Origin of the sequence: Tateyamaria sp., assembly GCF_039940735.1 — a bacterium.
In the GTDB taxonomy this organism is placed as follows: Bacteria; Pseudomonadota; Alphaproteobacteria; order Rhodobacterales; family Rhodobacteraceae; genus Tateyamaria.
Genome location: NZ_JBDVGB010000060.1, coordinates 1 through 52,108, shown reverse-complemented (window position 1 = coordinate 52,108; position 52,108 = coordinate 1). Strand labels below are relative to the sequence as shown.

Sequence of the window (52,108 nt, the reverse complement as noted above, 5' to 3'; positions counted from 1 at the left end):
ACTGGCGCCTTGCCGAAAAGGCTGCGGTTACGTTGGTTGACAGGTTGATTTGTGACCTTGCTTTGGATGTAGACCGTCATTCTGTTGGTGAAACTTATTTGGCCCATCGCCCGCGCCATGCGGGGGGTTTTGAGAAAGAGGCAGAGGCGACCCAAGAGAATTACGGCGTGGCTCCGGAAATTTTGACGCAATCGCAGTTATCATCCGCAGGCTTGGCGGGGCCATTTTATGGTGCGATGACGACACCGATTGGATTTGGCCTTAATCCTAGAAAGTATGTCGCTGGGTTGTACAAAGGTGCCTTTGCGGCCGGAACAAGGTTCTTTGATCGCAGTCCTGTCGTACAAATAAACGAAAAGGGGGTCACCACGTCGCAAGGACACGTGAAAGCGGACAAAGTCATTCTGGCCACAAATGGATACTCGAGCGAGGATATTCCGGATTGGATGGCCGGGCGATACATGCCAGCACAATCAACTGCGATTGTGACCGAACCCTTAAGCGATACGGCGTTGGAGGCGGCAGGTTGGACAAGTGATCAGATGGCCTATGATAGCCGTCGGTTGCTACACTATTTCCGCTTAATGCCGGATCGACGTTTCCTGTTTGGTATGCGGGGCGGCGTTTTTTCATCAGTTTCGACAGAGGCGGTGGCGCGTACTAAGGTTGTCAGCGATTTTCGTGAGATGTTTCCTGCTTGGGCCAAAGTGGGTATTTCGCATGCTTGGTCCGGCATGGTCTGTTTGGCCCGCGGGAGGGTCCCGTTTGTTGGGCCAGTGCCAAATATGCCAAATGTGTTGGCAGGGTTTGCATATCATGGAAATGGCGTCGCAATGGGAACATTCTCTGGACAGTTGTTGGCGGATATGGCGTTAGAACGACGTCCCGCACTTTACCCTGCCGCAATGCATCACCCTGCGCGCCGTTTCCCACTTGGGCGAATGCGACGCGCACTGGTTCCACCGGTCTATGCAGCCTACCATTTGAGCGATCTGAGGCGTTAAGCAGGAGGCTCGCGCAAACCCGCCACGTTGTTGGCAAGGATCAAATACCCGCTGTCGAGCAACAAAAGTGTTGCCCCATCTTCAATGCGGGCTTCGGTCACCCGCGTGTACGTCAATGCTGGTTCTGTCAAAATGACCTCGTCATTTGATTTGGCCTCGATTGAAAAACTATACTCTCCATGTTCAAAAGACGCGCCGTTGTTGTTCACTCCGTCCCAAACAAAAGGTTCCGCGCCCAAGGGCATTGCGGTTCGCTGGACTTCGGTGCCTTGGGCATTTGTGACGATCAATGTCACTTCATCCGCTGCAACCGGTGGGTTGGGAGAGATAGTAATGGGGTCACCATCAAACCGAGACGGGCCTTGGACCAACGCCTCCATCCCGATCCAATTGGCGGCGCTGGCCATATCATTCGCGCCAAGTGCAGAGAGCAATTGTTCCATCAGGTCATTGGTCGTGACTTGTTGTTCTACCATTGAAAATTGCGCCAGTTGAGCGGCGTATTCTGAGTTATCCATGGGCTCGAGCGGGTCTTGATACTGTGCTTGCGCGGTCAACATCTGAAGGAAGACTTCAAAGTCTGAACTAAGTACTGCACTTGAAGCTGCACTTTGCGTGGTTGCGGCCGTTGCCGTAGTCGCGGTTGTTGGAGCGGAGAGTACTTCCATATTTATTAAAACCTCATATCTATTCCATCTGGCGCAATGGCCAGATTGGGGCTGTGTTGGGGGGATGCAAGCGGGGTATCGATAATCGAATCATCGGACCCAAAGGCAGTTTCGTCGGGGAATGGCCCTTCTGGATCTTTGGTTGTTTGGTCACCTTGTTGGAATGAGAACGAGATGTCTTCGTAACCCATCTCTGCAAAGGACTTTCCTAAGTCGTCAATGTTACGTCGCAAAAGATCCAGCGTATCGGGGCGTTCGGCCAAAATGTTAACTGTGATCCCTGCATCTGAGGCGCTTAAAAACATGCGCACGCGACCTAGTTCCAATGGGTTGAGCGAAATTTCGATTGGCTTGTCAGGAGCGTGTCGAATCGCGTCAGAAATCTGTTGAACGACTGATCCAGCAACGCCCGCCTTTGGTGCGGCTGTGGTGTGACTGGCTCCCGACGTTTGAATAATCTGCCGTGAATCCAAGCCCAATTCGTCTCCAGCATTGATTGAAAGTACATCAAAGTCGCCGCCGATTATTTCAGTATTTACGACAGAAACTCGCATGCCTGTTGTCTGCATGTTTTGGACAGTCGGGGGCACCAGTGACTTTGGGGCGGCCGCGGATTGCGAAGAGTGGGATGTGGCGAATGAAGTGCCCGTCACTTGCCGAGCATTTTCTTCAACTCTAACCACATTGCGGATTGATGGGTTCGTTTGTTGGTTGTTTGAACCTTGTGCAACCAATGTCACTGGATGACGGCCAAGATGGCGATCTAACGTTGTCATCGATCCGGAAGCTATGGAGCTTTCCGTCGTTCTACCGCCATCAACTGAGGTTTGTAGAACTTGGGCTTCACTACCTTTTCTGTCGCCATCAGGCAGGCTCGCAAGCTTAGTTACCGATGCATTTGTTCCATTTTTGGCACCTTGAGGAGGAAGGTTTTTGCCCTTTTTATTCGTCGGCTCGAGGTGTTGGGTCGCCAGTTTTTCGGAAATTTCAGCATCGTCTGTTTGCGCAACCTTAAAATTCTGAACGTCTTTAGCGTTTAAGGAAACCTGATCAGCAGAAAATTCACCTGTAACATTCAATTTCTGTGATTTGACCTCGCCAATTGGTGAAGGTTCGTATGCACGTGTGACGCTGCGTAGCTCGCCTGGCACATTCGGACGTTGTAGATTGTCTTTGTCACCACTTTGGTGTGACTGCATGCGCCTGCCATCTTCTTGCTGTTCGGGTGAATTTTGCACCTCAGGAAACCTCAGTGGCGTGTCGTGCAACAATGTATCGTCAGCTCGGAACGGACGTGGTTCTTCATCGTCACCTTGTTCAGAATCGCCCGGTTCGGAATTTTTTGACTCTGCTGTCTGTTCTGCGTTGAACTGTGTGCTGGCGTTGCGGGTTCTTGAGTGAAAATCGTCAAAAACAGCAAGAAATTCGCTGCCTTGTGGCGTCATTGATTCATCTTCCTGCGTCAAAACAGTTGCGCCAGATGATTTGGGCAGGCTCGACAACAAAGACAAGTTCATGTGCTTCTCCGGGATTTCTTCCACGTTGAGCGACTTATGGAGGGTGATGGTTACTGGTTCTTTACCGCTTGTCGGGCATGCTGGGAAAAATTGCTCCAATTGAAAGGAATTCGAGATGCAATTGACACCGATGGAGAGTGGGCAACCCGCTAGGCCGACCACCAATGACGCGGCAATACGAGACGCTGCTCGTAAGTTAGAAGCTTCGTTTCTCGCGGAAATGCTTAAATCTGCGGGGTTGGGAAAATCGCGAGAAACAAATGGTGGCGGTGCAGGCGAAGATCAGTTTTCTTCTTTTCTTGTTCAGGCGCAGGCGGAAGAAATGGTTGCGGCAGGTGGAATTGGATTGGCAGAAACTTTGTTTGACGCATTGAAGGAACGCCAAGATGCGACATGAGGATTTGGAAACGACGATGGATGCTTTGGACGACCTTTTGGATTCAGAGCGGGCCGCCTTGTTAAAGGGGCAATTGGATGACGTGTCGCGCCTACATTCCCGCAAGGAAGCGTTGATCGATGCGTTGAATGGATTTGAGTTCGAAGATCGCGGCGCGTTATCTGGGTTACAAGGGAAGGTTGAACGCAATCAGGCTCTTTTAGATAGTGCGTTGGATGGTGTCCGATCTGTGGCCCGGCGCTTGGCGGCGATCCGCCGTGTGCGCCAGTCTCTCGATACCTATGATTCTTTCGGGAAAAAACGATCGGTTGATCTGTCGACGGGCGGGTCGTTGGAAAAGCGTGCCTAGGCAACATTGAATCAAATTCGACGAACTAGAAATGAGGGGTTTAGGAAACCGTTAGCAAAATTAAGGGCATGGTGCGCTTGCACTCTGATCGAGTGGCGCATGTCCCCATTAAGGCGGGGGTGCATTTGTCAGAACGGCAATTGGTCCGTCCCATTGGGGGGCGTGACGTAACCTAAGGCGCAAAGCGCCGCGACAAAAAGGAAATGCACATGTCGAGCATTCTTACTAACAACAGCGCAATGGTTGCATTGCAAACGTTGAAATCGATCAACAGTAACTTGGCGATGACACAAAGCGAAATCTCCACCGGTAAATCTGTTGCCTCTGCCAAGGATAACTCTGCCGTCTGGGCCATTTCCAAAGTAATGGAATCGGATGTGGCTGGTTTCAAAGCCGTCTCAGAAAGCCTGTCGTTGGGCGAAAGTACAGTTGCAGTGGCGGCAAATGCATCTGAAACTATCACAGACTTGCTGAATGACGTGAAAGGCCGGATTGTCGCAGCTCAGGAAGAAAATGTTGACCGAAGCGCGATCCAAAATGACATCACAGCTCTAACCGAACAGATCGGTTCGGTCGTGTCCGCGGCGCAATTCAACGGTCTGAACCTGATCGATGGTACAAGCTCTGACGATGTGCAAATTTTATCCTCTCTTAATCGAGATAGCAGTGGCGACGTATCTGCGGGTCAAATTGACGTTGTTCGCCAAAACTTGTCGACAACTACACCGGTCACGGCCCAGTCTTTTGGGGCAACTGCTTCGACACAACCTTTGGCTAACTCCGCGATTCAAGTTGACGCCGTAAACACAGCGTTCGGTGCAGGCGACACTGATCCGGCAGCGTCTACCACTGTCGCAGGCGGCGGCAGTTCGGTCATTACCTTCGGAGCGGTCGAGGCTGGCAACAGCTACCAGGTCACATTGGATGGCTTGTCAATTAACACTGCGGATGGCAGCTCTGCCACAGGTCGTCGCGACTTCCAATATGTTGCGAGTGCTGACGATGGCCAAGCTGCAGTGATCAATGGTCTGGCCAATCAGTTGAGTGCCTTCTTTGGAGCTGCAACCGACAGCTCGGATGGGTACACTGTAGCGGTGGATATTGATGCCGGGACACTGACATTCACATCAGGCGCAGGTGCTAGCGATGTTGATGTCGGTGCCGTCTTCCAGAACGACGGCACACCAGGTTCAACGGCGTCCTCCGGTGGTCTCGGTGCATTGGCAAATATTGACGTGGAAAATGATGCAACTGGTGCTTTGGCCGCAATTGATGGTTTGATCGAGCAATCGATCGACGCAGCTGCCGCATTCGGTACCGTGCAAAATCGGATCGAGACTCAATCCGATTTCATCGGTAAACTGTCTGACTCATTGACTTCCGGCATTGGGTCACTGGTCGACGCGGACATGGAAGAAGTATCCGCGCGCCTTCAAGCTCTACAGACGCAGCAGCAATTGGGTGTGCAGTCGTTGTCGATTGCTAACCAAGCGCCACAGTCGATCCTGTCGCTCTTCCGTTAAACTATCTAAACGAGGCGCTGTCAGTTCAGCGCCTCGTTACCCTTCTTTGGATAACAGAACAGATAGGTGACGTGTGAACGCGACTACTCAAGCTTTGCGAGGCTATGCCGAACATTCAGTAACAACGCGCAGCGATCGTCGCTCGGAATACGAAGTAATCGCACGGGTCACACAAGAATTACGCGATAAAGCGGTTCGAAGCAGGTCCAATTTTCCCGCCTTTGCGGAAGCGTTGCACACCAATCGAAAGCTTTGGACTGCTCTGGTCGTTGACATTGCTGACGATGCAAACCCGTTTCCCAAGGAATTAAAGGCGCGTATCGCCTACCTTGCAAAATTCACTAACCATCAGACGCGTCGCATTCTGAAAGATAAAGCCTCAGTGATGCCCTTGCTTGAGATCAATATGGCCCTTCTACGTGGTCTGAAAAAGGAAGGCCCGGTTACATGAGTGGATTGATCCTAAAACTCAGCCCTAAAGAGCGTATTCTGATCAATGGAGCTGTAATTGAAAATGGCGATCGTCGCAGTCGATTGGCTATCATGACGCCTGATGCGAATATTTTGCGCTTGCGGGACGCAATTCATCCTGAAGATGCGAAGACCCCTGTGCGCCGTGTTTGCTATGCCGTTCAATTGGTATTGTCTGGGGACACCGACAGGAACGACGCGCGTAGGAAATTGCTACGGAACATCGAAGAATTGAGTCAGATTTTTGTTGATGATGACAGCCGCAAACTTTTGGATTCTGCTTCACATGCATTAGTAGACAACGATCATTATCGTTGTCTCAAGGCCTTGCGTATGTTGCTTCCTCGAGAAGAACGCCTTTTGGCCGCAGGAGTATAAGCCTGTGTATCAACCAGTTATCATATCGTCAGGTCTGGTGGGTTGGCAGTTCATGCAGCGCACGTATGACCAGCAGTTGTCTACGTTTAATGACTCTGCAGAAATAAAGCGCGACACGGACTATTTCGTCCAAAATATTGGTAGCATAGAAACGGCTAAGGATCTGGTGTCAGATCGGCGCTTGCTAACTGTTGCTTTGGGTGCGTTTGGTCTTCAGGATGATATTGATAACCGATATTTCATCGAAAAAATGTTGAGCGATGGGACCACCGCCACTGATGCGCTTGCCAATCGTTTTTCTGATTCGCGGTATACCGACTTTTCTGCGGCTTTTGGATTGGGGCCAGGCGAAGCTCGAGGAGCATTAAGCACAGGCTTTGCCGAAGAGATTGTGACTGCCTTTCAAGCCAATAGTTTTGAAATTGCGACTGGAAACCAAGACGACGACATGCGTATCGCACTTTATGCAGAGCGTACTTTGCCGGCCGTTGTGGGCGGAACGGGAAGTGAGACGTCAAAGTGGTTTTCGATCATGGGACAAGCGCCACTAAGATCTCTTTTCGAAACGGCCTTCGGCTTACCCGAAGCTTTTGGACAGGCCGACATTGATTTCCAACTGGGTGTCTTTCAAGACCGCGCGGAGCGATATTTTGGGGTTTCGGACCCTGCTGAATTTGCCGATCCCGAAATTATGGACCGCTTGGTCAGTACTTATTTTGCCAGAACTCAACTAGATGCATCTGGCGCAGGTGCATCTGGTGCTGCGATTGCTCTAACTTTGCTGCAATCTTGATGTAAAATTGCGAAGCTTTATGAACTGATGGCTTGAACGTATGATCTTTTCGTTGGAGGGGTAGTTTTCCAATTCAATTTTCTTGATCCGCTCGTTCGGCATTTGCCGCGCGTCACCAATCTTCGGTGATATCGAAACGTTTGCCGCGCACCGGCACAATGGCGAGCTGCGTCAACCAATACCATTTTCGCAGCACCTTCGCGCACTTTTGATGAGTGCGTTTTGACGACTTTTTCATGACGCTCCATCCTGTTCATGAGTTATAGCTTCCGGAAAATCCGGAGCAGTTAAAAATATGGTTTAGAAAAGCAGAACGTAGATCAGATCCAAGTCACGCCCGTGCGCTGGTTTGAGTTGGTCGTCTTGAATTTGTCCGACCGGCACGTCTTAACACCAGTTTTATCTGGTCAAAACTATGACGACAGTCCTGATTGTGCACACTACCCATGGCTTCATCGAGTGGTGACCAAATTTGCATTGCCGCATCTATCGCAGGATCTGTACCTTGACTGTAAAGTCCTGCGGTGATCATCATTTGGTTCTGGGCATAAACGCTGAGGTGTTTACGAATTTCGCCAATCGTTTGGTTCTCTTCCTTCGTCGCGGCTTGGGGTAAACTTCGAGATACGGATCGCAATACGTCAACGGCAGGAAACCGACCCCGTTCAGCGATGGATCGGTCAAGCACCACATGCCCATCCAAAACACCGCGCAGTATATCTGCAACGGGTTCATCCATATCTGATCCTGCGACCAAAACGCTGAACACCGCCGTGATATCGCCTTGACCTGCGGCCCCTGGCCCTGCGCGCTCGCAAAGTGACATGATCAAATGTGAAGTCGACGGAGGAAACCCGCGTAACACTGGTGCTTCACCCGCAGCGACGGCGACTTCGCGGTGCGCCTCTGCAAAGCGGGTTATCGAGTCTGCCAATAAAAGGACCGACAAGCCTTGATCCCGAAAGTGCTCAGCGATTGCCATAGCTGTCCAAGCACAGCGACGACGCATCAAGGCAGCTTGATCCGAGGTTGCAGCCACTACGATGGCGCGCGCACGACCTTTCGGCCCCAAGACTTCATCAACGAAATGACGTACTTCGCGACCGCGTTCGCCAATCATAGCGATGATCACAATGTCTGCCGACATTACTTTGGCCAGTTGGCCCATAAGGCTGGATTTGCCAACGCCTGAACCAGCAAAAAGGCCGATGCGCTGGCCGCGTACGATGGGTAGCATTGTGTCAAACACGACATGCCCAGTGTCCAGTCGCGCGCCCAATGGGCGTCGCGTTGCGGCTGCCGGCGGGCTTGCTTGCAAGGGACGCGAAACCAACCCTGGCATCAGGCGCTCACCGTCTAGTGGGTTGCCGTCAGGGTCAACTATCCGCCCAATCCACGATACATCTGGCGCGATCCCGATGTTGCGACCAAGGACGACTCTGTCAGCGATCGCAATCCCGTCGATCGACGCGTCAGGCAGCAAAATGGCACCCGTCGGAGTTAATTGAACAACTTCGCCTTTAAGAGACGTCCCATCGCGACGCGTTATCTCTGTGCGATCACCTATGCGCGCATCAGAATCCAAACCGGTTACCGAAATCATGCCGCCCTGAACGCCGGTTACCCGTCCAACAGTGCGTGCCACACAAATTTCGGACAAGTTTTTTTGGATCAATTTCAATCGAGCTGTTTGTTTCATCGGTTTCTCCTGATGCGTGCAAACAGTTTTTAAAGGAATCACAGTTAAGCCTTGGTTGAAATTACACGAGGGAGAAGCCCCGATGTTCCAAAACCTAACCGTTTTCGAAACTGCGCACGCAATGGCAGTTCATGCTGGTCAGCGTCAGGCCGTGATTGCCCAAAATGTGGCCAATGCGGACACGCCCGGATTCGTGGGCCGCGACTTGCCCAGCTTTCAGGACATTCACGCAAACAAGAGTTCGGATGCGTCGATGCAACGGGCGACGCGGGCCGGACATTTGCATGGTGCGACCAACCAAAACATCGATGGTCTAGTTTACGAAGACCGTTCTTTTGCGTCTCCGGATGGAAACTCTGTTTCGGTTGAGACTGAGATGATGCGCGCAACTGATGCTAAACGCCAGCATGACCGATCCCTCGCTATTTATAAGTCCGCAATGAATGTTTTGCGGTCAAGCCTTGGTCGCCAATAAGGAGCAGATGACATGAATGAATTTGCTAAAGCGCTCAGCATTTCAACAAGCGGGATGCAGGCCCAATCGACCCGGTTACGCCATTTGTCTGAAAATATATCGAATGCAGATACGCCAGGTTATCGGCGCAAAACGATCCCGTTTCGCACTGAATTTGATGCGGGCGGCGGCGTCGCCAAGGTCGAAGTTGGTCGGATGTCACTGGACCAGTCAGAATTGGAACAGGTTTATGATCCGTCACATCCGTTGGCTGATGACGCTGGATTTTTCAATGGATCGAACGTCGATCTGTTGATCGAACTTGCGGATGCCCGAGAGGCACAACGCAGTTACGAGGCAAACCTAAAAATGTTCGAACAAGCGCGGCAGATGTCTTCCTCGCTTATGCAATTGTTGCGTCGTTAAGCGACGTATTTCCCAAGGAGATCCAGAATGGATTCAGCAGCACTTTCCGCCGTACAAAATTACTCCGCTTCCCGGGCGGCCACGCAACCGAGCAACGCATCGGGCGACAGCGTGTTTGGTCGCATGGCGATGGATTTTGCCCAAACCCTTGCCAATGGCGAACAGGTGGCACAACAATCAATGACCGGTGATGCCGATCCTCATGCGCTCGTGCAGGCGCTTGCGCAGACTGAATTGGCCGTCGAAACGGCTGTGACGGTACGCAATAAAGTTGTCGAAGCGTATCAGGAAATTCTTCGGATGCCTGTGTAAGATGCTGAATGAAGTGATCTTTTTTGACACCATGCGGCAAGGGCTATGGGTGGCGGTAATCGTCTCAGTGCCAATTCTTACCGTCGCGTTGGTCGCAGGCGTTTCAATTGGTTTGGTACAAGCGTTGACCTCCATTCAAGAGATGACGCTGACCTTTGTGCCAAAGTTAGCAGCCATCATGGTCGTTTTCTGGATGTCGATGGGATTCATGACGCAAACGATGGTTTCGTTCTTTCACGAACGCATCATTCCCTTGATAATCGGAGGTTGAAATGGACAGTTCTGGATACGTGACATTGACACGGCAGTCGGGCCTTTTGCGCGAAATGCAGGTTGTTGCAAACAATATTGCCAACGCTGCGACCACAGGCTTCCGCCAGGAAGGTATGATATTTTCCGAGTATGTTTCGAGTGTTCGAGGCGGCCCTTCATTATCCATGGGGCAAGGAAACGTGCGGAACACATCTTTGGAACAGGGCGCGTTGACCCAAACGGGCGGCACGTTCGATTTTGCCATTGAAGGCGACGGGTATTTTTTAGTCGAAACGCCCGGTGGGGAACGGTTGACCCGTGCCGGTAGCTTTACCGTGAATGGAGAGGGCGATCTTGTTACCCAAGACGGCCATCGTGTTTTGGATGCAGGAGGAGCGCCAGTTTTCATTCCACCGGATGTTGGACCGATTGCGGTCGCCCCCGATGGAACGGTCAGCGCTGGCGGCGGTTTGATTGGTCAGATTGGTCTCGTCTCGCCAGTGGATCCGCGCGAGATGGTGCGCCAAAACGGAGTTATGTTCGAAGCCGATGAGGGGTTCGAACCTGCTGAAAATGCGCGAATTATGCAAGGTTTTGTCGAGGCTTCCAACGTCGATTCCATCGGTCAACTTGCACGGATGATTGAAATCCAACGAGCTTATGAGATGGGTCAGAGTTTTCTTGATTCCGAAGATGAACGGGTCCGTCGTGCGATGGATGCCATGATGAAATCCCAATAAGGAGAGTCTAATGCGTGCCCTGCAAATCGCCGCCACCGGCATGTTGGCCCAGCAAATGCGAGTCGAGACGATCTCGAACAACCTCGCGAATATGAGTACAACTGGTTACAATGCGCGTCGCGCTGAATTCGCGGATCTGCATTACCAACAGGCGGCACGTCCGGGATCAATTAGTGCTTCAGACGGAACCGTTTTACCCACTGGCGTGCAGCTTGGGCTTGGTGCTCGGCCGACTGCGGTGGCCGTTCAACTTGCTCAGGGATCGCTGGCTGCGACGGGTGGCGATTTGGACGTTGCAATCGATGGCCGTGGATTTATCGAAGTCACTTTGCCAACCGGATTGACCGCTTATACCCGCGACGGTGGGCTTAAACGCACCGGCGAAGGGGTCATAGTGACTTCGGATGGATACCCAGTTTCGCCAGAAATCGTCATTCCAACGGATGCCCGCAGCATATCAATCAGTGCCGACGGAGAGGTCTACGCCTACTTCCAAGACGCAGTGGCCGGAGAGCTCGTTGGTCAGTTCAACCTGACCGGATTTACGAATGCCAAAGGGCTTGAAGCATTAGGAAGCAATTTGTTTTCTGAGACTGAAGCGTCGGGGCCTCCGATCACAACGACTCCTGGATTGGATGGTTTGGGCACATTGCGACAAGGCTATCTTGAGGAAAGTTCAGTTGATGCTGTGCGTGAAATCACTGAACTGATCGCGGCACAACGCGGTTATGAAATGAATTCAAAAGTAATTTCTGCTGCCGATCAAATGATGAGTGCAATGACACAGGTAAGATGATGCGCGCATTTTTGTTCCTTCTGCTATTTTCATCTGCAGCATTTGCTGACGTGGTGACCCCGACGCGAACGTTGCGCCCTGGTTCTTTGATTACGGCGGAGGATCTGTCGGTTAAGAGCGGCGAACAAGTGGGTATGTTCGATCGTGTTTCAGATGTCGCCGGGCAAGAAGCACGTGTGGCACTTTATGCCGGTCGGGCGATCCCGTTTGCCGCGATTGGGCCACCCGCGTTGATCAACCGAAATCAAATTGTCTCGGTGCATTTTCAAACATCAGGCCTACGGATCAGTACAGAAGGACGTGCTCTTGAGCGTGGTGGTATTGGTGATCACGTTCGCGTCATGAATCTTAATTCGCGCGCCACTCTCTTTGGGTTCGTGCAAGCCGATGGTTCTATAGAGGTGAAGCAATAATGTTTTATGAATTCAAAATCCATCCGCGACATTGTGCAGCCTGTGTGTGGCTTTTGGCCGCTGCGGCATGCGGGCGGATTGATCATTTGGGGAAAGAACCTTCGTTCTCGAACCCGTTGGCTACCCAAGAACATTCCGCAATGATTACAGCGTCTCTCCCGACGGTGATAGAGGAGACAAGTGCGCTGGATCAGGCTTCGCTTTGGAGTGGGCAACGTGGTTCGTTATTGGGCGATCGTCGCGCGGTTCAACGAGGTGATATTTTGACGGTGGTCATCGAAATTGATGAAGGGGCGGAAATTTCAAATGAAACTGACCGCTCCCGGACCGCATCGGAATCCCTTGGTATTCCACAGTTGGGCGGGCTGTCTCAAAGACTCGATGAAAATTTGCCAGAGGGCGCGTCAAGTTCGGAGTTGGTATCTATAGACTCAAGTAGTTCGTCCGGCGGTGATGGATCCGTGAAGCGCAATGAAAAACTGACTCTTCGAGTTGCGGCTACAGTTGTTGACGTTTTGCCGAATGGAGTCTTGTCGATTTCCGGTTCGCAGGAACTTCGCGTGAACTTTGAACTCAGAGAACTGTTGGTAACTGGGTATGTTCGGCCTGAAGATATCTCTCGGCAAAACGAAATCACATATGACAAGATTGCCTCTGCACGGGTGTCTTATGGCGGAAGGGGTCAAATTACTGACGTCTTACAACCGCGCATTGGTCAGCAGGTTCTCGATGCTGTCTTACCCTTTTAGGAGCTTTATTTGATGACGAAATTGTTTCCCCTCATTTTGCTTTTGATCGGTGTCGGCGCCGGAGTCGGCGCTGGCGTTTTCCTAAGACCTGAAGTGGTGCCTGTTGTCGAAGATATGGATTCTAAAATGGAAGAAGCCGGGGGGGGGGAGGAAATAGATGAGGGCGATCCGGCGAGTGAATACGTTAAAATGAGTAACCAATTTGTTGTTCCGATTGTGGATGGTGATTCTGTGAAAGGATTGGTTGTTATGTCGCTAACCCTTGAGGTGATCGCTGGTCAAAAGGACGCTGTGTACACAAGGGAGCCGAAACTGCGCGACTCCTTCCTACAGGTCATGTTTGATCACGCCAACATCGGAGGATTTGATGGGGCGTTTACAAACGCTAGTAACCTTGCAGTATTACGCGGAGCATTGCTGGAAGTGTCTCAAAAGGTGATGGGTAAACAAGTTACTGATGTGTTGATTGTCGAGATTGCCCGTCAGGACTATTAATCTCGTTTATTTCATAAGAGAATGATCGATGATTTGATCTAATATTAATTTCTGCTTAGATTGTAGTTGTTTTCCGATTTCCTGACCTGCTAGGCGTTCCGCGGTCATTTTGCGACCATGAGTACTGCGGTGCTGCGCTAGCAAAGTTTCCTTTTGCGCCAGGATTTGGGCCAATTCCATATTCAGCTGCCTCAGTGTCTTCCCCAACCACTGTAACCAAATCACATCGCCGCCGATCATACGCATTTTTTCCTGTTCGGGAGGCTGCGTTTGTGTTTCACTGGTTAATGTGCGTAAACGAGCAATTTCCACGCGCAGCTTATCTTCATGTGCCAAAAGATATGATACAGAGCGCAGACTGTGTTGATATTTCAACTCGGACAGAGTTTTCAATTGATCAAGATCCATCGGCAAACCCACCACGTGCCCGTTTTCGCATCTCATCTGCAAAGCGTATTGCCGCGGCTACGGCTTCGTAGTGCTCCGGTGGGACTTCGTCGCCGATATTCGTGATGGCGTACAAAGCGCGAGCCGTCGGAGGATTACTGTGAATCGGTACTGCGGCTTCCATTGCGATTTCTCTCATACGTAAGGCAATTTCATCCACACCCTTGGCGACGCAAGTAGGTGCGGTCCCCGCTGCGCGTGCCCATTTCAGTGCGACGGCATAATGGGTCGGATTGACGACAATGACATCGGCATTTGGTACATCCACCATCATTTGTTGGGCGGCAATAGCTTGGGCCCGTGAGCGCCGTTCTTGTTTTAGATGTGGGTCACCTTCCGAGTTCTTTGTTTCGTCCATGATCTCTTTACGCGACATCCGATTTTTTCGAATGTGCTCCTGATGCTGCCAAAGTGCATCGATTACTCCCAAAGCGGCCGAAATCAAAACTACAATTATCAGGAAAGTAACGCATAATTCGGCCAACATCATGACTACAACACCAGGTGCGCTGTGTACGATGGCGATCATTTCCGGCAGGCGAGTATTTAAGAATGCTGCCAAGCAGGTGGAATAAATCACCAATTTAACGAAGCTTTTCCCAAATTCAAAAAATCCACTACGCCCAAATTTCTGTTTTGCGTTTTGCAATATTGAAATGCGAGACATCTTGGGTTGCAATTTACTTGGTGCTACGACGAAGGCCCGTTGTGCGAGGATCGCGCCTAGCACTGCGAGGCCAGGCAAACTAAAAATGGGCGATAAAAACAGAGCAGTATGCCATAAAATATCGCCCATTATGGCGCTTGGACCATCTGCAAAAAAAACATCGGCCATTTCGGCAGATTGATCAAGAATACCTTGCATCTGCGAACCGAACCCCACTACGGCCTGTATGCCGGTAGCGAGAAGTGCGATAGTTAACCCGGCGTACCCCGCAGCGGTTTGAAGATCAGTAGATTTAGGGATTTCACCCTTTTTACGGGCTTCAAGTAATTTTTGCGGAGTCGGATCAAAGGTCTTACCTGAGTCATCGACGTCTCCGCTCATGGCTTGTGTCCAAGCGGGTTGGCCATGAAATGATCAAGGAATGATAGCCAATTCTCTAACATCGGCGGGGCGGAAAGAAAAAGAAGAAATAGAGCGCCGAGTGTAATTATGGGGGCGCCGACAAATGCGACCATTAACTGCGGCATAGCTTTGTTTATTACACCAAGCGTAAGATTGTATAAGGTAGAAATAAGTACGAAAGGGGCAGCTAACACAAAAGCTAATTCGAATGCGTGCGCGATTTGTGCCGTCCCCCATTCTACCACGTCGTTACCTGGCGAAAATAACCCAATTGGAAGCAAGACATAGGAATGGATTATTAACATACCCGCTTTGACATGCAAACCAGCTGTAACGGCGAGAGCGACGGCACCCACGGTCAATACATAACCTATTGCAGGCACTGGATCGATCGCTGCTCCACCAAGAATTTGCGATAGAGATGTTGATTGTGCAGCGATTGAGCCGGCTGTTTGCAAAGCTAAAATGAGTAACCGGACACCAAGTCCCAATAACACGCCTGATACGGTCTCAGTTAAAACAAGAGTCACAAGGACCTCTAATGAAAATGGAGGGGGGGAAGCCGGAATTGCGAATGCAACAATTAAAGTAAAGGCTATCGCGACGGCGATTTTGATGCGCAGGGGCACTGATTGTTCGCCAAATCCGGGTAGTAATGCTGTTGTTGCCGCGACGCGCAAAAAAACTACAAAACCAATCCAGATCGGTGTTTGCGCGAGCATCATAAATTCCGCTGCATTTGTCATGCTGCTACGACCCCAACAAGAGCAGGGCGAGCATCAATTCCGATTTCCTCGAAGGATAAAACTGGGTTGGTGATACCTTTTGCTCGCATTATTGTTTTAACGAAACGTCGACGTCGGGTATTTGTTACTATTGCAGGGAATATTCCTTGGTCGCTGATATTTTGCAGTTTGTCGGACATGTTTTCAGCTAGTCTGTTGAACAGCTCCGGTGGCAATGCCACGTCGATGCCTCTCTCTGCATCGACCTGATAGTTTGTGAACGTGTCTTCCCACTCGGTGGCAAGTTGAACGAGTGGGAGGCTCCCATCCGACCTTCGCATTTCCGCAACAAGTTGAAATCCGAGACGCTGGCGTACGAGCTCACAAATAGCTTCGATTTGAGCGTTTCTTACTCGTGCTTCTGCTATCGCCTCTATGATAAGTGGTAGATTCCGTATGGAAACTTGTTCTTCCAACAACAATCGGAGAACAGCATGCAGAGTGTCGATAGGTACTTTATCAGGAATCATTTCGTCCAACATTTTGCGGTTGGCTTCGGAGCGCGCTGAGTCAGTAATATTTGTCATTTCTTGGAGTAGTCGCCGCAAAGATTTTAGAGTAAGCAGTCGGCTGAAATTCTCTTTTACGACTTCTAAAAGGTGGGTTGCTAAAATTTCAGTAGGAGTGACGATCGTGACTCCAGCTAAGGCTGCCGCTTCTTGATCTTTTTGTGCGATCCATCGAGCTGGGGCCCCGTAAACCGGTTCGGTGGTGTCCAATCCGGTTGGCATTTTAATGGTTTCATCTGGCTTCAAAGCAAGAATGTCAGTTGAACGCAATATGCCTCGGGATTGCTCAACACCTTGAATCCGGAGAACGTAGGCGCCATTGGTTAACGCAGGATTATCAGTTAGCCGAATTTCGGGTAAAATAAGACCAAAAGTGGAGGCCACATGAGTTCTCATATTGGCGATGCGTGCATCAAGTCCAGTTCCAGGGTCTAGGACTAAATTCACTAGATCAGGCGCAAACTCTACGTGTATGTCGTCAAGTTCGAGTATATCGCCAAGTGATTTTTCATTTGTCACTACGGGTAGTAGATCGTCCGATGACATTTCCTCGGCTTCAAGAATTGGTTTCTTCTTTATCATGAAGGCCGCGACAGCTAGGCCAAGCCCACCAAGCATAAAAGGGGCAAGTGGAAGGCCGGGAACGAGGCCAAACATCACCATTAAGACGGCGACCGTGGCCAACGCAGCTGGATGCTTGCCCAGTTGATTGAAAATTGCAAGATCAGCTGCACCCTTTGCGCCTCCACGCGCAAGAAGGAGAGCTGAGGCGATTGAGATCACAACCGCTGGAATCTGGGAAACCAAACCATCGCCAACAGTCAAAATCGCGTAAGTCTCGAAGGCGTCAGAGAGCGGCATGCCGTGAACAACGAGTCCCATAACAAGCCCGGCAAGGAGATTAAGCAATGTAATGAGTAGGCCAGCGACAGCGTCACCCTTTACGAATTTTGAAGCACCATCAAGTGATCCAAAGAATGTTGTTTCAGCTAATTCTAATTCGCGACGTTCTTTAGCTTCCTGATGGGTGATGGCACCAGCGGACATATCGCTGTCGATCGCAAGTTGTTTTCCGGGCATTCCATCGAGAGCAAAGCGCGCTCCGACTTCTGCCATTCGCGTGGCACCCTTTGTGATTACCATAAAGTTGACTATCAAAAGGACACCAAACACAACAAGCCCAAGGAAAACACTGCCGCCCATTACGAATTGTGCAAAACCTTCGATCACGCCTCCGGCAGCGTGAGTTCCAGTATGACCTTGTCCAATGATCAGTTTTGTTGACGAAACATTCAGCGATAATCGCAACATAAGGGAGGCTAAAAGGATGGTTGGGAATGCAGAAAAATCTAAGGGTCGTTCGATAAATAACGTAATCGTAAAAATCAAAATAGCAAATGAGAAAGACGCCGCTAAACCGGCGTCAAGTATCCAGGCAGGCATAGGCAGGATCATCATGACAATGACAGCCATCAGCATTACGGTCAATAAAACTGTAGGGTTGAAAAAGGTGTTTGGGTTAAATTTCATTCTTACTGCATTCATGACATAAGTATTCACCAATAAGGAGAGTTTTACTCGATTTTTTAAGATCAGTTGATGTGGAAAATGGGCGAAAACGGCCTTGCCAACACCCTTTTCGAAAATTGGGGTACCTTTTCCACAGATTTTATTTGAATGGGGTGAGTTATATCAAAAAACCCAGTTATATGAAATTATTCAAGCATTTCGTACTTAGGCACACTGAATGTCGCGTGAAATACAAACTTGTCTCAATTTTCATCATACCTGACCTGGATCTCGTTCTGTGATGTGGTCATGATACGGATTGAGGAATTTATATTTAGTAAATACAAACTACGAAATGAATTATAGGCGATTGTATATTTGACAAGCCCGCTAGTCTTTGATTTTCCGGCGCGGTACATTTACCTTCGGCCGTTCTAGAATCTTGTAGAGCTGCTCGGTTACACGCCCTTCATGCCGCGCTTAAAGATGTTGTAGAAACCCTCAACCGTGTTCTTGTGGATTTCGCTATCGTTGTAATCGACATACTGACCAGCGCTGTGTTGGGTCTAACCGTGGGCGTCAAATACACGGCCAGCGCCGATGTTCTGATACTGGCTGGCTTCGTCGGTCATGACATAGGCTTCCTTGGCGATGTTCTCTCGCAGCGTAGGGATCAGCGTGGACTTCTTAAGGTCGTCCACAAAGACGGTTCAAACTGGAAAAAGCAGGTGCCTAGTAAACTAGGGGCACCTCAGGGAGCATCACGATCATAGGACTACATTTTTTATAAGCGCATGTCGGTTGGAATGTGAGCGATGGGTGAACCGGTCCCATTCGGCGGTGGTCGCCATCACTTTCACCATGATCTGTCTCAACCCCAGCCCCAGCGTGTCAGACCCACAGTCGATCTTTGGCGCAATCGATTTGATAGTCGAAGATTAACTGTCAAATTCACCCTGATGTTCGAACACCATTCGTTCAGCACGCTCGCGCAGTTCAGATGACTATTTATTTCCACACTTGTTCCGTCCCATAACCCAGATCCTTACTTTGGGATCTTCGGCATACAAGGAGCGGGTTAGCTACCAAAAGATTTTGAACTTGGTAAAAATCTCATGGGATTCATTATGTAAGGTTGATGGAGTTCTACGGCTGAGTTGTGCAATCAGGTTGCGTTCAATGTCACCTCAAGCGCGCTTACTGACGTGAAGATAGGTGAATGGCTGAAGCCAGTTTTGTCCAGCTGTAGATTGGGGTGCCGTTGGGCCAGCAGGCTGATGACTTCTTCGACCTCCATGGTGACGGCATAGCGCCCCACGCATGAGAAAATGCCACCCCCAAAATTGAGATGTGGTGGTTCGTCGGTACGGTCGATGTCAAAGCGGTCCGGTTGCGTATAATGGCGCGCATCCCAATGGGCGGCCCCGATGTTGGCAAAAACCGGCGTCCCTTTGGGCAGCAGTGTGCCTTCGATTTCTATGTCTTCCATCACTTCACGCGACGTGGAAATCGAGCGCGGGTGGAACCGCATAACTTCGCGCACAGCGGCAGGCACCAGCGTCGGGTCAGCGCCAAGGCGCGCCCAGACATCAGGTCGCGAGGCGAGCTCGATCAACGCGATGCCAATTTGGTGGGATGAATTGTCGGTGTTGGCCTCTGCCAGTTTCACGACCCAATTGCGTAAGTCGGAATCGGATAATTGCCCCGCATCAGTCGCGCGGATCAGGTCGGACAGTAGATCGTCCTTGAGATCTGCGCGCCGCTCCTTGATCCGTTCATCCACAAAATCAAGCAGCCCTTCGAACCCGGCGACAATGTCTTTTGTGTGCTGCGGGTCGCGTGTGTGAACCTGTTGCACAGTGTGTGAGGTGCGTGCCACGTAAGACGCATATTCAAACGGCGCGCCTGTCCAATAGCAATAAACTGCGGATGGGATCGGATCACAAAGGTGCGTAATCAGATCAACCGAAGTGTCAGTTGGGATCGCATCAATGACCCGCGTGATGACGTGTTTGATGTCTTTGCGGAACCTTTCCGACGCTTCGGGGCCCATCAGCTTGGTCACCGGGATGCGCAGGTTCCGGCGGCGCGGCCCACGGTTGTGATAAGAAATTGAGGCCCGCTTGTAATCCAACGCGCGCCCTTCAGGCAGACCCAGAACATCCATCAGTTTTGGGTGGCCCGTGCCAAGCTTGCGATCCACAATTGCGTGACGGCACAGGTCATAATCCAACAATTCCACACCGCGTTCGGAACGTGCGATTTTCCAACGACGCGCGCACTCAGCAAGCATCTTGAACGGGGCCGCTTGATATTCGGCAGCTTCAAAATCGATTTTGGGAAGGTCGTCGACGTGTCTCATGGAGCGTCCTTTCAACGGTGGGCCATTCAGATTTTGATCTGAACCGTGCCCTCTTTGGTGCGGGTTTCGAATGTTATCATGGGGCGTGTTGCAGGCGGACTAACGGGTTTGCCGTCCCGCACATCAAAGGCGCCCTGGTGCAACGGGCATTCTATCACGTGGCCGTCAAAGTACCCGTTGCACATGTCTGCCCCACCGTGGTTGCACAGGGCCATCGACGTATAGACGCCGCTTGGTGTGTCATAAACTGCCAGCTTGCGCGCGCCCAAAGTGACGGGCGTTACCCATCCGGTTTCAAGTTGATCGACCGTTATAACATCGGTCCAGAATTTTTCGCGGGCCATGTTGCTAGCAACCTTTTTCGCGCGTTTTGTGCGCATGGATTTGACGCAGGATATCGACATGCGCCCCGATGTACCCGCCGGACTCGACATGAATATGATCTTTGAGCTTTTCGTGCAGTTTGGGAAGGGTGTGAAACGGCACGGACGACACATAGTGATGTTCGGCGTGGTAGTTCATGTTCCACCCCAAGAACCGCCAAGGCAGGGACACAAGGTTCGTGCGGGTGTTTTCATGCATTTGTGGGACCGTGGGGCGGCCAACATGTTCGGTCATGCGGATAAAGCGCATCACCGGTTCGCCCAAAACCACCGGAATAACCCAAAGCCAGATCAGCCCCCACCAGCCGGTGATGGCCATCGCCGCGAACACCGCAGCATATGCGCCAAGCATGACACGCGCATCGCGGTAGACGGCTGCGTGTTCTTCTTGCGGAATGAACTTGAGTTCACCATCGCTAAGGGTGCCACGGGCATGACGGAAAACTTCCGTGAATTTATTACGCCAATACGGGATCGCCGTCAGATAAAACAGGTATTCGCCATAGGTTGTTGGCGTTGGGATCTGTTCGGGATCTTCACCCGTGACTTGGGTAAACGTGTGGTGGTCGCAATGTTCATACCGAAAAAAGCGATGCGGCAGCATGATGATGAACCCGCAGATTTGCCCGGCAATGTCGTTGTATCGGCGGGTACGGAAAACGGTATAATGCACGCATTCATGTTGCAGCGAAAAATGGTGTACCATTACGATCCCCTGCACAAACATCGCAGGCCAGATCAGCCATGAATTCCATGCAAGGATCACCAAGGTCGTGGTGCTTGCCAAGACCAGCGCCCAAATCGCCAAGTGCTGAAACGCGGCAGCGTCTGAACGTTGCATCAGGTCTTTCAACTCTGCGCGGGACAGTTTGCCTTCGGCCAAGGCTTGGGTCAGTGGCGTTACAATGGGTTGCGTCATTGGCCATCCTGACAGGTTAGAAAAAGGCGATCATGCATGCGGGCGTTTCCTATTTTTCCAGACGTCGAAACAGCATCGACAACCCAAAACAGATCACAAAGTAAAAGGCGGCGGCCGTCAGCCATGCCTCAAATATCAGGCGGGTCGACGCGACAAGTTCTACGGTTTTGAACGTCAAGTCCGGCACCGAAATCAGCGACACAAGCGAGCTGTCCTTGATCAGAGTGATGAACTGATTGGCCATAGGCGGCATGACCTTTCGTAAGGCCTGCGGCAGCACGATATAGCGCATTTCTTGAAAGCGGTTCATCCCAATCGATCGTGCGGCCTCTCGTTGGCCGTTGTCGACAGATTGTATGCCTGCGCGCACAATTTCACCGACAAATGCGCTTTCAAACAGGGCAAGAACGATGACGCCAGAAATCAACGCAGGAAACCGGCGCATGTCGCCAAAAAAGAACACCCAAATCTCGGCGTCGTCGCTGCGGGCAATGCCGCGCGCCCAGCGGTCTAGGTTTAACGCGGTAATCAGTTGTTCGGACAGGAAAAAGAAGAAGATAAAGATGATCACAACGGGCGGTACATTGCGCAGAAACTCAAGATAGGTGCGCGCCAGCATGCGGATCGTGAGATTGTTCGCGCATCGTGCGATGCCCAAAACCACCCCAAGGATCAACGCAAGGATACTGGAATAAATGGCAATGCGGATCGTGGTATAAAGCCCTTGGATCAACAGGTTTGCGACCCAAGCGTCTTCGCTTTCTTTGTAGCGGTACAGATAATTCGGGATTTTATCCCAGCGCCAGTTATAATTTAGCGCCGTTCCCATGCGCGCCGCAATGATGACCGCCAGCGTAATGACGACACACAAGATGACATAGTCCATCCAATGTAGGCGTTTGAGGAACTTGAGCATAATGGGTTTCCAGCGACGAAGTTAGACGGGCCACGATAGGCCCGCCCATGTGTTAATTATTGCTCTGCAACACTGTCTTTCCAGTCGTTGCCACGGAACCAATAGTCGTGACGTTCCTGCATCCAGCCTGTGCGGGTTTTGATACCGATCCAGTTGTTAAAGAAGTTTTCAGCATCCGGGTCACCCTTGCGGAATGCAAAGCCTTCGCCCGCCGCTTGGAACGCTTGATTAAAGGGCACGTTCACCGTTTCAGAATAAAGGCGCGCGTATTCGGACGGGGACGGTTCAGCGCCCATTGTCGCGTGCACGTTGCCGTTCAGGACCTCTTGATCGGCAGCGCCGTCTTCGTCGAACAGTAACAGTTCAGCTTCGGGGAACATTTCAGCAATCACAGTCGCTGGCGTGGCACCACGGCGCGCCGAGAAAGTCACATCGGGGCTGTTGTAGTCTTCAAGCGCAAAGCCCTTGGTCAACTCGTTATTGGCCAAAATCGTCAGGCCGGAATACGCGTAAGGGTCTGAAAACGCGACGGTCAGGTTGCGCTGCGGTGTGATCGTCATACCCGAAATGATGACATCGAATTTGCCTGACACCAGCGCCGGGATGATACCGTCCCACGCGGTCGGAACGAATTCGACCTCGACACCCATGTCCTTGGCCAATTCGCGACCCACATCCAATTCGAACCCAACCAAATCACCGTTCAGGTCACGCATGGACCAAGGGCGGAAAATGGAAAGGCCAATGCGCAATACACCGTCTTGCTTGATGGTCTCAATGACCGACGCGCTCGACAGCGCTTGGCTGGCGTTTTGTGCCGCGGCGGGCAGCGTGAAGGCGACCGTTGTGGCCGCGGCAAGGGCAAGCCCGGCCATACGTCTTGTGAAGTTCATGGATTTTCTCCTTGGTAAGTTTGCTAAGTTTGAACTGTGTATTTTGCTTCGATCGGCGAGACGCCGATCGATAAGATCAAGGTCAGGACAAGATAAACGGCTGCGATGGTGAACCAGATTTCAAAGCTCATGTAGGTATCTGAAATTAGATTCCGGCCTATGGTCGTCAACTCGACAACCGCGATGACGCTGACGATGGCCGAGCTTTTGATCAGGTGGACCATTTCACCCGTCATGGGGGGCAACATGAATTTCACCGATTGGGGCAGGATAATATAGCGGTAGGTCTGCGCCTTTGACATGCCGATAGATTTCGCGCCTTCCCATTGGCCCTTGGGGACCGAATTGATCCCTGCGCGGAAAATTTCCGAGATCAACGCCGCGTGAAACACCGCCAGGCACATGACGCTGGCCGTATAGCGATCAAGGTCGAACACTGGGCCAAGCACGTAGTAAAACAGGTACAAAAGCACCAAGATCGGCATGTTGCGCACGAATTCAAGAAAGCCGACGGCCACAGCGCCCCCGACAACCAAACCAGACAGCCGCAACAGGGCGACAATCAGGCCAAGAAGGGTCGCAAAGAAGAACGCAGTGACCGAAAGCTGAATGGTTTTGACAAGACCCACCATGATCTCGCCCCATTGAAATCCGTCATCCGTCAACCTGTAGAAATACTGCGGCATCCGATACCATTGCCAATTGTATCCCATCGCTTGCGCCCCTGAATAGGCCAGCCAAAAAATCCCGAAAACGACAATCAGATACAGGCCGACAGCGACCGGCACGGCATTCAAGAACGACTTGATGTTTTTTGGGGTTCTCCTTGGCATCTAATGTTCCAGAATTTGACCAAGGAAAGCGCGACAACGGTCACTTTCAGGGTTGGTAAAGAACTTCTCTGGCGGGGCAACTTCCACGATTCGCCCCTCTTCCATGAAGACCATCGTGTCGGCGACCTTGCGTGCAAAGCCCATCTCGTGCGTGACGCACACCATGGTAATCCCAGTTTCCGCCAATTCGACCATCACATCGAGAACCTCGTTGATCATTTCGGGGTCCAACGCGGATGTTGGTTCATCAAACAGGATGATCTGCGTTTTCATGCAAAGCGACCGCGCAATCGCGACCCGTTGTTGCTGCCCTCCGGACAATTGAGCGGGGTATTTGTCGGCTTGTTCAGGAATGTGGACCCGTTCGAGGTATTTACGGGCGCGCGTTTCGGCCTCTGCTTTGCTGATTTTTTGAACCTTGATGGGGCCAATTGTCAGGTTTTCGAGGATGGTCAGATGCGGAAACAGGTTGAATTGTTGAAAGACCATGCCGACTTGTTGGCGCAGACGGATCAGGTCTTTGCTGTCTTCTTCAACCTCAAGCCCATCAACAACAACCGTACCGGAATTGTGGATTTCCAATCCGTTCAAACATCGGATCAGGGTGGATTTTCCGGACCCTGACGGACCGCAAATCACGACACGCTCACCTTTGCTCACCTTAAGATCGATATCCCGAAGCGCCTGGAAATCGTCGTAAAATTTAGCCACACCCGATACTGAAATCATCTGTTCGCGCATTGCATCAGTCACCAGTTAGACCGTTTTTGATTACGCTTGAACCAGTTGGATAAGCATCTCTAGGGCGTCCTCAAGGTCTTGTGGCTGTTCGATCCCTCGGGAAATCATCATGGCGCCTTCAAGGCTGGAAACAAACATTTTGGCAAACTTCGCGGCGTCTAAGTCGGTGCGAAATTCCCCTGTGGTTTGCCCATCGCGCACAGCACTTTCGACCCATTCGTTTTGCGCGGTGAAGAACACTGCGACTTCGGTTCGAACTTGGTCGGGCAACGATGCCACGTCGGCTGCCAACATGCCCCCCAAACACAACCGCCCATGTTCGCGCAGGGTCGTGACAAACAGGCCCCCATATGCGCGCAGCAGATCCGTGGCTGTATCGGCCTCAAGCTGTGCGACGGCTTCTTTGAAGGCCTCATTATAGGCCTGCGCCGTCGCCTCTGCCAAATCTGCCTTGGTTGCATAGTGATAGTGAATGCTTGCGCTTTTGATGCCCACGCTTGCGGCAACATCGCGAAAGCTAAAACCGTTAAATCCGCGATCCATGATCAGCATGCGCGCTGATTCCAAAATGTCCAAAGCCTTGCTTGAGGGATTAGCTGCTGACATCACGATCTCCTTACCTACCTAGTGCTAGATAGACTGTTGACAGGGGGAATGCAAGCTTCTAGCAATTGCCTACCTAGTACTTGATAGACAGAGGGATAACATGTCAAATCTTAAACTGAACCGACGTTCATTGCTGATCGGCAGTGCTGCAACGACACTGGCAGCACCAAGCATCGTCAGCGCGAATATTCTTGGCGGTGGCCCGCTTGGTCAGGGCACGACGCCTCTCAAGCATGGCATTGTAACCGTTGCCGATTTTGGTGACGTTAAGATCCACAGCTACCAAAGCCCTGACTTGACCGGCTGTGTAACCACGCATGTTATCGAAACGCCTGAGCGTCTTGTATTTGTGGATGGTCAGCGTTCTGTCATTTACGGACAAGAGGTCCGTGACTACGCCGAAGCCACAGGCAAGCCGGTTGATCGCATGATCATTTCGCACCTGCACCCCGACCACTGGTTTGGTGCCTATCAGTTCCGCGATGTGCCGATCTATTCCTTTGCTGAAACGCAGGCCGAAATTGACCAGTTGGGTGAGTTCTTTATCGAAATCAGCATCGAGTCGTTGGGCGAACACGTGCCACCAACAAAAGTTGTGCCAAACCGTGTGATCGAACATGGCGCAACCGAAGTCATCGACGGCGTCACCTTCGAATTCCGTCACGTGACGGATGCGGAATCTGACAACATGATGACGATCTACCTGCCAGATCAGAAGGTCCTGATCGCGCAAGACATGCTGTACAACAACTGCCACTTGTTCTGTGGTCACGGCAACTTTGACGGTTGGAAAACAGGCTTGCTGGATATGCAAAAAGACACGTCATTCGACCTTGTCTTGCCGGGTCACGGCCCAACAGCCGGATCACGTCAGGCCATCGATGATGCTTTGGTCTATCTTGATTACACGCAAGCTGCCTATGCCAAGGCCGCCACGGGTGATGAGCTGAAGGCGGCAATTCTGGAACGTTATCCATCCTATCTTGCGGCTGGTTTGGTCGACATCCAAAACCTGTTCTTGTTCCCGAAAACATAAACCAAAAATCACCGCGGGCCCGCACCTTGTGCCCGCGGTGACATTTGCCCTACCGTAAGTATACAACGCGTTTTCGTAACACATCGGAGAGAAGCATGACTGGTCCCTTAAACGGTGTGCGCGTTATTGATTTGACCACAGTTATTTCCGGACCGCTGGCCACTATGACATTGGGCGACCAAGGGGCCGATATCATCAAGATCGAACAGCCCAATGGGGGGGATTTTTCCCGCCATGTTGCGACCCGTCGCGGCGGGATGTCTGCATCGTTTTTGAACAATAATCGCAACAAACGATCCGTCACGTTGGATTTGAAAACAAAAGACGGCTTGAACGCGGTGCAATCGATGGCCGCGCAATCCGATGTGTTCATCCAAAACTTCAGACCCGGCGTCGCCGACCGCCTTGGGCTCGGGTATGACGCATTATCAGCGCTTAATCCCAAATTGATCTATGTCTCAATTGCGGGTTTCGGACATTCTGGTCCGTTGGCGCATAACCCCGTCTACGATCCGTTGATCCAAGCGATTTCCGCCCTCACAACCGTGCAGGCCGGATCGGACGAGGACCGCCCCCGCCTTGTGCGCACCATCCTGCCCGATAAGCTTACAGGTATCCAAACAAGCCAAGCCATTGCTGCCGCACTTTTTGCCCGCGAACGGACTGGTGAAGGACAGCACATTCAGATTTCCATGTTGGACGTGATCATCGCCTTTTTGTGGAGCTCGGATATGAACGGCCACACATTTGTCGGTGACGAGTTGGAGCGCGAAGAGGCGCAATCCTACATCGATCTGATCTATGAGGTGGCAAATGGGTTTGTCAGTATTGCGGTGATGCAAGACAAGCAGTGGAAAGGGTTCACAGAGGCGGTCAGCCGTCCTGATCTTTTGGATGACCCACGGTTCGCCACGCCAGAGTTGCGCGAAGTCAATCGTGATGCCCGCCTTGAAGCGATCCAAGATGCGGTCAAAGGCTATGACATCGCAGATCTTGTGAAACTTTTGGATGCTCAGAATGTGCCGAACGCGCCGGTTCTGACACGCACACAGATGCGCCAACACCCGCAGGTTTCGGCCAATGGGGTTGTCGTCGAAACCCTGCATCCCATCGCGGGCCTGTTGCGTCAGGCCCGCCACCCGTCTCAATTTTCTAAAACGCCTGCAACAATACGTCGTCCCGCACCAGCGTTGGGGGCTCATACCCTCGAGGTTCTGGCCGAATTTGGGATTTCCACATCTGGAGACACAGATAAATCTTGATCGATTGCGCTTAAGAAAAAGGGCGGATTGGCATCGCAGAACTGCCAAGATGCAAAAGTGTTACAAAGGCATTCGCTCGCGGTTTCCTTAAGTCATGAGAGGTTGAAAAGGGGCGCTACCTTCGCCCCTTATTTTTCTTTTTCATCCAAAATGGCGGTGTGTCACCCGCTATCATGCAGCCGTAAGGATCGATGTAGTCGACAATCTCAGCCAGACCAAAGCTGTTGATCTGACGCACGACATTGGCCGCGTTTTTGTACGACGACGGCAGTTCAGGCGCATCAACGGCACCGGCCGGAAAATGGATATCCAATCCTGCCATCTCAGCCACCAACGCTTGCTCTGCTGTTATGTTCGCCATCCGGCGCTTATCCGACAAGCTAAAGCGCTTTTTGTCACTGGTTTGCACAATCTCGACAAGTTGACCTTAGCTTATTGGTAAATCGTGGTCGGCCAATGCCGTCAACAACACATCCACCGCCACCCACCCTTGTGAATCGAGTGTGAGGTCAAGCTTCTTTGGTGTGTGGCGCAAAACCTGCGCTAACAATCGGCTCACCCTTTGTAAGTGCTTTTTCTCTTTTTTGTCATCTTCTTTAATTCTCTTGGGCGGACAGATTTCCGACCCATTTCTTATGATAAAACGTCATGCGTTCTTGCACGGAATTTGCTTTGTCATTGGTCAGTAACGTGACCAAACTGTCGTCTTCAGGTGCCCCGACCGTGATCAGATAATCAGCGGCCAGGTTGCGCAGTTTGGCGCTTTTGTCGTGACCGATGTGACGCAGGACCATCGCACGGGTTGTCGGTGAAACCTCTACTACTCGGTTGCCCCGACGCGGAACTTTGCGACGTAGGTTAAAGACCTTGTCATGCCAGATCCAATCATAACCTTCGATCCAACGGGCGTGTCCAGTCAACAAGGTCTCGACGGCTACAGCACGTACAAATATCGATTGGGCACGCAGCGCCAAGTCGGGCAAAATCCAATCGTAGTGAGGACTACGCAAAAGTTGCCGTAACGAACGTGCCAACGGCCCAGTTGCAGTTTCCACGAACGTGGTTTTGACAAGCAACGGCCAATCATAATGGGCCACCAACATCTGCGCCACTGCTGCACCACCGCGTTCCCAACGGGCAACACGCTCCAGCACAAACAGGCAAAGCGGAACCATCTCCGCCAGATCTAACTTCGGTAGAACACTCTCAAATCGCGCAAAAGCGGCCTTTCTAACTGGAGCCGCCCAATCGTTGCACCGCAGTAGAAGTGCCGTCAACGCGGCCGTGTCTTCCATTGGTGCAACCTGCACGGCACGTTCACGCAGGTGCCCATCTGCGGCATGTATTGCAAGCAAAGCAATGTTCGGGTTTTTGGCAAATTGCACGTCCCAATCAACAGAACCTGACTTAGTAAACCACGAGGTTATTCCGAATGCAGCCCGCGCTGGTGCACGATACGCTTTATTACGAAACGGTCGATCTAGTTGGGCCAATTGCTGCGGGCTTAAAAGTTTGCGACGCTTTTCAAACAAAGACAGCGCAAATGGATCAAGCTTGCCATTTGCAACCTGCCACGCGGCATCAAAACGAGATATGTCTTTGTTCAGTTTCATCTTCTTTACTCTCAAATCACACTACATACCGAACATGGCATTTACAGGATGAATTTCCGCCAGATTTCTTTGGCTGGCTTTGCACTAGCACGGGCCTGAGGGGCCCCACGATGGGCTATACCCTCCTGCAAACTTGTCGACATTTCTGGCAATGGTCCCCCGCGACAAAGGTTCGGCGAAACGGTATCGGCTCTACCAACTGAGCTACTCTGAGAAGTGAAATCAGAGACGGAATTCGAATCCGCAACCCTATCATTAATGTAGTTCTACCAGCATTTTCCGGATTATGTTCCTTTCAAAACGTTCCAGGATGTCGGCACTTTCATGCTTAAATTCAATAGGTTAGGTCAGACGGGCAAGGAGTTCGTGAGACGGCTCATTCAACAGATGTAGTCCCACTGGCATTCCGCCTGACCCTATATTTTAGACCTCCACAGACTTGATTTGGCCGACCCAGTGGCCTTGCCCCATCTCTCCGTTCGCAAAAGCCGCGATTTGACCAAATACCGCGTCCGAGAAGGGACGGACATGAATAACATGCCAATGCCTGCCTATTGATCACCAGTGGGCACCCGGCTTTCTGCAACGCTGAGAACTGCAGCTTCGAGCCCAATGTTCTATTAACCGAACCTTGTACCGATGTCCGCTTTGTTGACTTGGGCTGTTTAACGGTAGCTATAATAAAAAGCGTGAGTTAGACGTTCCCAATAAGTGAGGCTGTTTGGCTCAGACAAGCCCGGTGATCCTCCGGTTTTTGCAATGTACGCCCGGCCGAATGGTGAACATGATGACTAAAACTATACTGCTAACCGGTGCGAGCCGAGGCATCGGCCATGCCACGGTAAAGAAGTTCACGAAAGAAGGTTGGCGGGTTCTGACCTGCTCACGTCAGGCGTTCGATGACAATTGTCCTTGGCCGGGTGGGCAAGAAAATCATATCCAGCTTGATTTGTCCGATCCGGCAGACACGATAAATGCAGTCGAGATCATTCGAGATCGTCTAGACGGTAAGTTGCATGGGTTGATCAACAACGCGGGTGTGTCGCCTAAGGGTCCTGACAATACGCGACTGAATACAATGAATACCGACCTCATGGACTGGGGAAAGGTCTTCCATGTTAATTTCTTTGCGCCTGTTGTCTTGGCTCGGGGTTTAAAAACAGAACTTATGGAGGCTAAAGGATCCATCGTAAATGTGACCTCAATTGCAGGGTCTCGCGTGCACCCCTTTGCCGGTGCCGCCTATGCAACATCAAAGGCAGCTCTTGCTGCCCTGACACGGGAAATGGCGCATGATTTCGGGCCATTCGGTGTCCGTGTTAACGCAATTGCACCAGGTGAAATAGAAACGTCCATTTTGTCCCCCGGCACCGATAAAATTGCTGAAAAATTGCCTTTGCAACGTATGGGCAACCCCGACGAAGTCGCAGACGTGATTTTCTTTTTGTGTTCGGACGCATCTTCTTATGTCAGCGGTACAGAGATCGAGATTAATGGCGGACAACATGTTTAAATCGATGGGGCTCAGGTCAGATGTTTGAAGTAAAGGCTTGATTATTCTGTCGTAGCCAACGGTATCGTTCGGGCGGACTGGCGAAAAAGGGCTATGGTTCAATCGCAGCGAATGCACACTGTGTCTGACCTATGACCATTAGCCTGTCAGACATCTGTGCTCACAACGAGCGACTACGTTGTTAAAGTTGATCAGTTACGAAAGTGCGTTGGGCTTGTGCTTGGAAGGTGCTGCTCTCATCGCACCAACTAAGAGCAGCAAAGATCTGGCGACTAAACGTCGGGAATTCATGGTGATCCGACTACTGTGGTATCAACGCGTTACGCACACTCTCCCTCGCAACTTCAATGAATGATTAGATTTCAACTGATGTCTTCTAGGCAAATAGCTTCATACCGAAGTTCAATTCTTTGGTCCGAAACAGGATCATAAAGTTCGGCGCGAAACTCAGCAGCCGGACGGACACCACCGATCGCTGGAAGCGTTCCGCACAGCATTGCCGAGTTATCGGTTTTTTCGATGTGTGCGCAAAGCGTTGCGAGCGGCAGAATCTGTTCCAGGCTGCCATCCTGATACAACACCCAATTTCCGTCCTCTTTTATCCATGAGCGTAGCTTCAGCTGATCGGCATGATCACGCACTTGGTTGAAATCCCACAACGTCGTGGCACAGACCTTCGCGCAAACTTGTTTGGATGCAGCAACGGATATGGTTTCGAGCTTTCGATCCGTATGATCAGATGCCAGCCCCAACCATAATTTCCCGCCATGATTAACCAAAAATGGTTCTGCTTCGCCAGATGTCGCGGTCCCTAGGACTTGAACAGTGTCAGCTTGGGTCAACAACCCATTCGACACTTGATAAAACAGTGGGGTTGTCGACGGAGGAGCAACACCAATTTCGGCCAATTCATCAATGTGGTGCTGAACTGCTGCCTGATCGCGCCCTGTCCAACCCGCCACGACAAGACGCCCGATAACAGCATCAAATTGCGTGGATCCTATGGAAAACTTCATAATTTCGTCCCCTTCATTTGTTTCTTAAACGGCCCATCGCAAGACCAGTGTGTATGCACTTCACCTCACGAGGCAATTTACGAGCACCGCATTGCGGGCCTCACTTTATCTTTCCGTAACCACCACCGCCGGGTGTTTTCATCACAAACACGTCGCCAACCGCGAGCTGTGCCTCATCGTTGCCTCCCAGTTCATTGATTTGGCCGTCCGCCCGTTCGATACTATTTTTACCGACGCGACCCGCTGCGCCACCAGCGGTGCCATGCGGTCCAACTTTGCGATGCGACGACAGAACTGTCACTGTCATCGGTTCGAGAAAGCGCAACCGCCTTACAATCCCGTTCCCGCCGACAAATTCCCCAAGGCCACCCGAGCCATTCCGGATTGAAAACTCATCAACCCGCACAGGAAACCGCGTCTCCAACACTTCGGGGTCCGTCATGCGTGTATTGGTCATGTGACTGTGAACCGCACTTGTGCCATGGAATCCATCGCCGGCCCCGGTGCCGCCACAAATGGTTTCGTAATTTTGATGCACATCGTTGCCGTAAACAAAGTTATTCATGGTGCCTTGGCTGCCTGCAATGACGCCAAGCGCGCCATACAGTGTGTCTGCGATAGCTTGACTGACCTCTGTATTGCCCGAAATCACAGCGGCAGGCGCGGTAGGGTTGATCATACTGCCTTCAGGAACAACGAGGTTCAGAGGTTTAAGGCATCCCTCGTTCATTGGGATGTCGCTGCCGACTAAAGTGCGGAACACATATAAGACAACCGCGCGACAGATCGCCATTGGCGCGTTGTAATTAAATTCATTCTGCCCAGAGGTTCCGGTGAAATCGATGGTCGCTTGCCGCGCCGATCTATCAACCGTAATCGCCACCTTGATCTGATCTCCATTGTCGAGCGGATAGGTGAAATCACAATCGCGCAGCACATCAAGTACACGGCGCACGCTTTCTTCGGCGTTGTTCTGCACGTGCGTCATGTAGGCGTGCACAGTGTCCAAGCCAAACTGCTGAGTGATCTTCGTCAATTCACTAGCGCCCGTCGCATTGGCGGCAATCTGAGCGGACAGATCAGCCATATTCTGATCGATATTGCGGCAAGGGTATTGGCCAGAGGCAAGCAATTCGCGTGTTTGAGCATCGCGCAATTGGCCTTGCTGCACCAATAGGAAATTGTCGATCAGCACGCCTTCGTCTTCGATGACGCGGCTGTCTGGCGGGGCTGAACCCGGCGTTTTGCCGCCAATGTCTGCGTGATGCCCCCGGCTGGCGACGGTGTAGATGATCCGCGTACCAACCTCGTCGAAAACAGGTGTGATGACCGTCACGTCAGGCAAATGGGTGCCGCCGTTAAAGGGATTGTTCATCATGAACACGTCACCGGGGCGGATCTTGCCTGCGTTTTGGCGTAAGATGACCCGCACGCTTTCGGACATAGAGCCTAAGTGAACAGGAACATGCGGCGCGTTGGCGACTAGATCGCCTGCTTCATCAAAGATCGCGCAAGAAAAGTCATAGCGTTCCTTGATGTTGACCGAATAGGCAGTGTTGGCAAGCGTCGCCCCCATCTGATCTGCGATTGACATGAACAGGTTATTGAACACCTCCAGCATGACCGGATCGACCGATGTACCGACGGCCTCTTGGCGCGCAACCGTAGCTGTTCGGCGCAGCACGAGGTTTCCTCCGTTCACGCATTCTGCTTCCCATCCCTGTTCAAGGATGTTGGTGCCTGTTGGTTCAGTTAGGATGGCCGGACCTTGAACGATCTGTCCCGTGCACATTGTTTTCCGGTCAATCACCGGCACATCGCGCACCTTACCGTTTGACCACATTTGAGAACGCTTGGGGGCAACCGCTGCCCCATCTACATCAGGTAAAGTCACGGGTTCACCCGTCGCCCCGATCGCTTCGGCGGTCAGGACATCGATCAGCAACGTTGCGTTTTCAGGAACAAACCCGAACCTTTGCTGATGTGCCGCCTCAAACGCTTTTGTCATTTGGTTCATAGTGCCAAATGGCACTTCAATGGTTTGTTGCGCACCGTCCGGGCGGATATGCGCCATCGCCGCTGTGGTGATCTGTTCCAGCGAGATACCCTGACCAACAACCTCGGCCTTGGTGATGGCTGTTAGTCGTTCCAGAACAACCTCGGCGTCTTTGATCTGATCAAAACCTAATCCAAATTGATGTTCACGCATCGCGCGCACATCGGCCAAGCCCATACCAAAGGCTGACAAAACGCCCGCAAACGGATGGATGAAAGCGCGTTCCATCCCAAGCGCATCAGCCACCAAGCACGCGTGCTGCCCGCCCGCCCCACCAAAGCAGTTCATGGTGTATTTGGTGACGTCATAACCACGTTGAACGCTGATCTTCTTGATTGCGTTTGCCATGTTTTCCACGGCGATCCGCAAAAACCCTTCGGCCAATTCTTCGACTGACATGTTGCCGCCGATTTCTTTAGCAAGGATTTCGAACTTTGCCCGTACGGCATCGACATCCAATGGTTGATCGGCGTTCGGCCCAAAGACGGGTGGGAACAGATCTGGCTGCAATTTACCAAGCAGCACGTTGCAATCCGTCACTGTCAGAGGACCACCACGCCGGTAAGCCGCAGGGCCGGGATTTGCCCCGGCACTTTCGGGGCCAACCTGCATACGACCATCGCGGTAGGACAAGATTGACCCGCCACCCGCCGCAACAGTGTGAATAGACATCATCGGCGCACGCATCCGCACACCTGCGACTTCGGTTTCAAAACTACGTTCGAATTCGCCCGCGTAGTGGCAGACGTCCGTGGACGTGCCACCCATGTCAAAACCGATCAGCTTGTCGAAGCCAAGTTCAGCCGCCGTGCGGACCATGCCCACAACACCGCCGGCGGGACCAGACAAGATCGCGTCGCGCCCTTCGAACAAGGACGCATCGGTCAGGCCACCGTTTGAGCGCATGAACATCAAACGTTCGCAGCCACCTTTTGCTGTGCCCAATGCGTCAGCGACCTGTTTAACATAGCGCCCTAAGATCGGCGACAGGTAGGCATCGACCACGGCGGTATCGCCGCGCGAAACGATCTTGATGAGGGGGCTTGCCTGGTGGCTGAGGGAAACTTGGGTGAAGCCAGTTTGTTCCGCTATCTGCCCCAGTCTTTGTTCATGATCGGGAAAACGATAGCTGTGCATCAAGGCAATCGCGACGGAACGATATCCACTACCATATGCGCGCTTTAACGTTGCACGCGCATGGGTCGTATCAAGCGTTGTTATGATCTTGCCATCTGCGCCGATCCGTTCTTCGATCTCGATCGCATCATCATAAAGCAATTCAGGCAGTTCGATATTAAGATCAAACAACCGCGGACGGTTCTGAAACCCGATACGCAATAGATCCCGCATGCCTTTTGTGATCAGCAGCAACGTCCGTTCGCCTTTGCGTTCCAATAAGGCATTGGTCGCAACCGTTGTGCCCATCTTCACGGCACCGATTTGACCACTTGGGATGGCGTCATCCGGGTCGAGCCCCAACAACTCACGAATACCATGAACGGCAGCATCAGGGTAAACTTCGGGGTTTTCAGACAGCAATTTATGCGTCCGCAAGTCGCCCTTTGGCGTCTTGGCCACGATGTCTGTAAATGTGCCGCCACGATCTACCCAGAATTGCCACATGAGGCATGTCTCCTTTGTTTGCGGGCGTGTTTCGGCCCGCAGTATTTTGGTTTTGAAAGGAAGGTCTTTTACTGCAATGCGTTTGGCAGAAAGAGTGCGATGCTTGGGAATGCGATAAGCAGGAAGGCCATTGCCAACATGGTTAGGCAGTATGGCAACGCGCCCAGCATGACTTCATTCAAACTGCCAGATTTGCGAGCGCCCTGCACCACATATAGGTTCAGACCAACCGGTGGCGTGATTAACGCCATTTCGATGAGAACGATCATCAAGATGCCAAACCAAACAACATCATACCCTTGGGCGGCGACCAACGGGACGATAATCGGAATGGTCACAACCATCAGCGACAGCGTTTCGATAAAAAACCCCAAGACGATGTAAAGGACGACAACAACAAGGATTGTCTTAAGCGGCGTCAGACCAAGGCCCGTCATGAATTCTGTTAATTCGCGGCCTAGCCCAGCCGAGGCGAGCGTGAAGTTGAGGAAAGAGGCCCCAATTACGATCAGCATGATCATGGATGTGATCTTGACCGTGCCCGTCAGGCTTTGAGTGATCATTGACCACGACACGCCACCAAACACCAAGGCAATAACGAATGATCCTGCGACCCCGACTGCCGCGGCCTCTGTTGGGGTCGCCCAACCAGCATAGATCGAACCAACAATCATACCAAACAAGATCAGGATCGGAACCAGATCGATAAGAGCACGTAGCATTTGTGCAAATGGGAACGTGCGGCGCGTGCCACCCAAATCGGGACGGATCAGGCAAATAACCACGGTAATCGCCATAAACCCAATCGCGAGGGCAATGCCCGGAATGAGGCCCGCCAGGAACAATTGCGGGATCGATGATTGGGTCAGAAACCCATAGACAATCAGATTGATCGACGGTGGGATCATGATGCCCAAGGTGCCGCCAGCTGCAATTGCGCCCGAAAACAGTTTGGGATCATAACCCAATTTTTCTGCTTGCGGCATCGCCACTGTCGCCACAGTTGCAGCTGTTGCCACGGATGATCCTGATGTGGCTGAAAACATCGTCGCCGTTGCCACATTGGCATGCACCAATCCGCCCGGAAGCCAAGACACCCAACGATCCAAAGCCGCATAAGTCCGGGTTGCAACCCCGCTGCGCACAAGGATTTCGCCCAACAGAACAAAGAACGGGATTGCGATCAGGGTCGTTGAATTCGAAGACGACCAAACCATATTGCCAAGGCCGCGCGTCAACGGAAAGCTTGAGAAAAACGTATCAATCCCAAAACCTAAAAGGAACAACACAATACCAACGGGGATAGACAGCGCGAGCAATCCCAACAGCCCGACAGAGACATAAGCGATCATTGCAATGTCTCCTGCTCAGCAAACGCGCCAACGAAATTTTCCGTCTCGGAATGGCGGCGTTTCAGCAAAAGGCTTAGAGCCGCAAGCGTCGTCAAAGTTGTCATCAATGCGAACCAGACCCAGCCTGCAAACCATGGCAACTGCACCCAGACAAGCGGTGTTTCCAGCGGGGTGTTTGCCCGTGATCCATTGTTGATGGACCGTGCTAACACGGGCCACGCTTTGATCGCGATTGTGACGACAACGCCCGACATCACAATCATAGAAAAGACATCAAACAACGCGCGTTTAAAGCCATCTGCACGACTGCGTAAAAGGTCAATTCGGACATGCCCCAACTCAAGCAACGTATAGGACATGCCCCACGAGGTCGCGAGCGCCATAGCGTAGCCCGCTATCTCTTCAGTGCCGCCAAAGGACGTACCGATCTGGCGCATAATGATGTCTGCCAGCACAAATCCTGCGCAAAGCAGCAAGCCAAAGCCAACAACAAGGGCGACCCCTTTGTTGATAACTCTCAGGCTATGTATCATTTTGAGTTCCATGCTTCAGTACGCCCTTTGACCGGTCGATTAGTTGATTGTTACGCCAACAACTTTACCAACGCTGTCATTCCAGCGCTGCGCCCAATCACCACCGGCACGCTCGGCCCAATCTGGCAGAACTTCGCTGGTCAGAATGTTACGCGCAGTGTCAAAGTCCGCGTCGCTGACGTCAACAAGAGTCATAGAGCGCGCATCACCCGATGGGCATTCGCCATTGCCGGTGAGGCAAGCGATGTCGTTGACCAATGCATTTTGTGCGCTGGCCCATGCAGGGTCTTCAAACCCGCTGACGACTTCGCTTGAGATGAGGGCCTGCGTATCCGCGTCCAAGCTGTTCCACTTATCCAGGTTGATCGCAGTCACAACGGAATCCCAACCACCCAATGGGATTGGCATTAGATGTGTCGACACTTCCCACCAACCAGCGCTGTAGCCAGAACCGGCACCCGTGACTGCACAGTCAACCGTACCAGTTTGCAGCGCGCCGGGGACTTCACCAAACGAAACGCTTACGCTTTCCGCACCAAGTGCCTCCAATAGTTTCGCGGTCATCCGGCCAGACGCACGGATTTTCAGACCTTCAAGATCGGCAAGGTTGGAAATCTCTGCGTTACAGAACACGACTTGCGGCGGGTATGGTGCAATTGCGAGGACATGCGAATTGAAACGATCCCGATAGATATCGGAAACCATTGGGCGTGCCGCATCGACCATCGCGCGGGCTTCATCTGCCGTCAGCGCAAGCAAAGGCACATCCAAACCTTCCAATTCGGGCGCATCAGCTACGGCGTAATCGGCAACTGTCATTGCAACGTCATAGACGCCTTGACCAAGCAGCGGGTAAATGTCGCCAAGACCAAGGCTCATGGCGTTGTGCGTTGTCAGTTCAACATTGATGTCGCCACCGGACGCGGCGGGCAATGTGGTGCTCCAAAACGGGGCTTCGTATTGGTTGTGCAGCGGAAGGCTGGACCAGCTGCCGACGACTGAAAGATCTTCGGCCATGGCGGGTGACGCCAGTGCAGTTGTTGCGATGAGCCGTGCAATTGTTTTTTTCATTTTCTTAGTTCTCCTTGTTGGTTTCGTTTTTTGTTAGAATGGTCGTTTCAGCATCTTCGGCGACGTCCGAAATCAGCATGTGCCCCGGCGAGTGGGTTATGCAGATCGGTATTTTCGCATCGAGAAGGACATTCTGAGGGGTCACACCGCAGGCCCAATAAACCGGGATTTCGCCCGGCTTGATCTCCACAGCATCGCCCCAATCCGGCTTGGTCAGGTCCGCGATGCCAATCTGTGCCGGGTCACCCACCGCGATCGGCGACCCATGCGCCTGTGGGAATTGACTGCTGATTTCCTTGGCTTGAGCAACCTGTGCTTCGGGGATCGGTCGCATTGTCACAACCATTTGCCCAGAAAACCGACCCGCCGGTGCCAGATCAATGTTCGACCGATACATCGGCACGTTACGACCTGTCTCGATATGTCGAACCGGAATGTCATTGCGCAACAGCGCGTTTTCGAACGTGAATGAACAACCGAGCGCGACAGTCACTAGATCCTTTGACCAGACATCCGACACGTCCGTCACTTCACCACTTAACACCCCATCGCGAAAAATGCGGTACTTGGAAACGTCACTACGGATATCAATATTATGACCAAGGGTCGGCAGGTTTGGATTGCCAGTGTCGCTCACGCCAACGACAGGGCATGGCTTTGGGTTTCTTTGACAGAACCGCAGGAAGTCCAATGCAAAATCTTCAGGAAGAATGGCAAGGTTACATTGCAGTTTACCTGCAGCCAGACCAGCGGTGTGGCCGTCATACGATCCGCTGCGAATGGCCGCGCGAACTTGCCTTCCACAGGACAGTTTTAAATCCGAGTGTGATACGGCCTTTGAGTTCATCGCGATCGCTCCAGTGATGTCACATTACCATCACATGGGATCGATCATTTATTCAAATTATCATTATGTATCAGTAGTGATAGAAAATTTGAAACTACTTGGGGTGCGATGCGTCCCATTCCAATGCTATGGAGCGTGCAATTTTCGCACTGTTTTCAACAAGAAAACTACGTGGTTCAGACAGATACGACGCGGTAAATACCAAAGGTTGCGGTCGAAAGCCCGGATCAAATTCAATGATCTGCCCGGACTCCACAAAGTCGTTCGCAAGGGCTCTGGGATAGGGCCCGACTGCGATTCCAGCTGCAATCATCTTTAAACTTGCCGACAAAGATGCAGATGCAAACACCCGCGCTTTCGGCCCAATCGTGCGCGAAAGCTCCGACATCAGTTCCCGGTATGGACGTGTTTTACTGGAATAAGACATGACTGGAATTTCGGCCAAATCCGTGACTGGGTTCGTTGCCGCGCAGTACCAATGCAACTCAAAGGGTGGCAGGGCAACATTTTCCACGGTGAATTCAGAAACGGGGCCCATCAGGAAAACCAAATCGAGCCGACGATCAAGAAGTGCTGCACGCAAATTCAGAGAAATATCGACGGTTAGATCGACATTAACGCGCGGGTATTCTTCATTGAACGCCTTAAGAAACTCAGGCAGCCATGCCTGCGCAATCGTTTCCGAAGCGCCAACGCGAAACAGCCCTTCCGTTTCTGCTGGATCGGCAACCCGCTGCTTGATCTCTTCTTCAACGAAAAGCATCTGCTCCGCATAAGACAGCAACAGCATACCCTGTTTTGTTAGGACAAGGTCCCCGCTTCCCCGTTCGAACAGGGACACCCGTAGCTCTTGCTCAAGGTTCGAAATCCGTGTGGACACTGCAGGTTGCGACAGATGCAGACGATCGGCTGCTTTCCTAAAACCACCGAGCCGAGCGACCCAAAGAAAGGTCCGGACTTGTTCAAAGGTCATTCACGCATTCACATTTTTTATCGAAAAGGAAGTGTACCCATAAAGGGAACCCTGCAAAAAGTACAGTTTGCTCGAAGTAATTTGATGCGATTGTTTGCGAGTGTGAGCGCTTTAACAGTCTTTCTTAATGGTGACATTCGTAGGCGTTGCAGCATTGGTCAAAGAGGATTGTCTGTAATAAAAACCATTCACACCTTAGTTTTAGCAGTAAGGGTCGGCCGCCGACGACCGAAGAGCTAAAAGAGATCGGATTGGATGGCGGTCACTGCGGGGTCAAGTGCCGTCTCTCGGCAGACGATACGCGGTATCGATGAGTGGCCCGTAAACATAGGGATACGTCGGACGGTAATACGGCATCAAAGTAGTCATGTGTGGCAAGGCTGTTTCTAGGGCGATGCGACCGTTGAAGCGTTCTTCATAGCCATCAATCTCGTGATATGTTGCGTAAACTAATTTGGATTGGTTCTGCGAAATCTCGCGGGCATCGAAATTGTGCTCTGCACTCAAGGTAGAAAGCCCCGAGATCAAGCTATCAAATACGACAAACGTCGCTAAAAAAGGTGCAATCGGATTGAAAACAAGGTTTGGGCGTTTGAAGGATTGGCAATGTGTAGCCGCCCGTTTTGCTTTCTCTACGGGTTTTTCGCTAGGCCATCGCTCTCGCGGCTGCTGCTACATTCCAGTTGCGATTCCTGAGTGTCGGGCTTTTGGACAAAAAAGAATAAATTTCCCCGTGTGTTATCGTTCAAAATGTGAATTATTGTCCGCGGTTGCTTGTAAGGGCGCCGGGATCAAAAGTGTTGTGTTGTGCGCCACGAAGAGTGCAGTGTGTGTAAAATTCTCTGATCGCAAAGACACCCAATGAAACTGCGGTGATCAGGGGGTATTGGTAAGGGACGGTCGGGGATATGGTATTGCTAGCCAGGCTTTTTGCCGGTTTTTGGACGCTTGCATTGTTGTTGTCAGGCGCAGCCTGGGCGACTCCTTTTACAACAACCGTTCCGGGTACATCGATTACGCTGCCTGATGATTACCCCGAAGCGGGTGGTGTTGCCTTTGTCTTTATCGGCAACAACGGAAACTTGTATTTCCAATTCTCAAACCCCGAAGGCGCATTTCGTGGCTTTAACAGCAACGGCGTGCCTACACAGTTCCGCGGCAACCCTTTCACCATCAATGATCCGGTCGTGCTGGACTGCGGGTTTTCGACCTGCACTGATTATTTCGGTGGTGGCATTCAAGAGATTCACATCCGGTTCTCAGCTTTTGACGGTGATACCCAGGTCAATGGATTTGACGAAGACGATATCTCGCTCATCTTGAATGGCACGAATGTCGGGTCGTGGTCAGGTCTGACAACTGAAATTACCGACAATGCGGGCACTCAGAGTTTTGGATTTGCCAATGGTTTCGGCAACAACACCTTCAACACCGGCTGGTTTTCGTCCACAAACCCTGGGTTGTTGAGTAACATCCTGACGACGAACCAAACAACGACACAGGTTCTCGACGATGATCCCAATGATAACTTCTGGGATTTTCGGCGCGGCAATAATCTGACCAACCCCAGCATCGTCACAGTTGCGCCGGGGTACACGCTTGCCAAGACGGCGAACGTCACCGATTTTGACGCAGTTGGTGATGAGATTGAGTATACATTCATCGTCACCAACATCGGCTCGGTGTCGATAAGTGACTTGTCAGTATTTGACGATGTGATTGGGGCCGTATCCTGCGACACGACGGTGATTAACTCTACCTCTTTGGGTGGCACCCCAGAATCTGCGACGTGTACGGCAACCTATGAAGTCACCCAAGAAGATGTCGATCGCGGCTTTGTTACAAACACTGCCAATGCGGAAGGCACACCTGACTTTGGTGAATTGGGCACACTGACGGATGAGGTGACGGTTGATGGTCCGGCTGCAGACCCAATCCTGTTTGTTGAAAAGACATCAACCCTTGGTGCTTTTGGTAATGCTGATACAACGGTCCCTTACAGCTTTCTGATCCGAAACGATGGCAACGTTACCTTGTCCAACGTGCAGGTTAATGACCCTCTGTTGCCCGGTCTTGTTTGTAGCCCGCCTGACCTTGCTCCGGATGCCGAGTTTACTTGTTCGGGCACCTACACCGTTCTGCAATCCGACGTCGATGACTTTGCCGCCAATGCAGCGGACACGCTAGACAACACCGTAACTGTCACAGCCGAAACACCGGCTGGCGCAGGGGTCACGCAAACGGATGATCTTTCGTTGCCGGGTCCTGCCGCAGCGCCGGGCATTGATGTTACTAAGACTGCTCAGGTGGCAGAATACGATGCAGTAGGTGATGTCCTAACCTATCAAATTCGAGTCGATAACACGGGCAACGTGTCTTATCCGGTGCCGACGATTACTGATGTCCTGACCGCAGGTGCGACATGCCCCGCAGGCGACATTGCACCGGGGTCTTTTGTATTGTGTACAGCGACTTATGACGTCTTGCAGGACGACATCAACGCAGGGCAGGTAGATAACGAAGCATCCGCCGAAGTGACAGTTGGTGGCGTTACAGTATCGGATTCAGATGAAGCCACGGTGCCGGCAGTGCAAACAACAGGCCTGACGCTGGATAAACGTCTTGCCAGCGCATCGCCCAGCAACTTTGCAGCGGAAAACGTTGGCCTGACATATGAATATATCTTGTCAAACACGGGTAACGTGACCCTGTTGACGCCAACCGTTACAGACGATCTGGTGCCTGTTTCTTGCGTCGAAACAGAAATATTACCATTCACTTCGATTACATGTACCTCGGATACCTATCTGACGACGCAGTTGGATCTGAATGAAGGTGATGTGACGAATATCGCCAGCGCAACTGCAACCCAAGCCGGGCCGACCCCGACGGCCATCACGTCTAACACCGATACCGTCACAGTGCCCGCGGTGCAGCAACCTGAACTGACGCTTGTCAAAACTGCCCCGCTTGTGGATGCGATCGATTATGTCGAGGGCGCGATTGTCACCTATTCCTTTGAGGTCACGAATGACGGCAATATCGATCTGACCACAGATACGGTGAACGCATCCAACATCACCATTACAGATGACAGGATTGGCACATTCACCTGTCAGCCAACGCCGCTTAATGTTGGTGACAGCATCACGTGTACAGCCGATTACGAACTGACCTTTGCCGACATTCAGGCAGGCACGGTTGTGAATACCGCGACAGCGTCGGCAGGCGCGGTCGAGTCTGATCAAGTCAGTGCCCAAATCGCGCCAACCTTCATGCCCAGCATCGGGTTGGTCAAAGCGGCCACTACGGCATCGGTTGGAGAAACAACAGATTCAATTTCCTACACGTTCGAAGTGACAAACACGGGCGATACAACTTTGATCCTGCCCGATAACGCGATCAGCATATCCGACCCGTTGCTGAGCGCCGTGGCGGATTGTTCGGCGCAACCGGCGTCGTTTGCGCCGGGAGACAGCTTTGAGTGTGTTGGCACGCGCAATGGTGTCACTCTGATCGAACTTGACGCAGGGCAGGTCGATAACGCAGCGACAGCAGCCTTTGATTTCACCAACAACGGCACAACCATCGCCATCACGTCGAACGAAAGCACAGCAACGGTGCCCGTGATTGCAGACCCTGAAATGGTCTTTACCAAATCTGGCCCGCCACAGTTTGATGCCTTCAATCAGTCCCTGACATACACCTTCGAAATTGAGAACACCGGCAACGTCACCCTAAGCGAAGTCAGTGTCACCGACCCGTTGATCCCCGGTCTGGTCTGTACCCTGACGGATGTTGCGCCTGGCGCGACTGATAGCTGCACGGGTTCATATTCGGTCACCCAACCCAATGTCGACGCTGAGGTCATCAACAACACCGCCACAGCGACAGCGATCCCTACTCAAGGTCCACAACTGAGCGAGACCGCTTCAGCCGTCGTGCCAATCGACCCAACGGTCCCTTCCATGACAGCAAGCCTGACCAAGCAGGCAAGCACGCCAACCTTTACTGCTGTGAACGAACAGATCACCTATACGATGTCCGTGGCGAACACAGGCACGCAGACGCTCAGCGACCTTGTGGTCACTGACGTTTTGGACCCCGCCTTTAGCTGTGACATCGCGACATTGGCACCAGGGGCGACGGACACCACGTGCGTTTTTGTTCATTCTGTTACGCAAGCGGATATCGATGCTGGGCAGGTGGTGAACGTCGCCACATTGGCCTCGCCTGAAATCACGACGCAAACTGCGACTGAAACTGTGACTGGCCCGGCACGTACCGCAACGTACGAATTTGAAAAGCGGGTTAGCGGCAACTATACGGCTGAGAACGATGTCGTGTCTTACACCTTCCGGGTGGAGAACACAGGCAACGTCACTCTTAGCAATTTGGTGGTGACCGACCCGTTTTTTGGTGCACCCATCAATTGTACAATTCCGTCTTTGGCCCCCGGAGCGGTTGATTCCACCACCTGTGTTGCGGATTACACCATCATACAAGCTGACGTTGATGCAGGATCGATCACGAACACCGCCGACATTACTGTGGACGCCCCTGCGGGTGTTACTGATCCGGCCGATCAAGACAGCACGGCAGTTAGCACAGGCCCAGCCGAGAACGCCGCCATAAGTGTCGTTAAAGCCTTTACTGATGGCACCTATTCAAGCGCCACTGACAGTGAGGATTTTACTTTCACTGTTACGAACGATGGCAACGTGACCCTTACAAATGTTGTTTTAACAGATCCTATGCTTGGTTTCACATGTACGCTGGCGGATTTGGGCCCCGGCGACGTGGCAACCACATGTGACGACGGTTCCCCGCTGACTGCGACGCAAAACTTCGACCAAAGTGATGTGGATGCTGGCAGCTTTACCAACACAGTTGAAGTCACTGGCGAAAGTGCTGTGCTGGCAACTCCGGTTGATGCCAGCGACGAAGTTACAGTCACTGGTCCGGCGCAGGTGCCTACGATTTCCTTGGCCAAGAACAGCACCTTTACTGGTACTCTTGAAAGTGTCGGGCAGGTTCTGAGCTATGATTTTGTTGTCACGAACACAGGCAATGTGACTCTAACTGCTGAGATCAATGTCGCGGATGATTTGATTCCAGATGTGTCTTGTCCTGCGATAACGGGTGCAGGCATTGCACCGGGTGGAACGTTGACCTGTACTGGGTCTTACGAAGTCACACAAATTGATCTGGATGCGGGCGAAGTACTTAACGAAGCCACGGCGAGCATGACGCAGCCCATCGTTCCGCAGAACCCGGGCGATGATCCTTTCATCACGATCTCATCCAATCTGGCGACTGCAACGGTTACCGCAGACCAGCAACCTGAACTGCGTTTGGAAAAACGGGTTCAAGCCGGGTCAGCTTCTAGTTTTGCCGACGTGAATGATGTGGTGACCTTTGAATATGTTGTGACCAACATCGGCAACGTGACGACGACAGATCCGATCACCATTGTGGATGACCAGATCGCCGGCACGCTGGCGTGTACCGCCGCACCCGTTGCGCCGGGCGCAAGTGTCACGTGCGACCAAGACTGGGTCGCCGAGCAAATCGACATTGATGCTGGTTCTGTAACAAACATCGCCACAGCGTCGACGGTTTTCGATGGCGCCACAGTGGATTCGGGCACCGACAGCGTTACTGTCAACGCCATTCAAGCGCCTGAGTTGTCGATTGTTAAAACATTCCTGAACTCCAGTGATCCTACGGCTTTCAACGAATTCGATGTGCTGACCTATGAAATCGTCGTAACGAACACGGGCAACGTCACAATCGATGCGCCTATCACGTTGACCGACAATCTAAGCATCCCGAGTTGTCCAGCAGTTCCTGGTGACGAATTGGCTCCGGGTGACACGCTGACCTGCCCATCGACGCACATTGTGACCGCCAATGACATCGCCTTGGGCTCGGCGACAAACGTTGTCTTTGCGACGGGTTCTTTTGACGGATCACCTGTACAATCGCCCAGTGACGACGCGATCTTTCCTGTGGATGCTATGCCTGCGCTTAGCCTGACTAAGACGGCGCGCGCAGACAACGTGCCCTTTGATACGATCGGGCAGATCATTACCTATGACTATGTGGTGACGAACACGGGCAATGTCGGGTTGGCAGGTGAGATCACTATCGAAGATGATGTGATTGGCACGATCGCCTGTAAACCGGCCGCGCCGCCCACTCTTGCAACAGGAACCAGCTTCGATTGCGAAGCGACCCATGAGATCACGCAAGACGATATTGACCGTGGTTTTGTCACCAATAATGCGACCGCGCAGACGCTGTTTCCGCCGGAGAGTACCTTGCCGACGCAAGTCGTATCCCCCAACGCAGAAGAGACCGTTTTGGCGGATGAAGACCCTGAACTGACGGTCACCAAGGCCCAAATAAGCGGCATCGCCACTGCCAGCGAAGGCGACACTTTAACCTACCAGATCACGGCACTGAACAGCGGCAACCAGACCATCGCGGGCGCGTCGATCTCTGACCCACTACTGCCAACGTTGACGTGTACAGTTGGCGGCTCCGCAGCCCCGGCGAATGTGATTTTGTTGCCGGGCGATGCCCTCGTCTGCGAAGGTGACTACGTCGTCACGCAGGATGATGTGGATGCGCAGACCTTGATCAACACAGCCAGCGCCACAGGTACCGACCCGCAAGGTTTGACCATCAGCGATGATGACATTCATACGCAGGATATTGACGCCCCGGTTGTCGCGATGACCGTGAACAAGGCCATTCTGCCCGATCCCGGCGCAGCTGATGCATTCACCGACCCAGGACAAGAGTTGCAGTTTGTCATCTCGGTTCAGAACACGGGCAACATTACCTTGAGCGAAGCCGTGATCACCGATGATCGTTTGGTCACTCCGGTCAGCTGTCTTGTTGGTCCGATTGAACCGGGCGAAACGGATGACAGTTGCGTCTTTACCTACACCGTAACTCAGGCTGATTTGGACGAAGTCAATGGTGTTCCGGGTGCGCAATTCAGCGGCTTTACCAACACGGCCACGGTTGTAGCGACGCCAAATAACACCGCCCTTGATCCTATCAACGATACTGCAGACGTATTTGTGCGTGGCCCACCGCAAGATCCCGCCTTTAACCTTGTCAAAGAATCCACCACTGACGAAATTATCAGCTTTAACCAACGCATTGAATATACCTTTACTGTTGCAAATACTGGCAACATCACGCTGTTCGAAGAACCCCAAATCGTTGATGACAAAATCGGCACTTTCATCTGTGAAGGGCTACCTGTGGGTGGCATCGCCCCAAGCGAATTCTACCAATGTACAGCCGAATATTTTGTCACGCAGGCTGATCTGGATGCGGGCTTTGTCACCAATACGGCCACTGCGACCTCGAGCGAGGTTGAAGACCCCGTTGTTACCGAGCTGACTATCGATGGCGCGCGAAATCCGGACATTTCGATTGTCAAAACACCCAATGTCCTAGCCAATGTCGCTGAGGGCGAGACGATCGACTACACCTATGTTGTGACCAACACTGGCAACGTGACCCTAACCGGTGTCACGTTGGTGGATCAGCATACCAGTGCAGCAGGTACTGCACCGCTACCGATTACAGGCGAAAGTCTGACGGGCGACGTCAATGAAACCGGCACGTCTGTGGACACAGACGGACCTGGAATTTTCACAACGCTCGGCCCCGGCGACACCGTGACCTTCACGGCTGAGTTTTCTGTGACCCAAGATGACATAGACGCTGAGATCAGCATTGATAATACAGCGACCATTACTGGCCTCAGCCCGGATGGAACAACCCCGCAAGACACAAGTACCGCCAGCGTAACACTGGAACTTGGCGATCCCAGCCTTTCAGTTACGAAGACAGCGGATTCGACTGGTGTGAGTGATCCTGCGGTTGTGGGTGAGACGGTTTCTTATCGGATTGAGGTTGCGAATACGGGCAATCAGACGCTGACGAACGTTGATTTGACGGATAGTTTTGTTGACGGGAACGATGTTGCTTTACCGATCACGCTGACGCTGGACAGTGGTGACGATGGTATTGAGGACGCGCTTGAGGTTGGCGAAACTTGGGTGTTCATCGCGAGTTTTGATCTGACGCAGGCCGCGATCGACAGCGGCGAGCTTGAGAATACAGTCAGTGTGACGGCGGACGATCCGCAAGGCGAAGAGCAGACGGACGCATTGCCGGAGCCTGTTATTGTTGATTTGTCGCAAGATCCCGGCCTTGAGGTCGAAAAGTCGGCGGATTCGAGCGCTGTGACCGTTCCGGCGGAAGTGGGCCAAGAGATCATTTATACCATCGAAGTTGCGAATACGGGCAACGTGACGTTGACCGATGTCGAGTTGGATGACACGTTTGAAGATGGGGCAGGGAACCCGCTTGCGATTGAGCCTGTGTTGATCAGTGGCGATGACGGCGTGGCGGATGTGTTGGAAGTGGGCGAGACTTGGGTTTTCCAAGTGACCTATGCGTTGACGCAAGATGTGATTGACAGCGGCCTTGTAAGCAACACGGTAAGCGTTGATGCCGAGGACCCGACAGGGGCATTGATCGAGGATGCGATTGACGCGCCAGTTGAGGTGCCACTATCGCAAGATCCGGCGCTGGCGCTTGTCAAATCGGCGACAGTTGTGACTGGCCCTGATGGTCGGGTCGATGCGGGTGATACGATTGCCTATCGCTACGAAGTCACGAACACGGGCAACGTGACGCTGTTTGACCTAAGCGTCACGGAAACTGGCTTTACGGGCCTTGGTGTCACGCCTGTGCCGGTCTTGGAAAGCGGCGGTGCTGATCTTGACGGCGAAGGGGACGGGATTGATCTTGCGGTGACGGGGGGCACGGTTGTGTTCCTTGTGGATTACGTCCTGACGCAAGAAGACATTGATGCGGGCGAGGTCGAGAACGCGGCCACTGCCAGCGCGACACCACCGATTGGCGCGGCGATTGAAGATCTGTCGGGCAGCGCGGTTGATAATGACGATCCAACTGTCACGCCTTTGGTCCGCGCACCTGGGTTGCAGACGCTGAAGACGGCTGTTGCGAACCTAAGCACGCCGCCTGCTGTGGATGACGTGATTTTTTACACGATCTCTGTTGAGAATACGGGCAACGTGACTCTAAGCGCCCCGGTGCTGAGCGATGACATCACGACGGCGACTGGCGGGATCGAGGCACTTGAGGCAGCCCCTGCCTTTGATGGCGGCGATTTGAACGACGACGATTTGCTGAGCGTGGGCGAGACGTGGACCTTCACGGCCGAATACCGTCTGACGCAAGAGGCGATTGATGAAGGTGGCGTAGAAAACACAGCCACGGCAACATCGCAGGACCCTGAAGGTGTCGACATCTCTGATGTGTCTGATGATGGGGTTGGGCCCGCGGATGGGGATGACCCGACGGCCACGACATTTGATCAAACGCCTGCGATTGCAGTTGTGAAGGCTGCGGCCCTTGATCTGGGCGATGACGGCGTGGCGAGCGTCGGCGACGAAGTGACGTATACCTATACCGTCACGAATGAGGGCAATGTCAGCCTTTTGGATGTGACGTTGGAAGAAACCGCCTTTGGCGGGGCCGGCACGACGCCTGTACCTGCACTGCAATCGGGTGGATCGGACATTGACGGCGAGGCGGATGCTGAGGATCTGGCCGTGGGTGGCACGATGATCTGGCAGGCGATTTATGCGCTGGAGCAGGACGACATTGATGCGGGCGAGGTGAGCAACCAAGCCACGGTCGGTGCGGACACAGAAACGGCGGGCGGTGTCTCTGACGTGTCGGGCGATGCGACGGACAATGACGAACCAAACCTCCTGGATATTCCGGAGGTTGAGGGCATATCAGTCACGAAGACTGCGGATTCGACTGGTGTGAGTGATCCTGCGGTTGTGGGTGAGACGGTGTCGTATCGGATTGAGGTTGCGAATACGGGCAATCAGACGCTGACGAACGTTGATTTGACGGACAGTTTTGTTGACGGGAACGATGTTGCTTTGCCGATCACGCTGACGCTGGACAGTGGTGACGATGGTATTGAGGATGCACTTGAGGTTGGCGAAACCTGGGTGTTCATCGCAAGCTTTGACCTGACGCAGGCCGCGATCGACAGCGGCGCGCTTGAGAACACAGTGAGTGTGACGGCGGACGATCCGCAAGGCGAAGAGCAGACGGACGCCTTGGCGGAGCCTGTTGTTGTTGATCTGCCGCGCGACCCTGGTCTTGAGGTCGAAAAGTCGGCGGACTCGAGTGATGTGACTGATCCGGCGGTTGTGGGCCAAGAGATCATTTATACCATCGAAGTTGCGAATACGGGCAACGTGACGCTGACGGATGTTGTGTTGGATGACACGTTTGAAGATGGGGCAGGGAACCCGCTTGCGATTGAGCCTGTGTTGATCAGTGGCGATGACGGCGTGGCGGATGTGTTGGAAGTGGGCGAGACTTGGGTGTTCCAAGTGACCTATGCGCTGACGCAGGATGTGATTGACAGCGGCCTTGTAAGCAACACGGTGAGCGTTGATGCCGATGACCCGACGGATACATTGATCGAGGATGCGATTGACGCGCCGGTTGAGGTGCCACTGTCGCAAGACCCGGCGCTGGTCATTGTTAAATCGGCGACAGTTGTGCCGGGCCCTGATGGCCGCGTCGATGCGGGTGATACGATTGCCTATCGCTACGAAGTTACGAACACGGGCAATGTGACCCTGTTTGACCTAAGCGTTACGGAAACTGGGTTTACGGGTCTTGGTGTCACGCCTGTACCGGTCTTGGACAGCGGCGGTGCTGATCTTGACGGCGAAGGGGACGCGATTGACCTTGCGGTGACGGGGGATACGGTTGTGTTCCTTGTGGATTACGTCCTGACGCAAGACGACATTGATGCGGGCGAGGTCGAGAACGCGGCCACTGCCAGCGCGACACCACCGATTGGCGCTGCGATTGAGGATCTGTCGGGCAGCGCGGTTGATAATGACGACCCGACTGTCACGCCTTTGGTCCGCGCACCTGGCTTGCAGACGCTGAAGACGGCCGTTGCGACCCTAAGCACGCCGCCTGCTGTGGATGACGTGATTTTTTACACGATCTCTGTGGAGAATACGGGCAACGTGACCCTAAGCGCCCCGGTGCTGAGCGATGATATCACGACGGCGACTGGCGGGATCGAGGCGCTTGAGGCAGCCCCTGTCTTTGATAGTGGCGATTTGAACGACGACGATTTGCTGAGCGTGGGCGAGACGTGGACCTTCACGGCCGAATACCGTCTGACGCAAGATGCGATTGATGATGGTGGTGTTGAAAACACAGCCACGGCCACATCGCAGGACCCAGAAGGTGTCGACATCTCGGATGTGTCTGATGATGGGGTTGGACCTGCGGATGGGGATGACCCGACGGTCACGGCCTTTGATCAGACTGCGGCGATTGCGGTTGTGAAGGGTGCGGCCCTTGATCTTGGCGATGACGGCGTGGCGAGCGTCGGCGACGAGGTGACGTATACGTATACGGTTACGAACGAGGGCAATGTCAGCCTTTTGGATGTGACTTTGACGGAAACCGCCTTTGGCGGGGCGGGGACGACGCCTGTGCCTGCGCTGCAATCAGGTGGATCGGACATTGACGGCGAGACGGATGCTGAAGATCTGGCTGTCGGCGGCACGATGATCTGGCAGGCGATTTATGCGCTGGAACAGGACGACATTGATGCGGGCGAGGTGAGCAACCAAGCCACGGTCGGTGCGGACACAGAAACGGCGGGCGGTGTCTCTGACGTGTCGGGCGATG

48 protein-coding genes are annotated in these 52,108 nt (G+C 52.5%); 20 read left to right on the top strand and 28 right to left on the bottom strand.

Going from position 1 to position 52,108, the window contains the following annotated elements:
• A partial coding sequence (locus ABJF76_RS13040) for an NAD(P)/FAD-dependent oxidoreductase (protein WP_413822588.1) occupies window positions 1-1,004 on the top strand: 1,004 nt, incomplete at its 5' end.
• On the opposite strand, the gene ABJF76_RS13035 is transcribed toward ABJF76_RS13040, so the two are convergent.
• Together ABJF76_RS13035 and ABJF76_RS13030 are read right to left on the bottom strand one after the other, a co-directional pair.
• Entirely contained in the window at window positions 1,001-1,672 is a 672-nt protein-coding gene (locus ABJF76_RS13035; RefSeq protein ID WP_413819068.1) for a flagellar hook capping FlgD N-terminal domain-containing protein, read from the bottom strand. The two genes, ABJF76_RS13040 and ABJF76_RS13035, sit on opposite strands and share 4 nt — an antisense overlap.
• Before the next feature lie 5 nt (window positions 1,673-1,677).
• Window positions 1,678-3,189, bottom strand: a complete 1,512-nt coding sequence (locus ABJF76_RS13030; RefSeq protein ID WP_413819069.1) for a flagellar hook-length control protein FliK — start codon at window positions 3,187-3,189, stop codon at window positions 1,678-1,680.
• Between the two features lie 115 nt (window positions 3,190-3,304).
• Here ABJF76_RS13030 and ABJF76_RS13025 point away from each other — a divergent pair, with 115 nt between their 5' ends.
• The 6 genes from ABJF76_RS13025 (at window position 3,305) to ABJF76_RS13000 (ending at window position 7,100) form a co-directional block, all read left to right on the top strand.
• Window positions 3,305-3,586, top strand: coding sequence for a rod-binding protein (locus tag ABJF76_RS13025; protein ID WP_413819070.1), 282 nt, complete (start codon window positions 3,305-3,307; stop codon window positions 3,584-3,586).
• A complete protein-coding gene (locus ABJF76_RS13020) occupies window positions 3,576-3,935 on the top strand; it encodes a flagellar biosynthesis protein FlgN (RefSeq protein WP_413819071.1) in 360 nt (119 codons plus the stop codon). The genes ABJF76_RS13025 and ABJF76_RS13020 overlap by 11 nt, the downstream gene beginning before the upstream one ends.
• 209 nt (window positions 3,936-4,144) lie before the next feature.
• Complete coding sequence (locus tag ABJF76_RS13015) at window positions 4,145-5,458, top strand: flagellin (protein ID WP_413819072.1); 1,314 nt, start codon at window positions 4,145-4,147, stop codon at window positions 5,456-5,458.
• A 73-nt stretch (window positions 5,459-5,531) separates the two neighbouring features.
• Complete coding sequence (gene flaF, locus ABJF76_RS13010; protein WP_413819073.1) at window positions 5,532-5,909, top strand: flagellar biosynthesis regulator FlaF; 378 nt, start codon at window positions 5,532-5,534, stop codon at window positions 5,907-5,909.
• A complete protein-coding gene (flbT, locus tag ABJF76_RS13005) occupies window positions 5,906-6,307 on the top strand; it encodes a flagellar biosynthesis repressor FlbT (protein ID WP_413819074.1) in 402 nt (133 codons plus the stop codon). The genes flaF and flbT overlap by 4 nt, the downstream gene beginning before the upstream one ends.
• A 52-nt stretch (window positions 6,308-6,359) precedes the next feature.
• Window positions 6,360-7,100, top strand: a complete 741-nt coding sequence (locus ABJF76_RS13000; RefSeq protein WP_413822409.1) for a DUF1217 domain-containing protein — start codon at window positions 6,360-6,362, stop codon at window positions 7,098-7,100.
• A 112-nt stretch (window positions 7,101-7,212) separates the two neighbouring features.
• Here the strand turns inward: ABJF76_RS13000 and ABJF76_RS12995 are convergent, their stop codons facing one another.
• Window positions 7,213-7,338: a hypothetical protein gene (locus tag ABJF76_RS12995; RefSeq protein ID WP_413819076.1), complete on the bottom strand. Its 126-nt coding sequence runs from the start codon at window positions 7,336-7,338 to the stop codon at window positions 7,213-7,215.
• Between the two features lie 93 nt (window positions 7,339-7,431).
• The gene (locus tag ABJF76_RS12990; RefSeq protein WP_413819077.1) at window positions 7,432-8,799 is read right to left on the bottom strand and encodes a FliI/YscN family ATPase; all 1,368 of its coding nucleotides are present in this window, start codon (window positions 8,797-8,799) and stop codon (window positions 7,432-7,434) included.
• 82 nt (window positions 8,800-8,881) lie between these two features.
• Here ABJF76_RS12990 and ABJF76_RS12985 point away from each other — a divergent pair, with 82 nt between their 5' ends.
• The 9 genes from ABJF76_RS12985 to ABJF76_RS12945 are packed head-to-tail and all read left to right on the top strand — an operon-like array spanning window position 8,882 to window position 13,436.
• Window positions 8,882-9,274: a FlgB family protein gene (locus ABJF76_RS12985; RefSeq protein WP_413819078.1), complete on the top strand. Its 393-nt coding sequence runs from the start codon at window positions 8,882-8,884 to the stop codon at window positions 9,272-9,274.
• 12 nt (window positions 9,275-9,286) lie between these two features.
• The gene (flgC, locus tag ABJF76_RS12980) at window positions 9,287-9,679 is read left to right on the top strand and encodes a flagellar basal body rod protein FlgC (RefSeq protein WP_413819079.1); all 393 of its coding nucleotides are present in this window, start codon (window positions 9,287-9,289) and stop codon (window positions 9,677-9,679) included.
• A gap of 27 nt (window positions 9,680-9,706) precedes the next feature.
• Entirely contained in the window at window positions 9,707-9,991 is a 285-nt protein-coding gene (gene fliE, locus ABJF76_RS12975; RefSeq protein ID WP_413819080.1) for a flagellar hook-basal body complex protein FliE, read from the top strand.
• A 1-nt stretch (window position 9,992) separates the two neighbouring features.
• Window positions 9,993-10,262, top strand: coding sequence for a flagellar biosynthetic protein FliQ (locus tag ABJF76_RS12970; protein ID WP_413819081.1), 270 nt, complete (start codon window positions 9,993-9,995; stop codon window positions 10,260-10,262).
• Between the two features lies 1 nt (window position 10,263).
• Window positions 10,264-10,983 (top strand): flagellar hook-basal body complex protein, encoded by a 720-nt coding sequence (locus ABJF76_RS12965; RefSeq protein WP_413819082.1) that lies wholly within the window; start codon window positions 10,264-10,266, stop codon window positions 10,981-10,983.
• A 10-nt stretch (window positions 10,984-10,993) separates the two neighbouring features.
• Entirely contained in the window at window positions 10,994-11,779 is a 786-nt protein-coding gene (gene flgG, locus ABJF76_RS12960) for a flagellar basal-body rod protein FlgG (protein ID WP_413819083.1), read from the top strand.
• The gene (gene flgA, locus ABJF76_RS12955; RefSeq protein ID WP_413819084.1) at window positions 11,776-12,192 is read left to right on the top strand and encodes a flagellar basal body P-ring formation chaperone FlgA; all 417 of its coding nucleotides are present in this window, start codon (window positions 11,776-11,778) and stop codon (window positions 12,190-12,192) included. Before flgG ends, flgA begins: the two co-directional genes overlap by 4 nt.
• Window positions 12,192-12,941 carry a flagellar basal body L-ring protein FlgH gene (gene flgH / locus ABJF76_RS12950; protein WP_413819085.1) on the top strand — a complete coding sequence of 250 codons (750 nt, stop codon included), beginning with the start codon at window positions 12,192-12,194 and terminating at the stop codon, window positions 12,939-12,941. Before flgA ends, flgH begins: the two co-directional genes overlap by 1 nt.
• Before the next feature lie 12 nt (window positions 12,942-12,953).
• Window positions 12,954-13,436 (top strand): flagellar basal body-associated FliL family protein, encoded by a 483-nt coding sequence (locus ABJF76_RS12945; RefSeq protein WP_413819086.1) that lies wholly within the window; start codon window positions 12,954-12,956, stop codon window positions 13,434-13,436.
• A 6-nt stretch (window positions 13,437-13,442) separates the two neighbouring features.
• On the opposite strand, the gene ABJF76_RS12940 is transcribed toward ABJF76_RS12945, so the two are convergent.
• The 13 genes from ABJF76_RS12940 to ABJF76_RS12880 form a co-directional block, all read right to left on the bottom strand.
• Window positions 13,443-13,844 (bottom strand): hypothetical protein, encoded by a 402-nt coding sequence (locus ABJF76_RS12940; RefSeq protein WP_413819087.1) that lies wholly within the window; start codon window positions 13,842-13,844, stop codon window positions 13,443-13,445.
• A complete protein-coding gene (locus tag ABJF76_RS12935; protein WP_413819088.1) occupies window positions 13,834-14,931 on the bottom strand; it encodes a flagellar biosynthesis protein FlhB in 1,098 nt (365 codons plus the stop codon). The genes ABJF76_RS12940 and ABJF76_RS12935 overlap by 11 nt, the downstream gene beginning before the upstream one ends.
• Entirely contained in the window at window positions 14,928-15,698 is a 771-nt protein-coding gene (locus ABJF76_RS12930; RefSeq protein WP_413819089.1) for a flagellar biosynthetic protein FliR, read from the bottom strand. The genes ABJF76_RS12935 and ABJF76_RS12930 overlap by 4 nt, the downstream gene beginning before the upstream one ends.
• The gene (gene flhA / locus ABJF76_RS12925; RefSeq protein WP_413822587.1) at window positions 15,695-17,776 is read right to left on the bottom strand and encodes a flagellar biosynthesis protein FlhA; all 2,082 of its coding nucleotides are present in this window, start codon (window positions 17,774-17,776) and stop codon (window positions 15,695-15,697) included. Before flhA ends, ABJF76_RS12930 begins: the two co-directional genes overlap by 4 nt.
• Before the next feature lie 545 nt (window positions 17,777-18,321).
• Entirely contained in the window at window positions 18,322-18,456 is a 135-nt protein-coding gene (locus ABJF76_RS12920; RefSeq protein ID WP_413819091.1) for a hypothetical protein, read from the bottom strand.
• Window positions 18,457-18,920: 464 nt separating this feature from the next.
• Window positions 18,921-20,117, bottom strand: coding sequence for a cytochrome P450 (locus ABJF76_RS12915; protein ID WP_413819092.1), 1,197 nt, complete (start codon window positions 20,115-20,117; stop codon window positions 18,921-18,923).
• A 26-nt stretch (window positions 20,118-20,143) separates the two neighbouring features.
• Window positions 20,144-20,461 (bottom strand): non-heme iron oxygenase ferredoxin subunit, encoded by a 318-nt coding sequence (locus ABJF76_RS12910; protein ID WP_413819093.1) that lies wholly within the window; start codon window positions 20,459-20,461, stop codon window positions 20,144-20,146.
• A 4-nt stretch (window positions 20,462-20,465) separates the two neighbouring features.
• Window positions 20,466-21,419 carry a fatty acid desaturase family protein gene (locus ABJF76_RS12905; protein WP_413819094.1) on the bottom strand — a complete coding sequence of 318 codons (954 nt, stop codon included), beginning with the start codon at window positions 21,417-21,419 and terminating at the stop codon, window positions 20,466-20,468.
• Window positions 21,420-21,468: 49 nt separating this feature from the next.
• Window positions 21,469-22,335: an amino acid ABC transporter permease gene (locus tag ABJF76_RS12900; RefSeq protein WP_413819095.1), complete on the bottom strand. Its 867-nt coding sequence runs from the start codon at window positions 22,333-22,335 to the stop codon at window positions 21,469-21,471.
• A gap of 56 nt (window positions 22,336-22,391) precedes the next feature.
• On the bottom strand, window positions 22,392-23,228 hold the full coding sequence (locus ABJF76_RS12895) for a transporter substrate-binding domain-containing protein (protein WP_413819096.1): 837 nt from the start codon (window positions 23,226-23,228) through the stop codon (window positions 22,392-22,394).
• A gap of 23 nt (window positions 23,229-23,251) precedes the next feature.
• Window positions 23,252-24,061, bottom strand: coding sequence for an amino acid ABC transporter permease (locus ABJF76_RS12890; RefSeq protein WP_413819097.1), 810 nt, complete (start codon window positions 24,059-24,061; stop codon window positions 23,252-23,254).
• Window positions 24,062-24,802, bottom strand: coding sequence for an amino acid ABC transporter ATP-binding protein (locus ABJF76_RS12885; protein WP_413819245.1), 741 nt, complete (start codon window positions 24,800-24,802; stop codon window positions 24,062-24,064).
• Window positions 24,803-24,832: 30 nt separating this feature from the next.
• Window positions 24,833-25,408: a TetR/AcrR family transcriptional regulator gene (locus ABJF76_RS12880; protein ID WP_413819098.1), complete on the bottom strand. Its 576-nt coding sequence runs from the start codon at window positions 25,406-25,408 to the stop codon at window positions 24,833-24,835.
• 100 nt (window positions 25,409-25,508) lie between these two features.
• On the opposite strand from ABJF76_RS12880, the gene ABJF76_RS12875 reads away from it, so the two are divergent.
• Entirely contained in the window at window positions 25,509-26,444 is a 936-nt protein-coding gene (locus tag ABJF76_RS12875; protein ID WP_413819099.1) for an MBL fold metallo-hydrolase, read from the top strand.
• A gap of 95 nt (window positions 26,445-26,539) precedes the next feature.
• A complete protein-coding gene (locus ABJF76_RS12870) occupies window positions 26,540-27,706 on the top strand; it encodes a CaiB/BaiF CoA transferase family protein (RefSeq protein WP_413819100.1) in 1,167 nt (388 codons plus the stop codon).
• Window positions 27,707-27,821: 115 nt separating this feature from the next.
• Here ABJF76_RS12870 and ABJF76_RS12865 read toward each other — a convergent pair whose 3' ends face one another.
• The 3 genes from ABJF76_RS12865 to ABJF76_RS12855 all read right to left on the bottom strand — a co-directional run bounded on the left by ABJF76_RS12865 (window position 27,822) and on the right by ABJF76_RS12855 (window position 29,319).
• A complete protein-coding gene (locus ABJF76_RS12865; protein ID WP_413819101.1) occupies window positions 27,822-28,067 on the bottom strand; it encodes a hypothetical protein in 246 nt (81 codons plus the stop codon).
• A 66-nt stretch (window positions 28,068-28,133) separates the two neighbouring features.
• Window positions 28,134-28,265: an RNA 2'-phosphotransferase gene (locus ABJF76_RS12860; protein ID WP_413819102.1), complete on the bottom strand. Its 132-nt coding sequence runs from the start codon at window positions 28,263-28,265 to the stop codon at window positions 28,134-28,136.
• 37 nt (window positions 28,266-28,302) lie between these two features.
• Complete coding sequence (locus ABJF76_RS12855; RefSeq protein WP_413819103.1) at window positions 28,303-29,319, bottom strand: hypothetical protein; 1,017 nt, start codon at window positions 29,317-29,319, stop codon at window positions 28,303-28,305.
• A gap of 784 nt (window positions 29,320-30,103) precedes the next feature.
• On the opposite strand from ABJF76_RS12855, the gene ABJF76_RS12850 reads away from it, so the two are divergent.
• Window positions 30,104-30,832, top strand: coding sequence for an SDR family NAD(P)-dependent oxidoreductase (locus ABJF76_RS12850; protein ID WP_413819104.1), 729 nt, complete (start codon window positions 30,104-30,106; stop codon window positions 30,830-30,832).
• 362 nt (window positions 30,833-31,194) lie between these two features.
• Here ABJF76_RS12850 and ABJF76_RS12845 read toward each other — a convergent pair whose 3' ends face one another.
• The 8 genes from ABJF76_RS12845 to ABJF76_RS12810 all read right to left on the bottom strand — a co-directional run bounded on the left by ABJF76_RS12845 (window position 31,195) and on the right by ABJF76_RS12810 (window position 40,810).
• Window positions 31,195-31,848, bottom strand: a complete 654-nt coding sequence (locus ABJF76_RS12845; RefSeq protein WP_413819105.1) for a DUF2848 domain-containing protein — start codon at window positions 31,846-31,848, stop codon at window positions 31,195-31,197.
• Window positions 31,849-31,948: 100 nt separating this feature from the next.
• Entirely contained in the window at window positions 31,949-35,527 is a 3,579-nt protein-coding gene (locus ABJF76_RS12840; protein WP_413819106.1) for a hydantoinase B/oxoprolinase family protein, read from the bottom strand.
• Between the two features lie 68 nt (window positions 35,528-35,595).
• On the bottom strand, window positions 35,596-36,879 hold the full coding sequence (locus tag ABJF76_RS12835) for a TRAP transporter large permease (RefSeq protein ID WP_413819107.1): 1,284 nt from the start codon (window positions 36,877-36,879) through the stop codon (window positions 35,596-35,598).
• Window positions 36,876-37,424 (bottom strand): TRAP transporter small permease subunit, encoded by a 549-nt coding sequence (locus tag ABJF76_RS12830; protein WP_413819108.1) that lies wholly within the window; start codon window positions 37,422-37,424, stop codon window positions 36,876-36,878. The genes ABJF76_RS12835 and ABJF76_RS12830 overlap by 4 nt, the downstream gene beginning before the upstream one ends.
• A 27-nt stretch (window positions 37,425-37,451) precedes the next feature.
• Complete coding sequence (locus ABJF76_RS12825) at window positions 37,452-38,483, bottom strand: TRAP transporter substrate-binding protein (RefSeq protein WP_413819109.1); 1,032 nt, start codon at window positions 38,481-38,483, stop codon at window positions 37,452-37,454.
• A gap of 4 nt (window positions 38,484-38,487) precedes the next feature.
• A complete protein-coding gene (locus ABJF76_RS12820) occupies window positions 38,488-39,330 on the bottom strand; it encodes a putative hydro-lyase (RefSeq protein ID WP_413819110.1) in 843 nt (280 codons plus the stop codon).
• Between the two features lie 94 nt (window positions 39,331-39,424).
• Complete coding sequence (locus tag ABJF76_RS12815) at window positions 39,425-40,303, bottom strand: LysR family transcriptional regulator (RefSeq protein WP_413819111.1); 879 nt, start codon at window positions 40,301-40,303, stop codon at window positions 39,425-39,427.
• A gap of 273 nt (window positions 40,304-40,576) precedes the next feature.
• Window positions 40,577-40,810 (bottom strand): hypothetical protein, encoded by a 234-nt coding sequence (locus ABJF76_RS12810; RefSeq protein WP_413822410.1) that lies wholly within the window; start codon window positions 40,808-40,810, stop codon window positions 40,577-40,579.
• 401 nt (window positions 40,811-41,211) lie between these two features.
• On the opposite strand from ABJF76_RS12810, the gene ABJF76_RS12805 reads away from it, so the two are divergent.
• Window positions 41,212-52,108: hypothetical protein (locus ABJF76_RS12805; RefSeq protein WP_413822586.1), on the top strand; the 10,897-nt coding region annotated here is incomplete at its 3' end.

Coding starts and splice junctions, on each gene's coding strand:
- ABJF76_RS13035 (WP_413819068.1), bottom strand. CDS start 1,672: ATGGAAGTACTCTCCGCTCCAACAACCGCGACTACGGCAACGGCCGCA.
- ABJF76_RS13030 (WP_413819069.1), bottom strand. CDS start 3,189: ATGAACTTGTCTTTGTTGTCGAGCCTGCCCAAATCATCTGGCGCAACT.
- ABJF76_RS13025 (WP_413819070.1), top strand. CDS start 3,305: ATGCAATTGACACCGATGGAGAGTGGGCAACCCGCTAGGCCGACCACC.
- ABJF76_RS13020 (WP_413819071.1), top strand. CDS start 3,576: ATGCGACATGAGGATTTGGAAACGACGATGGATGCTTTGGACGACCTT.
- ABJF76_RS13015 (WP_413819072.1), top strand. CDS start 4,145: ATGTCGAGCATTCTTACTAACAACAGCGCAATGGTTGCATTGCAAACG.
- flbT (WP_413819074.1), top strand. CDS start 5,906: ATGAGTGGATTGATCCTAAAACTCAGCCCTAAAGAGCGTATTCTGATC.
- ABJF76_RS13000 (WP_413822409.1), top strand. CDS start 6,360: ATGCAGCGCACGTATGACCAGCAGTTGTCTACGTTTAATGACTCTGCA.
- ABJF76_RS12995 (WP_413819076.1), bottom strand. CDS start 7,338: ATGAAAAAGTCGTCAAAACGCACTCATCAAAAGTGCGCGAAGGTGCTG.
- ABJF76_RS12990 (WP_413819077.1), bottom strand. CDS start 8,799: ATGAAACAAACAGCTCGATTGAAATTGATCCAAAAAAACTTGTCCGAA.
- ABJF76_RS12985 (WP_413819078.1), top strand. CDS start 8,882: ATGTTCCAAAACCTAACCGTTTTCGAAACTGCGCACGCAATGGCAGTT.
- flgC (WP_413819079.1), top strand. CDS start 9,287: ATGAATGAATTTGCTAAAGCGCTCAGCATTTCAACAAGCGGGATGCAG.
- fliE (WP_413819080.1), top strand. CDS start 9,707: ATGGATTCAGCAGCACTTTCCGCCGTACAAAATTACTCCGCTTCCCGG.
- ABJF76_RS12970 (WP_413819081.1), top strand. CDS start 9,993: ATGCTGAATGAAGTGATCTTTTTTGACACCATGCGGCAAGGGCTATGG.
- ABJF76_RS12965 (WP_413819082.1), top strand. CDS start 10,264: ATGGACAGTTCTGGATACGTGACATTGACACGGCAGTCGGGCCTTTTG.
- flgG (WP_413819083.1), top strand. CDS start 10,994: ATGCGTGCCCTGCAAATCGCCGCCACCGGCATGTTGGCCCAGCAAATG.
- flgA (WP_413819084.1), top strand. CDS start 11,776: ATGATGCGCGCATTTTTGTTCCTTCTGCTATTTTCATCTGCAGCATTT.
- flgH (WP_413819085.1), top strand. CDS start 12,192: ATGTTTTATGAATTCAAAATCCATCCGCGACATTGTGCAGCCTGTGTG.
- ABJF76_RS12945 (WP_413819086.1), top strand. CDS start 12,954: ATGACGAAATTGTTTCCCCTCATTTTGCTTTTGATCGGTGTCGGCGCC.
- ABJF76_RS12940 (WP_413819087.1), bottom strand. CDS start 13,844: ATGGATCTTGATCAATTGAAAACTCTGTCCGAGTTGAAATATCAACAC.
- ABJF76_RS12935 (WP_413819088.1), bottom strand. CDS start 14,931: ATGAGCGGAGACGTCGATGACTCAGGTAAGACCTTTGATCCGACTCCG.
- ABJF76_RS12930 (WP_413819089.1), bottom strand. CDS start 15,698: ATGACAAATGCAGCGGAATTTATGATGCTCGCGCAAACACCGATCTGG.
- flhA (WP_413822587.1), bottom strand. CDS start 17,776: ATGAAATTTAACCCAAACACCTTTTTCAACCCTACAGTTTTATTGACC.
- ABJF76_RS12915 (WP_413819092.1), bottom strand. CDS start 20,117: ATGAGACACGTCGACGACCTTCCCAAAATCGATTTTGAAGCTGCCGAA.
- ABJF76_RS12910 (WP_413819093.1), bottom strand. CDS start 20,461: ATGGCCCGCGAAAAATTCTGGACCGATGTTATAACGGTCGATCAACTT.
- ABJF76_RS12905 (WP_413819094.1), bottom strand. CDS start 21,419: ATGACGCAACCCATTGTAACGCCACTGACCCAAGCCTTGGCCGAAGGC.
- ABJF76_RS12900 (WP_413819095.1), bottom strand. CDS start 22,335: ATGCTCAAGTTCCTCAAACGCCTACATTGGATGGACTATGTCATCTTG.
- ABJF76_RS12895 (WP_413819096.1), bottom strand. CDS start 23,228: ATGAACTTCACAAGACGTATGGCCGGGCTTGCCCTTGCCGCGGCCACA.
- ABJF76_RS12890 (WP_413819097.1), bottom strand. CDS start 24,061: ATGCCAAGGAGAACCCCAAAAAACATCAAGTCGTTCTTGAATGCCGTG.
- ABJF76_RS12885 (WP_413819245.1), bottom strand. CDS start 24,802: ATGCGCGAACAGATGATTTCAGTATCGGGTGTGGCTAAATTTTACGAC.
- ABJF76_RS12880 (WP_413819098.1), bottom strand. CDS start 25,408: ATGTCAGCAGCTAATCCCTCAAGCAAGGCTTTGGACATTTTGGAATCA.
- ABJF76_RS12875 (WP_413819099.1), top strand. CDS start 25,509: ATGTCAAATCTTAAACTGAACCGACGTTCATTGCTGATCGGCAGTGCT.
- ABJF76_RS12870 (WP_413819100.1), top strand. CDS start 26,540: ATGACTGGTCCCTTAAACGGTGTGCGCGTTATTGATTTGACCACAGTT.
- ABJF76_RS12865 (WP_413819101.1), bottom strand. CDS start 28,067: ATGGCGAACATAACAGCAGAGCAAGCGTTGGTGGCTGAGATGGCAGGA.
- ABJF76_RS12855 (WP_413819103.1), bottom strand. CDS start 29,319: ATGAAACTGAACAAAGACATATCTCGTTTTGATGCCGCGTGGCAGGTT.
- ABJF76_RS12850 (WP_413819104.1), top strand. CDS start 30,104: ATGATGACTAAAACTATACTGCTAACCGGTGCGAGCCGAGGCATCGGC.
- ABJF76_RS12845 (WP_413819105.1), bottom strand. CDS start 31,848: ATGAAGTTTTCCATAGGATCCACGCAATTTGATGCTGTTATCGGGCGT.
- ABJF76_RS12840 (WP_413819106.1), bottom strand. CDS start 35,527: ATGTGGCAATTCTGGGTAGATCGTGGCGGCACATTTACAGACATCGTG.
- ABJF76_RS12835 (WP_413819107.1), bottom strand. CDS start 36,879: ATGATCGCTTATGTCTCTGTCGGGCTGTTGGGATTGCTCGCGCTGTCT.
- ABJF76_RS12830 (WP_413819108.1), bottom strand. CDS start 37,424: ATGGAACTCAAAATGATACATAGCCTGAGAGTTATCAACAAAGGGGTC.
- ABJF76_RS12825 (WP_413819109.1), bottom strand. CDS start 38,483: ATGAAAAAAACAATTGCACGGCTCATCGCAACAACTGCACTGGCGTCA.
- ABJF76_RS12820 (WP_413819110.1), bottom strand. CDS start 39,330: ATGAACTCAAAGGCCGTATCACACTCGGATTTAAAACTGTCCTGTGGA.
- ABJF76_RS12815 (WP_413819111.1), bottom strand. CDS start 40,303: ATGACCTTTGAACAAGTCCGGACCTTTCTTTGGGTCGCTCGGCTCGGT.